The organism is Pseudomonas fluorescens, assembly GCF_041354075.1.
Classification (GTDB): Bacteria; Pseudomonadota; Gammaproteobacteria; order Pseudomonadales; family Pseudomonadaceae; genus Aquipseudomonas; species Aquipseudomonas fluorescens_CE.
Genome location: NZ_JARZGC010000029.1, coordinates 1 through 54628, shown reverse-complemented (window position 1 = coordinate 54628; position 54628 = coordinate 1). Strand labels below are relative to the sequence as shown.

General features: G+C 62.2%; 50 protein-coding genes. 23 read left to right on the top strand and 27 right to left on the bottom strand.

The window, feature by feature from the left end; translation table 11 throughout:
- Positions 1–83 precede the first annotated feature (83 nt).
- The 6 genes from xerD to ffh all read right to left on the bottom strand — a co-directional run bounded on the left by xerD (position 84) and on the right by ffh (position 4704).
- Positions 84–980, bottom strand: coding sequence for a site-specific tyrosine recombinase XerD (gene xerD / locus QIW53_RS25200; RefSeq protein ID WP_371052273.1), 897 nt, complete (start codon positions 978–980; stop codon positions 84–86).
- A gap of 99 nt (positions 981–1079) precedes the next feature.
- Positions 1080–1430, bottom strand: a complete 351-nt coding sequence (gene rplS / locus QIW53_RS25195; protein ID WP_054593850.1) for a 50S ribosomal protein L19 — start codon at positions 1428–1430, stop codon at positions 1080–1082.
- A 45-nt stretch (positions 1431–1475) separates the two neighbouring features.
- Positions 1476–2228, bottom strand: a complete 753-nt coding sequence (gene trmD, locus QIW53_RS25190) for a tRNA (guanosine(37)-N1)-methyltransferase TrmD (protein ID WP_371052272.1) — start codon at positions 2226–2228, stop codon at positions 1476–1478.
- 2 nt (positions 2229–2230) lie between these two features.
- A complete protein-coding gene (gene rimM / locus QIW53_RS25185) occupies positions 2231–2767 on the bottom strand; it encodes a ribosome maturation factor RimM (RefSeq protein WP_371052271.1) in 537 nt (178 codons plus the stop codon).
- Between the two features lie 5 nt (positions 2768–2772).
- Complete coding sequence (rpsP, locus tag QIW53_RS25180) at positions 2773–3024, bottom strand: 30S ribosomal protein S16 (protein ID WP_007944872.1); 252 nt, start codon at positions 3022–3024, stop codon at positions 2773–2775.
- Between the two features lie 297 nt (positions 3025–3321).
- A complete protein-coding gene (gene ffh, locus QIW53_RS25175) occupies positions 3322–4704 on the bottom strand; it encodes a signal recognition particle protein (RefSeq protein ID WP_371052270.1) in 1383 nt (460 codons plus the stop codon).
- 194 nt (positions 4705–4898) lie between these two features.
- Here ffh and QIW53_RS25170 point away from each other — a divergent pair, with 194 nt between their 5' ends.
- From QIW53_RS25170 to QIW53_RS25160, 3 genes are all read left to right on the top strand, one after another.
- Positions 4899–5711 carry a cytochrome C assembly family protein gene (locus tag QIW53_RS25170; RefSeq protein WP_371052269.1) on the top strand — a complete coding sequence of 271 codons (813 nt, stop codon included), beginning with the start codon at positions 4899–4901 and terminating at the stop codon, positions 5709–5711.
- 12 nt (positions 5712–5723) lie between these two features.
- Complete coding sequence (locus tag QIW53_RS25165; RefSeq protein ID WP_371052268.1) at positions 5724–6959, top strand: transporter associated domain-containing protein; 1236 nt, start codon at positions 5724–5726, stop codon at positions 6957–6959.
- A gap of 193 nt (positions 6960–7152) precedes the next feature.
- On the top strand, positions 7153–8469 hold the full coding sequence (locus tag QIW53_RS25160) for an MFS transporter (protein WP_371052267.1): 1317 nt from the start codon (positions 7153–7155) through the stop codon (positions 8467–8469).
- 123 nt (positions 8470–8592) lie between these two features.
- Here QIW53_RS25160 and purT read toward each other — a convergent pair whose 3' ends face one another.
- The 5 genes from purT to QIW53_RS25135 all read right to left on the bottom strand — a co-directional run bounded on the left by purT (position 8593) and on the right by QIW53_RS25135 (position 11915).
- Entirely contained in the window at positions 8593–9774 is a 1182-nt protein-coding gene (gene purT / locus QIW53_RS25155; RefSeq protein WP_371052266.1) for a formate-dependent phosphoribosylglycinamide formyltransferase, read from the bottom strand.
- 98 nt (positions 9775–9872) lie between these two features.
- Positions 9873–10340, bottom strand: a complete 468-nt coding sequence (locus tag QIW53_RS25150) for a preQ0 transporter (RefSeq protein ID WP_371052265.1) — start codon at positions 10338–10340, stop codon at positions 9873–9875.
- A gap of 172 nt (positions 10341–10512) precedes the next feature.
- Positions 10513–10728, bottom strand: coding sequence for a DUF1289 domain-containing protein (locus QIW53_RS25145; protein WP_371052264.1), 216 nt, complete (start codon positions 10726–10728; stop codon positions 10513–10515).
- The gene (locus tag QIW53_RS25140) at positions 10725–11249 is read right to left on the bottom strand and encodes a gamma carbonic anhydrase family protein (protein ID WP_371052263.1); all 525 of its coding nucleotides are present in this window, start codon (positions 11247–11249) and stop codon (positions 10725–10727) included. The genes QIW53_RS25145 and QIW53_RS25140 overlap by 4 nt, the downstream gene beginning before the upstream one ends.
- A gap of 66 nt (positions 11250–11315) precedes the next feature.
- Entirely contained in the window at positions 11316–11915 is a 600-nt protein-coding gene (locus QIW53_RS25135) for a CoA pyrophosphatase (RefSeq protein ID WP_371052262.1), read from the bottom strand.
- A gap of 158 nt (positions 11916–12073) precedes the next feature.
- On the opposite strand from QIW53_RS25135, the gene QIW53_RS25130 reads away from it, so the two are divergent.
- The 3 genes from QIW53_RS25130 (at position 12074) to QIW53_RS25120 (ending at position 18039) form a co-directional block, all read left to right on the top strand.
- Positions 12074–12625 carry an NUDIX hydrolase gene (locus QIW53_RS25130; RefSeq protein ID WP_371052260.1) on the top strand — a complete coding sequence of 184 codons (552 nt, stop codon included), beginning with the start codon at positions 12074–12076 and terminating at the stop codon, positions 12623–12625.
- A gap of 41 nt (positions 12626–12666) precedes the next feature.
- The gene (locus QIW53_RS25125) at positions 12667–13173 is read left to right on the top strand and encodes a L,D-transpeptidase family protein (RefSeq protein WP_371052259.1); all 507 of its coding nucleotides are present in this window, start codon (positions 12667–12669) and stop codon (positions 13171–13173) included.
- Positions 13174–13320: 147 nt separating this feature from the next.
- Positions 13321–18039, top strand: coding sequence for a hypothetical protein (locus QIW53_RS25120; RefSeq protein WP_371052257.1), 4719 nt, complete (start codon positions 13321–13323; stop codon positions 18037–18039).
- Between the two features lie 97 nt (positions 18040–18136).
- Here the strand turns inward: QIW53_RS25120 and QIW53_RS25115 are convergent, their stop codons facing one another.
- Together QIW53_RS25115 and purL are read right to left on the bottom strand one after the other, a co-directional pair.
- The gene (locus tag QIW53_RS25115) at positions 18137–18448 is read right to left on the bottom strand and encodes an NGG1p interacting factor NIF3 (protein ID WP_371052256.1); all 312 of its coding nucleotides are present in this window, start codon (positions 18446–18448) and stop codon (positions 18137–18139) included.
- Positions 18449–18452: 4 nt separating this feature from the next.
- On the bottom strand, positions 18453–22349 hold the full coding sequence (gene purL / locus QIW53_RS25110; RefSeq protein WP_371052255.1) for a phosphoribosylformylglycinamidine synthase: 3897 nt from the start codon (positions 22347–22349) through the stop codon (positions 18453–18455).
- Between the two features lie 274 nt (positions 22350–22623).
- On the opposite strand from purL, the gene mltF reads away from it, so the two are divergent.
- The gene (gene mltF, locus QIW53_RS25105) at positions 22624–24084 is read left to right on the top strand and encodes a membrane-bound lytic murein transglycosylase MltF (RefSeq protein WP_371052254.1); all 1461 of its coding nucleotides are present in this window, start codon (positions 22624–22626) and stop codon (positions 24082–24084) included.
- 127 nt (positions 24085–24211) lie between these two features.
- Here the strand turns inward: mltF and pdxJ are convergent, their stop codons facing one another.
- The 8 genes from pdxJ to lptF form a co-directional block, all read right to left on the bottom strand.
- A complete protein-coding gene (gene pdxJ / locus QIW53_RS25100) occupies positions 24212–24955 on the bottom strand; it encodes a pyridoxine 5'-phosphate synthase (RefSeq protein ID WP_371052253.1) in 744 nt (247 codons plus the stop codon).
- Between the two features lie 51 nt (positions 24956–25006).
- Positions 25007–25696 (bottom strand): DNA repair protein RecO, encoded by a 690-nt coding sequence (gene recO, locus QIW53_RS25095; RefSeq protein WP_371052252.1) that lies wholly within the window; start codon positions 25694–25696, stop codon positions 25007–25009.
- A 170-nt stretch (positions 25697–25866) separates the two neighbouring features.
- Complete coding sequence (gene era, locus QIW53_RS25090; protein WP_371052251.1) at positions 25867–26769, bottom strand: GTPase Era; 903 nt, start codon at positions 26767–26769, stop codon at positions 25867–25869.
- Positions 26762–27451: a ribonuclease III gene (rnc, locus tag QIW53_RS25085; protein ID WP_371052250.1), complete on the bottom strand. Its 690-nt coding sequence runs from the start codon at positions 27449–27451 to the stop codon at positions 26762–26764. The genes era and rnc overlap by 8 nt, the downstream gene beginning before the upstream one ends.
- A 184-nt stretch (positions 27452–27635) precedes the next feature.
- Complete coding sequence (lepB, locus tag QIW53_RS25080; protein WP_371052249.1) at positions 27636–28490, bottom strand: signal peptidase I; 855 nt, start codon at positions 28488–28490, stop codon at positions 27636–27638.
- Positions 28491–28495: 5 nt separating this feature from the next.
- Positions 28496–30295, bottom strand: a complete 1800-nt coding sequence (gene lepA / locus QIW53_RS25075; RefSeq protein ID WP_371052248.1) for a translation elongation factor 4 — start codon at positions 30293–30295, stop codon at positions 28496–28498.
- Positions 30296–30466: 171 nt separating this feature from the next.
- Positions 30467–31528 carry an LPS export ABC transporter permease LptG gene (gene lptG / locus QIW53_RS25070; protein ID WP_371052247.1) on the bottom strand — a complete coding sequence of 354 codons (1062 nt, stop codon included), beginning with the start codon at positions 31526–31528 and terminating at the stop codon, positions 30467–30469.
- A complete protein-coding gene (gene lptF, locus QIW53_RS25065) occupies positions 31521–32639 on the bottom strand; it encodes an LPS export ABC transporter permease LptF (RefSeq protein ID WP_371052246.1) in 1119 nt (372 codons plus the stop codon). Before lptF ends, lptG begins: the two co-directional genes overlap by 8 nt.
- Positions 32640–33010: 371 nt before the next feature.
- On the opposite strand from lptF, the gene QIW53_RS25060 reads away from it, so the two are divergent.
- The 5 genes from QIW53_RS25060 to rlmF all read left to right on the top strand — a co-directional run bounded on the left by QIW53_RS25060 (position 33011) and on the right by rlmF (position 39708).
- Positions 33011–34501, top strand: coding sequence for a leucyl aminopeptidase (locus QIW53_RS25060; protein ID WP_371052245.1), 1491 nt, complete (start codon positions 33011–33013; stop codon positions 34499–34501).
- 60 nt (positions 34502–34561) lie between these two features.
- Positions 34562–34990: a DNA polymerase III subunit chi gene (locus tag QIW53_RS25055; RefSeq protein ID WP_371052244.1), complete on the top strand. Its 429-nt coding sequence runs from the start codon at positions 34562–34564 to the stop codon at positions 34988–34990.
- 8 nt (positions 34991–34998) lie between these two features.
- On the top strand, positions 34999–35370 hold the full coding sequence (locus QIW53_RS25050) for a DNA polymerase III subunit chi (RefSeq protein WP_371052243.1): 372 nt from the start codon (positions 34999–35001) through the stop codon (positions 35368–35370).
- Positions 35371–35597: 227 nt separating this feature from the next.
- A complete protein-coding gene (locus QIW53_RS25045) occupies positions 35598–38444 on the top strand; it encodes a valine--tRNA ligase (protein WP_371052242.1) in 2847 nt (948 codons plus the stop codon).
- A gap of 241 nt (positions 38445–38685) precedes the next feature.
- The gene (gene rlmF, locus QIW53_RS25040; protein WP_371052241.1) at positions 38686–39708 is read left to right on the top strand and encodes a 23S rRNA (adenine(1618)-N(6))-methyltransferase RlmF; all 1023 of its coding nucleotides are present in this window, start codon (positions 38686–38688) and stop codon (positions 39706–39708) included.
- Between the two features lie 80 nt (positions 39709–39788).
- On the opposite strand, the gene QIW53_RS25035 is transcribed toward rlmF, so the two are convergent.
- Complete coding sequence (locus tag QIW53_RS25035; RefSeq protein WP_092393651.1) at positions 39789–40070, bottom strand: HU family DNA-binding protein; 282 nt, start codon at positions 40068–40070, stop codon at positions 39789–39791.
- Positions 40071–40464: 394 nt separating this feature from the next.
- Here QIW53_RS25035 and yejK point away from each other — a divergent pair, with 394 nt between their 5' ends.
- Together yejK and QIW53_RS25025 are read left to right on the top strand one after the other, a co-directional pair.
- Positions 40465–41469, top strand: coding sequence for a nucleoid-associated protein YejK (gene yejK / locus QIW53_RS25030; protein WP_371052239.1), 1005 nt, complete (start codon positions 40465–40467; stop codon positions 41467–41469).
- On the top strand, positions 41469–41819 hold the full coding sequence (locus QIW53_RS25025; protein WP_371052238.1) for a glutaredoxin family protein: 351 nt from the start codon (positions 41469–41471) through the stop codon (positions 41817–41819). The genes yejK and QIW53_RS25025 overlap by 1 nt, the downstream gene beginning before the upstream one ends.
- A gap of 131 nt (positions 41820–41950) precedes the next feature.
- Here the strand turns inward: QIW53_RS25025 and QIW53_RS25020 are convergent, their stop codons facing one another.
- The 5 genes from QIW53_RS25020 to QIW53_RS25000 form a co-directional block, all read right to left on the bottom strand.
- Positions 41951–42886 (bottom strand): glutathione S-transferase family protein, encoded by a 936-nt coding sequence (locus QIW53_RS25020; RefSeq protein ID WP_371052236.1) that lies wholly within the window; start codon positions 42884–42886, stop codon positions 41951–41953.
- A gap of 88 nt (positions 42887–42974) precedes the next feature.
- The gene (locus QIW53_RS25015) at positions 42975–43292 is read right to left on the bottom strand and encodes a GIY-YIG nuclease family protein (RefSeq protein ID WP_371052235.1); all 318 of its coding nucleotides are present in this window, start codon (positions 43290–43292) and stop codon (positions 42975–42977) included.
- Positions 43293–43331: 39 nt separating this feature from the next.
- Positions 43332–43802, bottom strand: a complete 471-nt coding sequence (locus tag QIW53_RS25010; protein WP_371052234.1) for a nuclear transport factor 2 family protein — start codon at positions 43800–43802, stop codon at positions 43332–43334.
- 129 nt (positions 43803–43931) lie between these two features.
- Positions 43932–44615 carry a DUF1120 domain-containing protein gene (locus QIW53_RS25005; RefSeq protein WP_371052232.1) on the bottom strand — a complete coding sequence of 228 codons (684 nt, stop codon included), beginning with the start codon at positions 44613–44615 and terminating at the stop codon, positions 43932–43934.
- 98 nt (positions 44616–44713) lie between these two features.
- Positions 44714–45346 (bottom strand): response regulator, encoded by a 633-nt coding sequence (locus tag QIW53_RS25000; RefSeq protein ID WP_371052231.1) that lies wholly within the window; start codon positions 45344–45346, stop codon positions 44714–44716.
- A 539-nt stretch (positions 45347–45885) separates the two neighbouring features.
- On the opposite strand from QIW53_RS25000, the gene QIW53_RS24995 reads away from it, so the two are divergent.
- The 9 genes from QIW53_RS24995 to QIW53_RS24955 all read left to right on the top strand — a co-directional run bounded on the left by QIW53_RS24995 (position 45886) and on the right by QIW53_RS24955 (position 54508).
- On the top strand, positions 45886–46506 hold the full coding sequence (locus QIW53_RS24995; RefSeq protein WP_371052230.1) for a DUF1120 domain-containing protein: 621 nt from the start codon (positions 45886–45888) through the stop codon (positions 46504–46506).
- A gap of 39 nt (positions 46507–46545) precedes the next feature.
- Entirely contained in the window at positions 46546–47166 is a 621-nt protein-coding gene (locus tag QIW53_RS24990; protein ID WP_371052229.1) for a DUF1120 domain-containing protein, read from the top strand.
- A gap of 78 nt (positions 47167–47244) precedes the next feature.
- Positions 47245–47874 carry a DUF1120 domain-containing protein gene (locus QIW53_RS24985; protein WP_192305184.1) on the top strand — a complete coding sequence of 210 codons (630 nt, stop codon included), beginning with the start codon at positions 47245–47247 and terminating at the stop codon, positions 47872–47874.
- A 38-nt stretch (positions 47875–47912) separates the two neighbouring features.
- Positions 47913–48623 (top strand): fimbria/pilus chaperone family protein, encoded by a 711-nt coding sequence (locus tag QIW53_RS24980; RefSeq protein ID WP_371052228.1) that lies wholly within the window; start codon positions 47913–47915, stop codon positions 48621–48623.
- A 127-nt stretch (positions 48624–48750) separates the two neighbouring features.
- Entirely contained in the window at positions 48751–51216 is a 2466-nt protein-coding gene (locus QIW53_RS24975; RefSeq protein WP_371052227.1) for a fimbria/pilus outer membrane usher protein, read from the top strand.
- Between the two features lie 11 nt (positions 51217–51227).
- Positions 51228–52361 (top strand): DUF1120 domain-containing protein, encoded by a 1134-nt coding sequence (locus QIW53_RS24970; RefSeq protein ID WP_371052226.1) that lies wholly within the window; start codon positions 51228–51230, stop codon positions 52359–52361.
- A gap of 82 nt (positions 52362–52443) precedes the next feature.
- Entirely contained in the window at positions 52444–53064 is a 621-nt protein-coding gene (locus QIW53_RS24965; RefSeq protein WP_371052225.1) for a DUF1120 domain-containing protein, read from the top strand.
- A 151-nt stretch (positions 53065–53215) separates the two neighbouring features.
- Entirely contained in the window at positions 53216–53836 is a 621-nt protein-coding gene (locus QIW53_RS24960) for a DUF1120 domain-containing protein (RefSeq protein ID WP_371052224.1), read from the top strand.
- Positions 53837–53887: 51 nt separating this feature from the next.
- A complete protein-coding gene (locus QIW53_RS24955) occupies positions 53888–54508 on the top strand; it encodes a DUF1120 domain-containing protein (RefSeq protein ID WP_192305172.1) in 621 nt (206 codons plus the stop codon).
- The last annotated feature ends 120 nt before the right edge of the window (positions 54509–54628 follow it).

Here is a 54628-nt window from a genome sequence, read left to right as displayed (position 1 = left end):
TTGGCTGGCGCGACTTCTATTTTATAGCCCCCCCCCACGCGCCGCCCCCCCCCCCCCCCCCCGCTCCCACTGGGGACCAGCGCTCACCCCCGCGGATGATGCCTGGCATGCAGGTCCTGCAACCGCGCGCGGGCGACATGGGTGTAGATCTGCGTGGTCGACAGGTCGCTGTGGCCGAGCAACATCTGCACCACCCGCAAGTCGGCACCGTGATTGAGCAAGTGGGTGGCGAAAGCATGACGCAGGGTGTGCGGTGACAGGGATTTGCCGATCCCGGCGACCTTGGCCTGATGCTTGATGCGGTGCCAGAAGGTCTGGCGGGTCATCTGCTCGCCGCGCAGGCTGGGAAACAACACGTCGCTGGGACGACCGCCCAGCAGTTCGCCACGGCCATCGCGCAGGTAGCGCTCGACCCAGACAATCGCCTCCTCGCCCATGGGCACCAGCCGCTCCTTGCTGCCCTTGCCCATCACCCGCAACACACCCTGGCGCAGGTTGACCTGCTCCAGCGTCAGGCTGATCAGCTCCGTCACCCGCAAACCGCAGGCGTAAAGCACTTCGAGCATGGCACGATCGCGCTGGCCGATGGCTTCGCTCAGGTCCGGCGCCTTCAACAGCGCTTCGACATCCGCTTCCGACAGGGACTTGGGCAACGGCCGGCCCAGTTGCGGCATGTCCACACGCAAGGTCGGATCGACAGCGATCAGCTTCTCCCGCAGCAGATAGCGATAAAAACCCCGCACACCCGAGAGAAAGCGCGCCGTGGAACGCGGCTTGTAGTTCTGCTCCAGGCGCCAGGCCAGGTGATCGAGGATCAACTCGCGACCGGCGTTGATCAGTTCCAGGTTTTTATCCTGCAACCAGCCGTTGAACAGCGCCAGGTCACTGCGATAGGCATCACGGGTATTGTCGGACAGACCTTTCTCCAGCCACAGCGCATCGAGAAACTGGTCTATCAGGGGATGATCAATGGCGGGCATAAAGGCTCAGGCAAAAACCGGCAATACGGTTCGGAACGATAAATCGCGGGCAACAAAAAAGCAGCCCGCAGGCTGCTTTTTTTGCATCGGAAGCTGGACTTAAACCAGTTTTTCCTTGATGCGAGCTGCTTTACCCGACAGGTCGCGCAGGTAGTACAGCTTGGCTTTACGTACGTCACCGCGACGCTTGACAGCCATGCTGTCGATTTGCGGGCTGTAGGTCTGGAAAGTACGCTCTACGCCAACACCGTTGGAGATTTTACGAACGGTGAATGCACTGTTGACGCCGCGGTTACGCTTGGCGATAACAACACCTTCGAACGCTTGCAGACGCGAACGGTCGCCTTCCTTCACTTTCACCTGAACGACAATGGTGTCGCCCGGGGCAAAGGTAGGGATTTCTTTGGTCATCTGCTCTGCTTCGAGTGCAAGGATGATTTTGTTAGTCATGCTGTGCTCCTAAGGTAAATCGTCGGATCTACCATCGATACGTTGTTAACTATCGTCCCGCTCGCGGATGTATTCCTCGAGCAGCTTCTTCTCTTCTCCAGAAAGCGAGCGGCTTTCCAGAAGATCGACGCGTCGTTCATAGGTCCGACCAAGGGACTGCTGTAAACGCCAACGCCGGATGTGCGCGTGATTGCCACTTAGCAACACGTCGGGAACACGCTGATCCGCATACACCTCAGGTCGGGTGTAGTGCGGGCAATCCAGCAGACCGTCCGTAAAGGAATCTTCCTCGGCGGAGTCCGCATGCCCTAAAGCTCCGGGCAGCAGTCGTGTAACCGCATCGATCAGGACCATCGCCGGCAGCTCGCCGCCAGACAGTACATAGTCGCCAATCGACCACTCTTCATCGACATGAGTCTCAATAAAACGCTCGTCAATGCCTTCATAGCGGCCGGCAATCAGGATCAATGCATCCAGATTCGCCAACTCGCGTACCGCCGACTGAGTCAGTTGACGGCCTTGGGGGGACAGGTAAATCACCTTCGCCGCCTCCCCGGCTGCTGCCTTGGCCTGAACCAGAGCATCTTCCAGGGGCTTGATCTTCATCACCATGCCCGGACCACCGCCAAATGGGCGATCATCCACCGTGTGATGTCGATCCGTCGTGTAGTCTCGCGGGTTCCAACAGGTCAGCTGCAACAGCCCCTGTTTCACCGCCCGACTGGTGATGCCGTACTCGCTGATGGCGGAGAACATCTCGGGGAACAGACTGATCACTTCTACGCGCAAGTTAGCCACGCTTAGAAGTCCGCGTCCCAATCCACCTTCATCTCGCCTGCGGCAAGGTCGACAGCCAACACGCATTGCTCGGTATAGGGCAACAGGCGTTCGCGATCATCCAGGCTGCCAGCGCAAGGCTTGACCACCATTACATCATTGGCGCCGGTTTCCAGAAGATGATCGATTTTCCCGAGCAATTGCCCGAGTTGATCAATGACCTTCAGACCTTCCAGCTGGTACCAGTAGTACTCGCCGTCGGTCAATTCAGGGAACAGGTTGCGCGGCACGCAGATCTCGTAACCGGCCAGAAGACGCGCTTCTTCACGATCATCAAGACCCTTGAGCTTTGCGACCAGGAACTTGTCGTTCCCACGTCCGCTGACCAGCTCGACCTGTTTCACACTGCCTTCGCGCTTGAGCGTCCAGGTTTTGTACTGCAACAGGTTTTCAGTTGGATCAGTAAAGGAATACACCTTCACTTCGCCGCGAACGCCATGAACCGAATAAATTTTGCCGATAACGATCAAATCATCAGCAACAGCTGGCGTCGCGTTCATATTGCTCAGGCCGCAGCCTTAGCAGCGTCCTTCAGCAACTGAGCAACACGCTCAGAAGGCTGTGCACCAACGCTCAGCCAGTAGGCTACGCGCTCTTGGTTCACGGACAGACGAACTTCCTGACCACGGGCAACAGGGTTGAAGAAGCCAACCTGTTCCTTGTGCGAACCGTCGCGCGGGTTGCGGCTGTCGGTTACGGTCAAGTGGTAAAACGGGCGCTTTTTGGAGCCGCCAAGGGCAAGACGGATTGTTAGCATGTGAACATCGTTCCTGTAGTCGGTGCTGCAAATCTAAAGGCACAGCGGGCATAGGTGCCCGAAAGGCCGCATATTCTAAGGAATATCCGGACTTTTGCAAATGACTTTTTCCGGCGGTCTATCGGCCGCCATCCAGATTTGCTATAGAGCCGTCGGTGACAACGGCCGGTCAGCTCCCGCCATATGCGGGTTTGCTGGAGATCCCGCTTCCCTGCGGGTCTGCGCCGGTACGACGACCGGTGCGCAATCCAGTGCCTTGTCACGCCAGAATCGAGCGATATTGGCGTGAAAGCGCACTTACATTCTTGGCATGCCACCACCGCCGCCGGGCAACATACCGCCCATGCCGCGCATCATTTTGGCCATGCCGCCTTTCGCGGAAAACTTTTTCATCATCTTCTGCATCTGCTTGTGCTGCTTGATCAAGCGACCGATGTCCTGCACCTGGGTGCCGGAACCCATGGCGATCCGGCGCTTGCGCGAACCGCTGATCAGCTCGGGATCGCGACGCTCGGCCGGGGTCATGGAATTGATGATGGCTTCCATCTGCTTGAACTGCTTCTCTGCCGCACCCTGGGCGTTGCCCATCTGCGCCAGGTTCACGCCGCCCATGTTCGGCAGCTTGTCCATGAGGCCGCCGAGGCCGCCCATGTTCTTCATCTGTTGCAACTGATCACGGAAGTCTTCGAGGTCGAAGCCCTTGCCCTTCTTCAGTTTCTTGGCCAGCTTGTCGGCCTTGTCCTTGTCGAGGGTCGCTTCCGCCTGCTCGATCAGACTGAGCACGTCGCCCATGCCGAGGATGCGCGAAGCGATACGCTCAGGGTGGAACGGCTCGAGCGCTTCGCTCTTCTCGCCCATACCGATGAACTTGATCGGCTTGCCGGTGATGGCACGGACCGACAGCGCGGCACCGCCACGGGCATCGCCGTCGACCTTGGTCAGGACCACACCGGTCAGCGGCAACGCATCGCCGAAGGCCTTGGCCGTATTGGCGGCGTCCTGACCGGTCATGGCGTCGACCACGAACAGGGTCTCGACCGGGTTGACCGCGGCGTGCAGCGCCTTGATCTCGCCCATCATCTCTTCGTCGACGTGCAGGCGACCGGCGGTATCGACGATGACCACGTCGATGAATTTCAGCCGTGCTTCCTTGATGGCCGCCTGGGCGATGTCCACCGGCTTCTGGCTCAGGTCGGACGGGAAGAACGTCACGCCGATGTCGTTGGCCAGAGTTTCCAGTTGCTTGATCGCCGCCGGACGGTACACGTCCGCCGACACGACCATCACCGACTTCTTCTTGCGTTCTTTAAGGAAGCGCGCAAGCTTGCCGGCCGTGGTGGTTTTACCAGCACCCTGCAAACCGGCCATCAGGACGATGGCGGGTGGAACGGCGCTCAGGTTCAAGTCTTCGTTGGCCGCGCCCATCAGGCTTTCGAGTTCGGCCTGGACGATCTTCACGAAGGCCTGGCCCGGCGTCAGGCTGCGCGACACTTCAGTGCCGACGGCGCGTTCCTTGACCGAGTTGACGAAATCCTTCACCACCGGCAAGGCGACGTCGGCTTCGAGCAGCGCCATGCGCACTTCGCGCAGGGTGTCTTTGATGTTGTCCTCGGTCAGCTTGGCCTTGCCGGTGACATGGCGCAGCGTCTGCGAGAGACGGTCGGTTAGGTTTTCAAACATTGCGCGATCCTTTCAGGCCCTGTGTGGACCGGGATAATGGCGGCCCAGAGCGGAAAAACAGGTGCTCGGCGAGCTGGCGGCGTGGGCAGGTCGCGGATTATAGCGAAGACTGCGTCTGGCGCACACCTCGCACTTTCGTGCCGTGGGGGTTCTATGCCAAACTCAGCGCCTTTCGGGCTTGCCTAACAGGATTTATGCTCCCCTTGTCACCCAGTTTGCTCACCACGCTCGCCGCCGCCTGCTTGTATGCCGCTGCGACCATTTATCAGGGCACTCGCCTGGCCTCCGGCGCCAAGGCGAACAAGCGCCTGCTGGTCACGCTCGGCGTACTGGCGGTCCTGGCGCACAGTGCCAGTCTGTTCACCCACCTGCTGACGCCGATCGGCCTGGGCCTGGACTTTTTCAGCGCCGCCAGCCTGATCGCTGCCGCCGTCATCGCCCTGACCCTGCTGGCCTGTTCGCGAATCCCCGTGGAGAACCTGCTGATCCTGCTGTTCCCGCTGGGCGCCGCGACCGTGCTGCTGGCCCAGTTCGCACCTGCCGGCACGGTGCAGATCATCGACGAAGAGCCGGGCATCCTCGCCCACATCCTGTTGTCGATCCTCGCCTACGGCATGTTCACCATCGCGGTGTTCCAGTCACTGTTGCTGCTGCTTCAGGACCATCAGCTCAAGCACAAGCACCCGTCCGGGCTGATCAAGAACTTCCCGCCGCTGCAAACCATGGAAAGCCTGCTGTTCGGCTTCCTCTGGGCCGGCTGGACGCTGTTGTCGCTGTCACTGATTTCCGGATGGCTGTTCGTCGACAACCTGTTCGCCCAGCACCTGGTGCACAAGACCCTGCTGGCGTGCCTGGCCTGGATCGTCTTCAGCGTGCTGCTGTGGGGCCGTAACCGCCTCGGCTGGCGCGGGCACAAGGCCATTCGCTGGACCCTGGCCGGCTTCTGCCTGCTGATGCTGGCGTATTTCGGCAGCAAACTGGTCCGCGAATACATCCTGCATATCTGACAGGCGGCATTAATGGACGACTTGCCCATAGGACCGATGCTCGCCGTGGTGGCCCTGCTGATTTTATGGTCGGGGCTGTTCACCGCCATCGAGGCCGCGCAACAGCATGTGCTGGCCCAGCGCACGGCCTCGCGCTCCGGCGACAAGCCGCTGGCGAAACTGAGTTTCCCGCTGTCCAGCCTGATCTTCTGCAATACCCTGTGCCGCGCACTGGTGGTGGTCATCAGCACCCTGCTGGCGATTTTCACCTGGACCGAGAACGGTCCGTGGGCCGCCTGCCTGGTGGCGGGGGCGTTGCTGCTGGTGTTCGCCGACTACCTGCCCCGCGCCCTCGCCGCCCGTTATCCGGATGCCGTGCTGTCCCTGGGCAATACCCTGCTCGGCGTGCCCCTGAAAATCATCTACCCCGCCGCCTGGCTGCTGGATGGCCTCAGCCAGTTGCTGACCCGACCCTTTGCCCGAAAGGTCCGGGTGGTGCAGCAGAGCGAGGACGAAACGCCGGCCGACCGCCACGATGACCCGCAAGGCCCGGTCTGCCGTCCACACCCGTTGCCGGGCATTCATGCGCTGGACAACATTACCGTCAATGACATCCTGGTGCCGCGCAGCGATGTCGACGGGATCAACCTGGACGACTCCATCGAAGAGATCGTCGAGCAATTGCGGGCCAACCGGCGCACACGCCTGCCGGTGTTTCACAGTGACATCAACCAGGTCGAGGCGGTGCTCAACACTCGCCAGATCCGCCACCTGCTGGCCGAGGGCAACCTGACCCGCGAAGCCCTGCTGGCCGCCAGCTACGACCCGTATTTCGTCCCGGAGAGCACGCCACTGCAGTTGCAATTGCTGAACTTCCACAAGCAGCAACGGCGCCTGGGCATGGTGGTCGACGAGTACGGCGAGGTGCTCGGCATCGTCACCCTGGAAGACATCCTCGAGGAAATCGTCGGCGAATTCGAAAGCCAGCACAGCCTGCACAACCCGCACATCCATCCACAGGCCGACGGACGCCTGGTGATCGATGGCGCGGCGACCCTGCGCGAGCTGAACAAGAGCCTCGGCTGGCACCTGCCCAGCGACGGCCCGAAAACCCTCAACGGGCTGGTGACCGAGGCGCTGGAGACGATTCCGGACAGCCCGGTGTGCCTGAAGATCGGGCGTTACCGGCTGGAGATCCTGGAAACCGAAGACAATCGCGTGACCCGCGTGCTGATCTGGCTCACCAGCTCGGTTCCCGTCACCCAATAACCCTCGCCGACCCAGCCCCGGCGCGCAGCGGTTGGCCCTTGTTCAATCGTTAGCCACCTTCCTATAATCGCAACACGCTTACCCAAGCCCCGCCCCACCCGTGCTACCCGCACTGCGCTGCAAACCCACATCCCTGGGTGTTCGAACATAATAATTCGCTCCACTGGAGCACAAGACTGTCAGGGACAACCGCATGACAACCAGCACGACTTACAGCGAAACCACGCCTGAACAACCGACGAACTCTGCCACCCGGGTGGCGACCGCGAGTTTCATCGGCACTGCCATCGAGTTCTACGACTTTTATGTGTACGCCACCGCAGCAGCGCTGGTGATCGGCCCGGTGTTCTTCCCGCAGACTTCCGGCACCGCGCAGATGCTCTCGGCGTTTCTGACCTTCGGCATCGCGTTTCTGGCACGGCCTCTCGGCTCAGCGCTGTTCGGCCACTTCGGTGACCGCATCGGGCGCAAATCGACACTGGTCGCTTCATTGCTGCTGATGGGCATCTGTACCACCTTGATCGGCGTACTGCCCGGTTACGACAGCATTGGCGCCTGGGCACCGATTCTGCTCTGCGTATTGCGCTTCGGTCAGGGCCTGGGATTGGGCGGCGAATGGGGCGGTGCGGCGCTGCTGGCAACGGAAAATGCGCCCAAGGGCAAACGCGCCTGGTTCGGCATGTTTCCCCAGCTTGGGCCTTCGATTGGTTTTCTCGCTGCCAACGGTCTGTTTCTCTGTCTGGCCATGGGCCTGGATGACGAGCAATTCCGTTCCTGGGGCTGGCGGATTCCCTTCCTGCTCAGCGCCGCGCTGGTGATGGTCGGCCTGTACGTGCGGCTGAAACTGCATGAGACCCCGGTGTTCGCCAACGCCATGGCGCGCCAGGAACGGGTGAAGCTGCCGCTGGTCGAGCTGTTCAGCCAATACTGGGCGCCGGTGTTGCTGGGGGCCGGATCGATGGTGGTGTGCTACGCGCTGTTCTATATCTCGACCGTGTTTTCACTGAGCTATGGCGTGTCGACGCTGGGTTACACCCGCGAAACCTTCCTCGGCCTGCTGTGCTTCGCCGTGCTGTTCATGGCCGCCGCCACCCCGCTGTCGGCCTGGGCCAGCGACCGTTATGGGCGCAAACCGATCCTGGTCATCGGTGGCGTGCTGGCAGTTCTGTCCGGATTCCTGATGGAGCCGCTGCTGACCCAGGGTTCGACCTGGGGCGTGGCGCTGTTCCTGTGCATCGAACTGTTTCTGATGGGCGTGACCTTCGCGCCGATGGGCGCCCTGCTGCCGGAGCTGTTTCCGACACACGTGCGGTACACCGGTGCATCGGCGGCCTACAACCTGGGCGGCATTGTCGGCGCCTCGGCGGCACCGTTCTTCGCGCAGAAGCTGGTAGCGATGGGCGGGCTGAGTTATGTCGGTGGGTACGTGTCGGGAGCGGCGGTGCTGAGCCTGATCGCCGTGCTGTGCCTGAAGGAGACGCGCAATAACGATCTGAATCGGGTGGTTTGAAGACCCAACCCCCTGTAGGAGCGACCATGCTCGCGATGGACCTGAGGGCGCCGCTGGGTATCAGGCACCCCGCGTCATCGTTGACGTCCATCGCGAGCATGCTCGCTCCTACAGGTACAGCGGTTATAGCTCGACTTTGACCGCCTGCGCCGCACGGGTCGCCTTGGCCCGGGCCGCTTCGATCGACTCGTCCCGCGCCAGGGCCACGCCCATGCGGCGCTGGCCGTTCACTTCAGGCTTGCCGAACAGGCGCAGTGCGGTGTCCGGTTCGCTCAAGGCGGCGCCCAGGTTGGCGAACGCGGTCTGGGTCGACTGGCCTTCCACCAGGATCACCGCCGAAGCCGATGGCCCGAACTGACGGATCAACGGAATCGGCAGGCCGAGAATGGCGCGCGCGTGCAGGGCGAACTGCGACAGGTCCTGGGAAATCAGGGTCACCAGACCCGTGTCATGCGGGCGCGGCGAGACTTCGCTGAACCACACCTGATCGCCCTTGATGAACAACTCGACACCAAACATCCCGCGACCGCCCAGTGCTTCGGTAACCGCTTTGGCAACGCGCTCGGATTCGGCCAGGGCCATCGGGCTCATGGCCTGTGGCTGCCAGGACTCCTGGTAGTCGCCTTTTTCCTGGCGGTGACCCACCGGCGCGCAGAACGTGGTGCCACCGACATGGCGCACGGTCAGCAAGGTGATTTCGTAATCGAAATCGATGAAGCCTTCGATGATGACCCGGCCCTTGCCGGCACGACCGCCTTCCTGGGCGTAATCCCACGCGGCTTTCACGTCATCGGCGCTGCGCAGCAGGCTCTGGCCTTTGCCCGAGGAGCTCATGACCGGCTTGACCACACACGGGAAACCCAGGTCCTCGACGGCTTTGCTGTAGTCCTCGAAGGTGTCGGCGAAGTGGTACGGCGAAGTCGGCAGGTCCAGCTCTTCGGCGGCCAGGCGACGGATGCCTTCACGGTTCATGGTCAGTTGCGCGGCACGCGCGGTCGGCACCACGGTGAAACCTTCGGCTTCCAGTTCGACCAGGGTCGCGGTGGCGATGGCTTCGATTTCCGGCACGATGAAGTGCGGCTTCTCGGCCTCGATCACGGCACGCAGGGCGGCGCCGTCGAGCATGTTGATCACGTGGCTGCGATGGGCAACCTGCATGGCCGGTGCGTTGGCGTAACGATCCACGGCAATCACTTCAACGCCCAGGCGCTGCAGCTCGATCACCACTTCCTTGCCCAACTCACCACAGCCACACATCAATACGCGGGTCGCGGTTGGCGACAATGGAGTTCCGATACGGGTCATCTCAGGTCCTCAAAGGAGCGGATCAGCGAGAAAGGCGCCCCGGCGCGCTTCTCACGGGAAGAAAGCGCGGCATTTTACATGAACCTGAGCGTTTGGCTTCAGCTGGCGACGGTCTGTTTGCGCATGCGCCAGGCCATGATCAGCCAGACCGCCGTCACCCCGGCGAACTTCGACCCCATGGCCGTGAGGATAACGGCCGGGGTGAACGCATCGATCATGCCGAAGAAGATGAAGGTATCGAGTGGAATGCTCAGCGCCGAACTTATCCACAGGCGGTCGTGCAGCGGACGCCGGGTAAGGGTGAACACCAGCCAGTCGATGCACTCCGAGACGGCGAAGGCGGTGGCGCTGGCCAGGGCGATGGAGGGGTCGGAGGTGACGTACGACAGCACCAGCGCCACCAGCATGGCCACGATGGCACCATGACCGAAACGGATCTGCACCATGTCCCGCAACACGAACACCAGGCCGCCCCAGGCCGACCAGATAACGTCCAGGTGGGGCGCGGTGGAAAAGGCGTAGTTGATCAGCACGACGCTGCTGATGTAGGCGATGAGGAAAAGCATGTTAGGCGGGGTATCACCTGAAGAGCGGGTGTGCAGGTTACTTCACCGAAGGTCTCAGGCCAATATCAGCAGTGGTTGTACTGGCCTCTTCGCGAGCAAGCCCGCTCCCACAGGGGTCTGCTGCGAACACAGTCCTCTCTGTGGGAGCGGGCTTGCTCGCGAAGGCGACCTGTCAGGCGCCGGAATTCCCAGGGATCATCCACAGCAGCCCGCTGGACTTGGCCCGTTCATGGCACAGGCCGAGCACCTTGCGCCTTTGGTCGTTGTCCATCCGGCTCCAGCCGGTGATTTCCTGCACGGTGCGCTGGCAGCCGGTGCAGATGTCATCGTCGTCCAGCGCACAGATGTTCACGCAGGGCGAGCGGACCGGCCGTTCGGGAGTGGTCATTGTTCCTGCTCGACCAGGTCGCGGGCATAACGCTGGGAGTTATGCACATAGTGAGCGGCGCTGGCCTCGAGCATTTTCTTCTGCGCTTCGGTCAACTCGCGCACCACCTTGCCCGGCGAGCCCATGACCAGCGAACCGTCCGGAATTTCCTTGCCTTCGCCAATCAGCGAGTTGGCGCCGATGATGCAGTGCTTGCCAATCTTCGCGCCGTTGAGAATCACCGCATTGATGCCGATCAGGCTGTAATCGCCCACCGTGCAACCGTGGAGCATGGCGTTGTGGCCGATGGTGACGCCGGTGCCGAGGGTCAGCGGGTAGCCCATGTCGGTGTGCATCACGGTGCCGTCCTGGACGTTGCTGTTCTTGCCGATCAGGATCAGTTCGTTGTCGCCACGCAGCACGGCGTTGAACCAGACGTTGGCCCCCTCCTCCAGCTTGACCTTGCCGACCAGCACGGCATTGGGTGCGACCCAGCTTTGCGGATGGGTTTCGACGCGGGCGTCGCCCAGGCGATATTTCATGGTGATGTCCTCGGGGCTCAGGCAGGCCCGCTTGCAAAAGCACGGTTCGGGGGCCAGTCGATGGCTTCAGGTATTGATGAAACTCTTGGGCGGTTGATGCAGGCTGATGCGGGCGTCATACAGCAGGTTGATCAGCTCGACGATCATGATCGCCGTCAGCCCCCAGATCTTGTATTCGCCGTAACGATAACTGGGCACGTACCAACTGCGACCCTGATAATCGATGCGATGGGTATGCTCGCGGGGATCTTCGCGGAAAAACTCCAGAGGCACACTGAACACCGCAGCGATCTCGGCATCGTTGGCCTGGTACTCGACGAAATCCGGAATCACCCCCACATAGGGCGTGACCTTGATGCCGTGCAGGGAGATCAGCGGGCTCAACGGGCCAATCACCTCGACCAGCCCCGGTGGCAAGCCGATTTCCTCCTCGGCTTCGCGCAGGGCAGTGAAAATCAGGTCCGGGTCTTCGGGGTCGCGCCGCCCGCCGGGAAAGGCCACTTCGCCACCATGGGTCGAGAGCCCGCTGGCACGCAGGGTCAGAACCAGTTCCGGTTCGTCGCTGCGGGTGATGGGCACCAGAACCGCGGCCTCAGGGAAACGCTTGTCGGTCTCCAGTGTGCGGGGAATATGGTTGCTTACTCGATGCAGTAGCTCGTCCAGCATGAGTCTTCTCGATCTGTTCTCTACCGCGCATCATGCACCAATCGCACCGACCGCCCAACCCCCGAACCGCCGCGTGTCGCTAAACGACAACTTGCCGACAGGCACCGCCGCACGCCAAGATGCACGCAAAGATCGACGCGGCACCCAGGAACCCGAGCATGAAATTTTGCAGCCACTGCGGCCAGCCCGTGACCCAGCGCATTCCCGAAGGCGATTCGCGCCTGCGCTTCGTGTGCGACAGCTGTCAGACGATTCACTACCAGAACCCCAATATCGTCGCCGGCACCGTGCCGACCTGGGGCTCGAAAGTGTTATTGTGCCGACGCGCCATCGAGCCACGCCTGGGCTACTGGACCCTGCCCGCCGGTTTCATGGAAAACGGAGAGACCATCGAGCAGGCGGCCATTCGCGAAACGGCCGAAGAAGCCTGCGCGCGAGTGCGCAACCTGAGCATCTACACCTTGATCGATGTGCCGCACATCAGCCAGGTGCACGTGTTCTTCCGGGCCGAACTGGCGGACCTGGATTTTTCCGCCGGCCCCGAGAGCCTGGAAGTGGCGCTGTTCGAGGAAGCCGAGATCCCGTGGTCGGAGCTGGCGTTCCGCACGGTGGGACGGACCCTGGAATGCTTCTTCGCCGACCGGCGGACCGAGGTCTACCCGGTGCGGTCGGAGTCGATCCCGCCGCTGGTTCAACCGGCCATCACCTGAAAACATCACACTGTCTGCGTCACTTCTGGGGAATTGTTTCAATGCGCTGGTTGCTTGCCCTGTTCTGCCTGTCGTTCGTTGCAATGTCCCAGGCTTCGGCCGTGGGCACCTATGACGGCAAAGTCATCGAGAAAGTGCTGGTTCTCAAATCCGCCCATCAATTGCAGTTGATCAACGACGGCAAGCCGCTCAAGACCTATCGCATCTCGCTGGGCAAGGGCGCAAAAAAAGGCCCGAAACTGATAGAAGGCGACAAACGCACGCCGGAAGGTTTCTATTGGCTGGACTGGCGCAAGACCAGCGAAAAATTCAACCTGTCGATGCACATCTCCTACCCGAACATCACTGACTCGGCCCGCGCCCGGCGTGAAGGCGTCGATCCCGGAGGGATGATCATGCTCCACGGTACGCCGGACTCCGAAGAGAACCCGGAAGCCCTGTTCCATACCCTGGACTGGACCGACGGCTGCATCGCTCTGCGCAACGTCGACATGCGCGAAGTGTGGAGCCTGGTGCCGGACGGCACGATGATCGAAATCCGCCCGTAACGCCCCTCCTTCAAGGCTTCCCACCGACCGGCCGGAAGCCTGGGACACCGCTGGATACACTCGCGACAACTATGTACCGCTGATCGTCAGCGCCGTCTGTACACACTCATTCGATAACTATCCCGATTCTTCAAAAGGATTTTGATCATGAATGACGTGTCTGCTCATGACGGCCGCGCCGCTTCACCGCCGCAAAAAACCAGGCTGCCGACACTGAGCCCCGGGTTCCTGACCGAAGAGGACGCCGCACGCTGGGTGCAGAGCCGTATTCCGGCCAACTCCGAGCGCGAGCATGGCAGTGTCATCCTCAAGCGCGCCGGCCATTTCCTGGCCACCGAGCCGGTGCCCGGCGAAGTGAACCGCTTTGACCTGCGCACCCTTCTTGAGGTGGATGCCCAGGGCAACTACCTCCATCCGTCGGGTTACACCTGTGTCGCCAATGTCCATTCCCATCCGCCCGCCCACGACAAGGTCCGCGAAGCCAACCCGGGACAGGATGAACTGACCCTGCGGCTGTTCCTCGGGTTCTTCTCCGACATCGATTTCGTCGCTGACGTGTCGGAGCGGACCTTCTTCAGCAGCGCCTATCTCTGCGGCCCCGACGGTTCTCTGCTGAAATATTCACCCAGCGGTTCCAGGGAAGAATTCAGCTACTACCTCTGGCTCAAGGCCGGTGCGCCCCGGGATAACCCTATAGGCGTCTACGGAGTGGCCAATGTCATCCGCAAAATCGCCGCGCTGGGTGAGTTGGCGGTGATCGTGTCGAACAAGGACTGGGGTGAATCCGTCGGCAAGGTGCCGACGGACTGGAAACCCGGCCGGGCTTTCTCAAAGGGCGTGATCAGTCAAATGCCAGCGCTGACGCGCATTTGCATCAGCGCCGAGCATGCGGTGCTGGCGGCCTTGAAAGCCAGGGATGCGCATGCCTGGGGGCTGGTGCTCAGGGACCCGTCAGCCCAGGCGTACGTCGCAACACAGGCGCGACTCCCCGGACGCGCGGCCTGGACGCCGGCAGCGTTTTTCCCCGCCGGCGATGACGGCCAATTGAAGCTGCCGGCCGGTTATCGCCTGGAAGGCTTCTACTATGCGTCCCGGCCCGACCCGGCGTTGTATCCCCCTCGTCAACCCTGGCTCTACGAAAACTTCTTCGCGCCACAGGACATGGCCCTGGCCATCGCCTGCCACCGGGAGAAACGGCGCGACGCCGACAGCCCATTGTCGCTGTACATGCAGGCCGGAGATGCCTCGCTGTTGAAATACAGCTTCAGTGGCTCGGCCCTCGAATCGGCACTCAGCTCGACAGCCGCCGACGGCGCCATCAGCGACGGTGGCCGGCACGCACGGATGCGCGCCGGGGCGCTGACGCCCGCCGAGTTCGTCAGCGAAGTGGCACAGGCCGGGCGACTGGAGGTGGTGCGAACCAGCGCATTGTGGGCCCGACCGGGACGGCTGGATCGCGACTGGCAATCCTTCGCCGGTTTTTCCTGGCCGATACTGAGCCCGGTGTTTCTGGCCGCCGACGACGCCGCCCGTTACCTGCATCGTCAGATCGGCCACCGTCGGGATCGTCAGTTTGCCGGCTACATCTTTCAACGCAGCGACCAGCGCTTCGTCGCGACGCTGGCGCTGGAAGGCGGCATCGAAGCCCTCGCCACCGGCCAGCTCTACCCCCGCGACAATGCGGGCCGGTCGGTATTTCCCGACAACCTGACGCTGCACAGCCGTTACGTGTCGCACCCCACGCTGTCAGTGCTCGACCCGGAGAAGGTGCACAGGCTGAAATGGACCCGGCAGGAGGCCGCCTTGAGCCTGCAAATGTTCAGCGTCGAAGAGATGCGCCAAGTGCTGCTGGACGGGCTGCCGCTGTACCTCTCCGGCTCCGCCCGTACCCTGTTGCGCTTCGAGCCTTTCGAAACCGCTTCCACCCGAGCGTTTGAAAAGCGGGTGGGCACCCATAAGCATCCCGGACCGCTGACGGTGGAGCTGGAAACCGGCCTGACCCTGCCCCATGCGTTCATCAAGGAACAGGCCGCTGCCGGGCGCCTGACCGTGGTGCTGAACAGCGACTTGTGGGGCCCTCGTGGACCCGTGACGTCCGATTGGTCACCCGCCTACTCGCCGTGGAAGTGGAAGCGTCCCGAACAGGTCGCCTTTGGCGCGGTGTTCTCCACTGCCGATGAGGCCGCCACCGACCAGCACGACCGCGATGAGCGCCTGCACGAGCAGGAAAAAGCCTGGTTCGGTTTTATCCTCAAGCACAAGGACCGGGAAGAGTATGTCGCCAGCGAATTGATACCGATTGGCGAGGCCAGGAACGACGTGTTCCAGCCGCAAAGCCTGTTCGGTGTGACCAAGACCCCGCCGTGGTACAGCTTCCCGGAGGGCTTCGTGCGCCATGCCTTCTTCTACTCGCGTCAGCGCCTCAAGCACTCGCTGGAGCAACCGGCCTCCTGGCTGTCGCAACACTTCATCCTGCCCGACGATCTCTATCCAGCGGTCTACTACTCACGGCGTCGACAGGCCTCCGAGTCCGCCGACCCCATCGCGTTGTACATGTCGACCCAGGATGGCGCCCTGTTGAAATTCGACAATCGCCAGGGCAACCAACTGTTCGACAACGATGCGCCGGGCCTGGGGCTGGATGATTTCAAGAGCCTGCTGACCAGCGGAAAAATGCAGCCTGACGCTTTTGTCCGCACCGTCACCCAGCAAGGCGGGCTGCACGTGATGCGCACCAGCCTGTGCTGGGACAGGCCCGGGCCGGTCGATCCGCACTGGCGCCCGTTCAGCAACCTGCAGCGCCGCTGGCTCAGCCCCGCCTTCAAGAACATGGATGACGCGGCGGTCTACGCCCGCTCCCGACTCCCCGACGAGGCCGGCAAGATCTTTGGCGGCCTGCTGCTGATCCGCCCGGACGGGCTCTACCTGAGCACCGATCCGGTCGAAGTGGCCAGCGAGGACTTCGACATCGGTGCCATTAACCCCGCACAGAGCGTGCTGCAGGGGTTGTTTCCCGACGGATGCAAAGTGGCGGGCCGCTACCGCTCGCGGGTGGCGCGCGAGCCGTCTATGGTGCTGTCGCACCTGCAGAAGCAGACCTGGCTGAACCTGCCGTCGGTCAACACCCTGTTCACGGCCTTCAACCGCAAGAGAATTCCGGCACCCCAGGCCGATCCACTGCTCGAGGAATACCTGTTCGGTCCGCAAAACGCGATCATCCGCTACCGCAGCGGCCGATTGAGCGACCTGCAGGCGCAATTGAAGCGCGTGGTGCAAAGCGTCTCGGGCGATGCCTCAAAACTGGATGGCAACGCCGTCAGGCAACTGCTGTACAGCGGCGCGCTCAAGCCCGGCGACTGGTGCGATTGCCTGGCCGGCACCGGGGATCTGTACGTGGTGAGCGGCAGCCGCTTCTGGGGCCAGCGGCGCAAGGTGACCGAGTGGCAGCCCTACCCCGCTGTCCCCACGCAACCCGCCAAAGCCCGCGTCGCCCCCCTGTGCAGTCCGCTGTTCATTCAGGAGAACGACGCCGCGCGCCACGTTCACGAAGCGGCGGGCGAGCGAGCTTCCGCGACCTTCGGGGTGATGCTCTGGGGCGCCCGGGACGGTTTGTATTACGCCAGTCTGCCGCTGGAGATGGATTTTTCAGCGCTCGCCACCGACCGTGTTCTTGTGCAAGGTGCACCCCCTGCCCAGTATGCCGTGCACGCGCTGTATGCCTGCGCCCGCCGCTCGCCCGCTGGAGAACAGACGCCTGAGTGCCGGCAGTTCCTGTTCTCGCCACTGGATGTTCACCACCTGTGTTCGGCGGCCTACACGCCGCAGGGCTACCGGTTGATCTACCTGTCCTGCGCCGATGGCGCGCTGCTGCGATTCGCCATGAGCAGCTTTGAACCCGGCGAATTTCACGATGCCAGGGGCCAATCGGACCTGCGGCCCAACCTGTTCGCCTCCAAAGCCCAGGCGATGCAGGACGAGGAAGACCTTTCGCGAGACACCGTCAACCTGCCGGACTACATCCGGCGCATGGCCCGTGCCGGCGAACTCCACGTCATCGTCACCAGCGCGTATTGGTCGCGGCATGGCCGGGTTGACGAAAACTGGCAGCCACGCATGGCTGACGTGCTGATTCAGGAACGCTGGAGGGCCGATCCAAAGCCACCGCTGGGGCCGGTCTTCGATCACTGCGACGATGCGGCCCGCCATATCCAGCAACGTGCGGGCAGCGGTTATGCCCATGATATCGATCAGGGGTTCGACAGCGCGATCCTCGCCCGCCCGGCCTCACCCGCCGGGATTGCCAGGCGCTTCGTTCCCCTCGACCCCCTGAGCAGCAGCGCCAGCGCAGAGCATTCGGTCAATCGAATCTTCCGCCCAAGGCATGATCCTTCCAGGACGCTGGTCGATCGCTACCCCACCTATCCCCAGGGATACGAGCCGGTGGCCTCGCATCAGTTGCATCTGTCCGGCAACACCACGCACGCGCCGGACAGCGAACAGGTCTACGCCAACTTCGCCTCCCCGCTCATGGTGCGCGAACGGACCCATGACCTGAAAAACCAGGGTTTCGATATCCGCCACTATTACTACTCAAGCCCTCACGACGTACTGATCAGGTACAGCCCGCAATACACAGGCGCCGAAAGGGACCTGCTGTCCACCACGCCGGTGGTGTTCGAAGGGGGCCGATGGGTGACGCGACTGACGCCTGAGGCGTTCATCTCGAAGCTGGTCGAACTGGGGGATTTTCGGGTGCTGATCGCCGGACATTACTGGCGCCAGGTCGGGCCCATGGGCAAACAGTGGAAGCAGCAGCGTCAGCAGACACCCCGCCCAGGCATCGTGCACACCCGCGACGAACTCTGACGTCAGCGCTGAACGGCCATGGCCTGGCTGATCGAGAGGCGTAAAAAAACCCGCTGGCCCTGATGGCCCAGCGGGTTTTCATGACAAGCAGGCAGGATCAGAAATCCTCCAGCCGCCACACTTCATAAGCCGGTGTCTCGTAGGGGTGGCTGAGCTTCAGCGCGGCAACCGCCGCCACAATCAACTCATCCGCCACCGCCAGCTCAACCTTCCATTCATCCAGCACTTCAACCTGACCCAGTTGCCCGATGGTCGGCTGGCTGCCGTCCAGCGCGCGGAACTGGCCCTGGCCCAGCACTTGCCAGGCGCAGAGGTCGTAGTCGCCGATGCGCCCGCCGCCGGCGTCGAAGACGGCGGTTTTCACCGTCTCGACGTGGCTGTCGGGCACAAAGAAGGCGAGCTTGTACACCGCCTCAGTTCACCCAGACGCGCGCGTTACGGAACATGCGCATCCACGGTGCATCTTCGTTCCAGTCGTCCGAACGCCAGGAGTTCTGCACCGTACGGAACACACGCTCCGGGTGCGGCATCATGATCGTGACGCGACCGTCGCGACTGGTCAGGCCGGTGATCCCGCGCGGCGAGCCGTTCGGGTTGGCCGGGTAGGTCTCGGTGACCTTGCCGTGGTTGTCGACGAAACGCAGCGCCACGCAACCGGACAGGTCGGCTTCCAGCAGTGCCTCCTCGCTTTCGAACTCGGCATGGCCTTCACCGTGGGCGATGGCGATCGGCATGCGCGAACCGGCCATGCCTTGCAGGAAGATCGAGTTCGACTCCTGAACCTGAACCATTGCCACGCGGGCTTCGAACTGCTCGGAACGGTTACGCACGAAGTGCGGCCAGAACTCGCTGCCCGGGATCAGTTCGTGCAGGTTGGACATCATCTGGCAACCGTTGCACACGCCGAGGGTAAAGCTGTCGTTACGCTCGAAGAAACCCTGGAACGCATCGCGGGCGCGGCTGTTGAACAGCGCGGACTTGGCCCAGCCTTCACCGGCACCCAGCACGTCGCCGTAGGAGAAACCACCGCACGCCACCAGGCCCTTGAACTCGTTCAGGTCGACACGGCCGGCGAGGATATCGCTCATGTGCACGTCGATCGCGTTGAAACCGGCGCGGTCGAACGCGGCCGCCATCTCCACCTGACCGTTGACGCCCTGCTCACGCAGCACGGCAACCTGTGGGCGCACGCCTTTCTTGATGTAAGGCGCGGCGACGTCCTGGTTCACGTCGTAGCTGAGCTTGAAGTTCAGGCCCGGATTGTCTTCTTCCAGCAGGACATCGAACTCCTGATCGGCGCAGTCGGCGTTGTCGCGCAGGCGCTGGATCTGGAAGCTGGTCTCGGCCCACTGGCGTTGCAGCAGACGACGCTGGCCTTCGAACACGGTTTCACCGTTGAAGGTGATGTTGATCTGGCCGTTGTTGATCGGCTGGCCGATCACCGACACGCAATCGTCCAGGCCGGCGGCGCTGAACTGGGCGAGGATGTCCGGTGTGGCGTCCTGGCGAACCTGGATCACCGCACCCAGCTCTTCGTTGAACAGGATTGCGGCGATGTCGGCAGCGCTGTCCGCCAGGCTGTCGAGGTTGAGGTTCAGGCCGCAGTGACCGGCGAAGGCCATTTCCACGACGCTGGTCAGCAGGCCGCCGTCGGAGCGGTCGTGGTAGGCCAGCAGGTGACCGTCGGCGTTGAGGCCCTGGATCACCGCGAAGAAGGCTTTCAGGTCCTCAGCGTCATCGACGTCCGGTGCCTGCTTGCCGAGCTTGCCGTGAACCTGGGCGAGGATCGAGGCGCCCATGCGGTTCTGGCCACGGCCAAGGTCGACCAGGATCAGGTCGGTGGTGCCCTTGTCCATGCGCAGTTGCGGGGTCAGGGTCTGGCGAATGTCGGCCACTGGCGCGAAACCGGTGACGATCAGGGACATCGGCGAGGTGACGGTCTTGTCTTCACCCTTGTCGTTCCAGCGGGTGGCCATTGACATCGAGTCCTTGCCGACCGGAATGGTGATGCCCAGCTCCGGGCACAGCTCCATGCCCACGGCCTTGACGGTGTCGTACAGACGCGCGTCTTCGCCCGGGTGGCCGGCAGCGGACATCCAGTTCGCCGACAGCTTGATGTCGGAGAGCTTGTTGATGCGCGAAGCGGCAATGTTGGTCAGGGTTTCGCCGATGGCCATGCGGCCCGACGCCGGCGCGTCCAGCAGTGCCAGCGGAGTACGCTCGCCCATCGCCATGGCTTCACCGGTGTAGACGTCGAAGCTGGTGGCGGTGACGGCCACGTCGGCTACGGGCACCTGCCACGGACCGACCATCTGGTCACGAGCCACGAGGCCGGTGATGGTGCGGTCGCCGATGGTGATCAGGAAGCTCTTGCTGGCCACGGCCGGGTGGTGCAGGACGCGCTCGATGCTCTCGGCAATGTCCAGGGTCGACGGGTCGAAGTCATCACCCAGTTCGGCTTCGCGCACCACCGAACGGTGCATGCGCGGGGCCTTGCCCAGCAGCACTTCCAGCGGCATGTCCACCGGGTTGTTGCCAAAATGGCTATCCGTGACGGTCAGTTGCGGCTCGGCGGTCGCTTCGCCGACCACGGCGAACGGGCAACGCTCGCGTTCGCAGATCGCCTGGAAGCGCTCGAAGTCCGCCGGGCCGACCGCCAGGACGTAACGCTCCTGGGATTCGTTGCTCCAGATTTCGTGCGGGGCCATGCCCGGCTCGTCGTTTGGAATGTTGCGCAGTTCGAAACGGCCACCGCGGTCGCCGTCGTTGACCAGTTCCGGGAAGGCGTTGGACAGGCCGCCCGCGCCCACGTCATGGATGAAGCTGATCGGGTTCTGGTCACCCAGTTGCCAGCAACGGTCGATGACTTCCTGGCAGCGACGCTCCATTTCCGGGTTTTCGCGCTGTACCGAAGCGAAATCCAGGTCCGCCGAGCTGGTGCCGGTGGCCATGGAGGAAGCGGCACCGCCGCCCAGGCCGATCAGCATGGCCGGGCCACCGAGCACGATCAGCTTGGAGCCGACGACGATTTCGCCTTTCTGGACGTGTTCTTCACGGATGTTGCCCATGCCACCGGCCAGCATGATCGGCTTGTGGTAACCGCGCACTTCGTCGCCGTGGGGGGTGCTGATCGACTGCTCGAAGGTACGGAAGTAGCCGGTCAGGGCCGGACGCCCGAATTCGTTGTTGAACGCCGCGCCGCCCAGCGGGCCTTCGATCATGATGTCCAGCGCGGTGACGATGCGCTCGGGCTTGCCATACGGCACTTCCCACGGCTGTTCGAAGCCAGGGATCTGCAGGTTGGAGACGGTGAAACCGGTCAGGCCGGCCTTTGGCTTGGCACCACGACCGGTTGCGCCTTCGTCGCGGATCTCGCCACCGGAACCGGTGGAAGCACCCGGGAACGGGGCAATCGCGGTCGGGTGGTTGTGGGTCTCGACCTTCATCAGGATGTGCACCGGCTCCTGCACCGCACCGTACTGGCGGGTCTCAGGGTCCGGGAAGAAACGGCCCGCCACGTTGCCGACGATCACCGAAGCGTTGTCCTTGTAAGCGGACAGCACGCCTTCGCTGTGCATCTGGTAGGTGTTCTTGATCATGCCGAACAGGCTTTTTTCCTGGCTCTGACCGTCGATGTCCCAACTGGCGTTGAAGATCTTGTGGCGGCAGTGCTCGGAGTTCGCCTGGGCGAACATCATCAGTTCGATGTCGTGCGGGTTGCGCTTCAAGCCGACGAAGGCGTTGACCAGGTAGTCGATCTCGTCTTCGGCCAAGGCCAGGCCCAGCTCGACGTTGGCTGTCTCCAGCGCGGCGCGACCGCCACCCAGCACGTCGATCGCGGTCAGCGGCTTGGGTTCGGCGTGGCTGAACAGGCCGGCGGCCTGCTCCAGGTCGCCGAGGACGATCTGGGTCATGCGGTCGTGCAGCACGTCGGCGATCAGTTGCGCCTCAGCGTCGCTGAACTGGCCGGCGACGTAGAACGCAATGCCACGCTCCAGGCGCTGGATCTTGCTCAGGCCACAGTTGCGGGCGATATCGCTGGCTTTGCTGGACCACGGCGAGATGGTGCCGAAACGCGGCAATACCAGGAACAGCCGACCGCTCGGCTCCTGTACCGGAACGCTTGGGCCGTACTTCAGAAGGCGCGCGAGCACCTGCTGTTCGTCGCCGGTCAGGACGCCGGTAACTTCGGCGAAGTGAGCGAATTCAGCGTACAGGCCACTGACAGCCGGAACCTTCTGGCTCAGTTGCTCAAGGAGTTTGCTGTGGCGAAAGGCAGAAAGGGCAGGAGCGCCGCGCAGGATCAACATCTTCGGGACAGCCTCGGGAAGGGGTGTGCTTTGAGGCCGTGCATTCTAGCCTAAACCGCCCGCGACATCACCCGAAACGGTACACACGGTCGTCCCGGGACGCCGAGCCGTTTTTTTGCGCCGCAAACAGCGCTGCGCCCCGGGTTATTTTTACTGTCACAAATTGCCGTCAGGGCCCATTCCTGCGGGCTCCAGAGGGGTTTCCCCCGCTCTAGCAGACACGGCCCTCGCTGTCGATATATGGCGCTCGTGGTCCTTTGCGTATACTGCGCAGATGTTTTCCCCAACGGCTTTGCGTCCGCGATACGCCAAATGGCTGATCGCAACCGGACTCTTCCTGGTGCTCAGTGGCTGTGTTGATAAACCCAACACGCTCGAGCGCGTAAAGGAGGACGGCGTGCTGCGGGTGGTCACCCGAAACAGCCCCGCCACCTACTTTCAGGATCGCAACGGTGAAACCGGCTTCGAATACGAGCTGGTGAAGCGCTTCGCCGACGATCTGGGGGTCGAGCTGAAGATCGAAACCGCCGACAACCTCGACGACCTGTTCGACCAGGTGGGCAAGCCCAATGGTCCGGTGATCGCCGCCGCCGGCCTGGTCAGCAGCGAACAACGCAGGAAACAGGTGCGTTTTTCCCACTCCTACCTCGAAGTCACCCCGCAGGTCATCTACCGCAACGGCCAGTCGCGGCCGACCGATGCCAAGGATCTGGTCGGCAAGAAGATCATGGTGCTCAAGGGCAGCACCCACGCCGGACAACTGGCGGAACTGAAGCAGAAATTTCCCGGCATCGAATACGAAGAGTCCGACGCGGTGGAAGTCGTCGACCTGCTGCGCATGGTCGATGAAGGCCAGATCGACCTGACGCTGGTCGACTCCAACGAAGTGGCGATGAACCAGGTCTATTTCACCAATATCCGGGTCGCCTTCGACCTGGGTGACGCCAGCGACCAGAGCTGGGCGGTGGCGGCCGGCGAAGACAACAGCCTGCTCAACGAGATCAACGCCTACCTCGACAAGGTCAAGAAAAACGGCACCCTGCAACGGCTCAAGGACCGTTACTACGGGCATGTCGACGTACTCGGCTACATGGGCGCGACCACCTTTGCCCAGCACTTGCAGCAACGATTGCCCAAGTACGAGCAACATTTCAAGAATTACGCGAAAAAGGAAAAGGTCGACTGGCGCCTGCTGGCGGCCATCGGTTACCAGGAATCGCTGTGGCAACCGACCGTCACCTCGAAGACCGGCGTGCGTGGCCTGATGATGCTGACCCAGAACACCGCGCAGGCCATGGGTGTGTCCAATCGACTGGACCCCAAGCAGAGCATCATGGGCGGCGCCAAGTACCTGGCCTACATGAAGGATCAACTGGACGAATCGATCCAGGAACCGGATCGCACCTGGTTTGCCCTGGCGGCCTACAACGTCGGCAGCGGTCACCTGGATGACGCGCGCAAGCTGGCGGCCAAGGAAGGGCTGAACCCGGACAAGTGGCTGGACGTGAAGAAGATCCTGCCGCGCCTGTCGCAGAAGCAGTGGTACAGCAAGACCCGCTACGGCTATGCCCGGGGCGGCGAACCGGTGCACTTCGTGGCGAACATCCGCCGCTACTACGACATCCTGACCTGGGTCACGCAGCCGCAGCTTGAAGGCAATCAGGTCGCCGAGGGCAACCTGCACGTCCCGGCCATCGACAAGAGCAAGCCGGCGCAGGAAACACCGCCGCTTTAAAAGACACCATCACATCAAGTGTGGGAGCGGGCTTGCTCGCGAATGCGTCGTGTCAGTCGACATCACAGTTGACCGACATGACGCTTTCGCGAGCAAGCCCGCTCCCACATGGGTTTTGCATCAGCCCTCAGGCTTTGGCAGCCGCCAGGATCAACGCTTTCATCTCGGAAACCGCCGACTTGAAGCCAACGAACAACGCGTGCGCCACCAGTGCGTGTCCGATGTTCAGTTCATTGATGCCCTTGATCGCCGCCACCGCTTCCACGTTGTGGTAATGCAAACCGTGGCCGGCATTGACGATCAGGCCCTGAGCCAGGCCAAACGCCACGCCGTCGGCGACGCGCTTGAGTTCTTCAGCCACGTCGGTCGGCGTTTCGGCATCGGCATAACGCCCGGTGTGCAGTTCGATGGCCGGTGCACCGACACGGCGCGAGGCCTCGATCTGCCGTTCATCGGCATCGATGAACAGCGACACTTCGGCGCCAAGCTTCGACAGGCGCTGCACCGCCGCCTTGATCCGCGCCTCCTGCCCGGCCACGTCCAGGCCGCCTTCGGTGGTCAACTCCTGACGGGTTTCCGGCACCAGGCAGATGTGCGCCGGGCGAATGCGCTCGGCGAACGCCATCATTTCTTCAGTGACGCCCATTTCGAAGTTCATGCGGGTCTGCAGCACGTCCTTGAGCAACAGGACGTCGCGCTCCTGGATGTGCCGACGGTCTTCGCGCAGGTGCACGGTGATGCCGTCAGCGCCCGCCTCTTCCGCGTCCAGCGCCGCCTTGACCGGGTCCGGGTAGCGAGCGCCTCGGGCCTGACGCAGGGTGGCAACGTGGTCGATGTTCACGCCAAGGAGAATGCGGGTGCTGGTGGTCACGGAAATGCTCCAGAAGAAGAGAAAGTTCGGCGCACAGCATACACCGGGATTTTACGGCTTTCGAAACAACTCTCGGGACACCAGGGGCCGACCGCCCAGGTGAACCGCCAGCGCCTGGCGCATCAGGCGCTTGGCGGCGGACAACGCGCCAGGGGCCGACCAGTCGGCCTCGGCCATGGCCAGCAGTTCGGTGCCGTTGAACAGGCCGGGTTGCAGCAGGTAGACCCGCTCCAGCCCCGCGTCCACTTGCAGGCGGTAGAGGCCGTCCGGGGCGATGGGCTGGTCGTGGATGTCGGTGCCCAAGGCAAAGCCATACCCCAGGTCGTCGAGCAGGCGCCACTCGAACGAGCGCAACAACGGCTCCAGCGCACGCCCCTCGGCCAGGGCCAGGAGGGTCGCGGCGTAGTGATCGAACAGGCCAGGATGAGGATCTTCGGCGGGCAACAGGCGAATCAGCAGTTCGTTGAGATAGAGGCCGCTGAACAGCGACTCGCCGTTGAGCCAGGTGGACAACCCGGCACTTTCCATGCGCCCGACATTCTTCAGCTCACCGCGCCCGCGAAACTCGACTTCCAGCGGCACGAACGGCCGCGCCAGCGTCCCGGCCTTGCCCCGCGCACTGCGCAACACCGCCCGCAGCCGCCCTTGCGGCGTGAGGAAGTCCACCAGCGCACTGCTTTCGCGGTAGGCGCGGGAGTGGAGGACGTAGGCGGGTTGGCCGAGGGGCGGGGTTGGGGACATGGGTATTTCGTTTCTCAATGAACGAACACAAATTGACTGATAACCCATAACCATTGTGGGAGCGGGCTTGCTCGCGAAAGCGGTGGTTCAGTCAACACATGTGTTGAATGTCAGTCCGCCTTCGCGAGCAAGCCCGCTCCCACATTGGATCGGTGTGCTGCCCCGGGCTCTTACAAGTCGCCGTAACCCAGCGAACGCAGCGCGCGTTCGTCGTCGGACCAGCCGCCCTTGACCTTGACCCAGAGGTTGAGCATGACCTTGGAGTCGAACAGCAGCTCCATGTCCTTGCGCGCCTCGGTGCCGATGCGCTTGATGCGCTCGCCCTTGTCGCCAATGATGATTTTCTTCTGGCCGTCACGTTCGACGAGGATCAACGCATGGATGTGCAGGGTTTTCCCCTGCTGCTTGAACTCTTCGATTTCCACGGTGATCTGGTACGGCAGCTCGGCACCCATCTGGCGCATGATCTTTTCACGCACCAGTTCGGCGGCGAGGAAACGGCTGCTGCGGTCGGTAATCTGGTCTTCCGGGAAGAAGTGATCGTTTTCCGGCAACTGCTCGGCAATCACCCGCTCCAGCGCCTCGAGGTTGTGCCCGTGCTGCGCCGAAATCGGGATGATCTGCGCGTTCGGCAGTTGCTCCTGCAACCAGGACAGGTGCGGCATCAGCTCGGCCTTGTCCTCGATGCGGTCGGTCTTGTTCAGCGCCACGATCAGCGGGCCGGTCACGTACTGGACGCGTTCGAGGACCATCTGGTCTTCTTCGGTCCACTTGGTGCGATCGACCACGAAGATCACCACGTCGACGTCTTTCAACGCCGCCGAAGCGGTCTTGTTCATGTAGCGGTTCAGGGCCTTCTCGCCGCCCTTGTGCATGCCCGGGGTGTCAACGTAGATCGCCTGCACGTCGCCCTCGGTCTTGATGCCCAGCATGTTGTGGCGCGTGGTCTGCGGCTTGCGCGAGGTAATCGCGAGCTTCTGGCCGAGGATGTGGTTCAGCAGCGTGGACTTGCCCACGTTGGGACGGCCGACGATGGCAACATAGCCACAGCGAGTTGCGATTGGATCAGTCATTGCCATTCTCCACACCCAGGGCAATCAGTGCTGCGGCGGCCGCTACCTGTTCGGCAATACGACGGCTCACACCCTGACCCCGGCTTTTCTCATTCAGTAAGGTGACTTCGCATTCGACGAAGAACGTTCGGCAATGCGGTTCGCCCTGGATATCCACCACTTCGTAGCGCGGCAGTTCGCAACTGCGCGATTGCAGGAATTCCTGCAGACGGGTCTTGGGGTCCTTGTTGGTATCGACCAGCGTAAGGCCTTCGAACTCCCCGGCCAGCCAGGCCAGCACGCGCTCGCGTGCGACGTCGATGCCGGCATCCAGGTAGATCGCCCCGATCAGAGCTTCCAGGGCATCGGCCAGGATCGACTCGCGACGGAATCCGCCGCTTTTCAGCTCGCCGGACCCCAGGCGCAGGTAGTCGCCCAGATCGAAACCACGGGCCAGAACGGCCAGGGTCTCACCCTTGACCAGGCGTGCGCGCAATCGCGACAACTGGCCTTCGCGGGCCAGCGGAAAGCGATCGAACAGGGCCTCGCCGGCCACGAAGTTGAGGATGGCATCACCGAGGAATTCCAGGCGTTCGTTGTTGCGCCCGGCGAAACTGCGGTGAGTCAGGGCCAGGACCATCAGTTCCTGATCCTTGAAGGTGTAGCCGAGCTGACGCTCTAGACGGCTTAAGGAGGCGCTCACGGTTTACCCACGCTGAGTTCGTGGCTGGATTCCAGCGCCATCACCAGGGTGCGGCGCAGGCTTGGGACAATTAAAGCTGTGTTCAAAAATGACGTCCTGAATATCATGGTGTTCATGCATTGAGCGCCGTTTGTGGCGACTCCAGAAATGCATTCGGCGCTGTGTCGAACAGCGCCGTGTGTGTTTACTTGATCAGCCCGACCCGCGAGAAGTTCGGCAGGTGACTGAGTTTGGGCTCCGGCCAGCTCATCCAGACGGCGAAGGCCTTGCCGACGATATTCTTGTCGGGAACCATGCCCAGCAGGTCCTTGGGAATGCTCGGATCATCCCAGTAACGGCTGTCGTTGGAGTTGTCGCGGTTGTCGCCCATCATGAAATAGTGCCCGGCAGGCACGGTCCAGGTATGGTCGGGTGCAGCACGATAACGGCTCATTTCCTTGCGGATCAGGTGCTCGGCAAAACCGAGTTTTTCCTTGTAGAGCTCGGCGCTGCCCAGGGTGCCTGGCTCGGTGCCGACCAGCTGTTCGGCAATCGACTCGCCATTGACGAACAGGCGCTTGTCAGCGGTGTAACGCACCTGGTCACCCGGCAGGCCGACCACACGCTTGATGTAGTTGACGTTCGGATCGCTTGGGTAGCGGAACACCATGACATCGCCGCGCTGCGGATCACCCACTTCGATGACCTTCTTGTCGATGACCGGCAGGCGGATCCCGTAGGAGAACTTGTTCACCAGGATGAAGTCGCCCACGTCCAGGGTCGGTTTCATCGAGCCCGACGGGATCTGGAACGGCTCCACCAGGAACGAACGCAGAACCAGCACGATGAACAGCACCGGGAAGAACGACTTGCCGTACTCGACCAGCAACGGCTCCTTGTTCAGTTTTTCCAGCACCACCCCGTCAGGCTGGCTGACGCTGCCCTGATAGGAGGCGATGGCGGCACGCCGGCGCGGCGCCAGTATAACCAGATCGAGCAACGCCAGGAGGCCGCAGACGAACACGGCGATGACCAGCAACAGCGGGAAATTTAGAGACATAGGACCTAACTATCCAACCTGAGCACGGCGAGGAAGGCTTCTTGTGGGATTTCCACGTTACCGACCTGTTTCATGCGTTTCTTACCGGCCTTTTGCTTTTCCAGCAGTTTCTTCTTACGGCTGACGTCACCACCGTAGCATTTGGCCAATACGTTCTTTCTGAGTGCCTTGACGGTTGTCCGCGCCACGATCTGACCACCAATGGCAGCCTGGATCGCCACGTCGAACATCTGCCGCGGAATCAGCTCTTTCATCTTCTCGGTCAACTGGCGACCTTTGTAGTGCGAGTTGTCACGGTGCACGATCAGCGCCAGGGCGTCGACTCGGTCACCGTTGATCAGCACATCCAGTTTCACCAGATTAGCCGACTGATAACGATCGAAATGGTAATCCAGCGAAGCATAGCCGCGACTGGTGGATTTGAGGCGATCGAAGAAGTCCAGAACCACTTCGTTCATCGGCAGATCGTAGGTCACCTGGACCTGGTTGCCGAGGAACAGCATGTCGACCTGCACACCGCGTTTCTCGATGCACAGGGTGATGACGTTGCCCAGATGTTCCTGTGGCACCAGGATGTTGGCGCGCACGATCGGCTCGCGCATGTCTTCGATCGACGAGACATCCGGCAGCTTGGACGGGTTGTCGACGTAAATCGTTTCACCGGTCTTGAGCACCAGCTCGAAGATTACCGTCGGCGCCGTGGTGATCAGGTCCAGGTCGTACTCGCGCTCCAGGCGCTCCTGGATGATTTCCATGTGCAGCATGCCCAGGAATCCGCAACGGAAGCCGAAGCCCAGGGCATCGGAGCTTTCCGGGGTGTACTGCAGCGACGAGTCGTTGAGGGTGAGCTTCTGCAACGCTTCGCGGAAATCCTCGAAGTCGTCGGAGCTGACCGGGAACAGGCCGGCATACACCTGCGGCTGAATGCGCTTGAAGCCCGGCAGGACTTCCACGTCAGGCGTGGAGGACAGGGTCAGGGTGTCACCGACCGGAGCACCGTGGATGTCCTTGATGCTGGCGATGATGAAACCGACCTCGCCCGCCTTCAGGTCGGCGGTGGCGGTGTGTTTCGGGTTGAATACACCGACGCTGTCCACCAGGTGGACCTTGCCGGTGGACTTGACCAGGATCTTGTCGCCTTTCTTCACGCGGCCATGACGGACACGGACCAGGGACACGACGCCCAGGTAGTTGTCGAACCAGGAGTCGATGATCAACGCCTGCAGCGGATCTTCAATGTTGCCGGTCGGCGCCGGAATGGTGGTGACCAGGCGCTCCAGCACTTCATCGACGCCCAGACCGGTCTTGGCACTGCAGGTGACCGCGTCGGTGGCGTCGATGCCGATGATTTTCTCGATTTCGTCCTTGACGCGCTCGGGCTCGGCCTGTGGCAGGTCGATCTTGTTCAGCACCGGCATCACTTCCAGGCCCTGCTCGATCGCCGTGTAGCAGTTGGCAACCGACTGCGCTTCCACGCCCTGACCGGCATCGACCACCAGCAGCGCGCCTTCACAGGCCGCCAGCGAGCGACTGACTTCATAGGTGAAGTCAACGTGGCCGGGGGTGTCAATGAAGTTCAGCTGGTAGGTCACACCGTCCTTGGCTTTGTAGTACAAGGTGACGCTGTGCGCCTTGATGGTGATTCCGCGCTCACGCTCAAGGTCCATGGAATCCAGGACCTGGGCTTCCATTTCACGCTCGGCCAGGCCGCCGCACATCTGGATGAAGCGATCGGCCAGCGTCGACTTGCCATGGTCAATGTGGGCGATGATGGAGAAATTGCGGATATGACTCAAATCACTCACGGATCAACACTCAAAAAGGCTGCAGGCATAGCCCGCCGAAAAATAGCCGGGAATTGTACCTGATCCACGGCGCAAGCGTCACGTTCGCAGGTCAGACGGCACCTGTAAAAAAACGCCCCGGTCTGGCGACAGGGGCGTTTTTACAAGCAGCCAAGGCTCAAACCGCCGCAATCAACCGGCGCGGCGCAGCAACCAGAACCCGGCCAGGGCACAGACACCCGCCGGCACCAGCACCGCAAACAGCGGCGAAAAGCCGAAAACCAGGCTCGAAGGCCCAAGTAAATCCTGGACGATACGGAAGGTGAACCCCACCAGCACGCCGGTGAACACCCGCTGACCGAGGGTTACCGAGCGCAGCGGACCGAAAATGAAGGAAATCGCCATCAGCACCAGCGCGGCGGTGACCAACGGCTGCAACACCTTGACCCAAAATGCCAGCCAGTACCGGCCGTTGTTCAAGCCCTGGTCCGCGAGGTAGTGGATGTACCCCCACAGGCCGGTGATCGACAGCGATTCGGGCGCCATCACCACCGTGCTCAACAGTTGCGGGCTCAGGGTCACGTTCCAGCGCTCGACGGGCGAATTCACCACCTCGGTGTTGCGCTCGTGAAACAGCGTGGTGGTGACGTCACTGAGCTGCCAGTGATCCTTGTCGAACTCGGCACGCTTGGCGAAGCTGGCCGACAGCATGTGCCGCTCCTTGTCGAAGTGATAACGGGTCACTCCGTACAGGATGCCGTTGGGCTGCACCGAGTTGACGTGAATGAACTCGTCACCCTGACGGTGCCACATGCCGTGCTTGGCGCTCTGCGCGTCGCCACTGCCCTGGGCCAGCGAACGATTGGCCTGGGCGGTGCTTTCGGTCGCCGGCGCCACGTATTCACCAATCAGCACGCCGACCAGCATCAGCACCAGCATCGGCTTCATCACCGCCCAGACGATCCGGCCGATCGACACGCCAGCGGCGCGCATGATGGTCAGTTCGCTGTTGCTGGCCAGGCTGCCGAGGCCGATCAGGCATCCGATCAACGCGGCCATTGGCAGCATGTCGTACAAACGACGCGGAGCAGTCAGCAGGACGTAGCTGAGGATATCGAGGAGCGTGTAGGTCTCGCTGGCATCGCCCATCTCGTCGATGAACGCGAACAGCGTCGCCAGGCCGAGAATGATCCCCAGTACCGCGAGGATCGCCATGAACACGCTGCTGCCGATGTAGCGGTCGAGTTTAACCACGGGCCACCTCCAGCGCGCTGCGACGGCTTGCCATCTTCAAGCGCAGGGGTTCCCAGTACAGCAGAGCCAGGCCGATGACCAGGAATATCCCGTGCACCCACCACAACCCCAGTGCGGGCGGGATCTTGCCCTTTTCCAGAGCGCCGCGCGCGGCAATCAGGATGGTCAGGTAAGCCATATAAAGAAGAATCGCCGGCAGCAGCTTGAGGAAGCGACCCTGGCGCGGATTCACCCGCGACAGCGGCACCGCCATCAAGGTCACGATGAACACCAGCAACGGCAGGGACAAGCGCCATTGCAGCTCGGTGCGCGAACGGATGTCATCGCTGCCGAGCAGGGACGCAGTGGTCATGGCGTCGCGGTCGGTGACTTCATCGCTGACATCCGGCTTGGGCAGCAGGACGCCATATTCGTCGTACTTGATCGCCCGGTAGTCGGCCTGCCCCGGGTTACCGTCGTAACGGTAGCCATTGTCGAGAATCAGGTAGCGATTGCCGTCGGGGCGGACTTCCTGGCGGCCCTTCTCGGCCACCAGCACGGAAATCCCCCGGTCCTTGTTGTCCGAACCCAGGTTTTTCTGGGAAATGAACACCCCGCCCAGGTTGACCCGGTCATCGGACAGCTGCTCGGTGTAGGTCACCCGGGTGCCGTCGCGCAACGCCTGGAAACGGCCGGGTTCCAGGGTATCGAATTCGGTCAGGGCATCCTGCTTGTTCAGCAGCAACTGGAATTGATTGGCCCCCTGAGGCGCCAGGCTCAGGCTCAACCAGGCCACCACCAGCGCCACGATCGCGGCCGGGAACAGGGTCATGCGCAGCAGGCGCTGCTGGCTCATGCCGGTGGCCGAGAGCACGGTCATTTCACTTTCGAGGTAGAGGCGACCGTAGGACAGCAGGATGCCAAGAAACAGCCCCAGCGGCAGGATCAGTTGCAGGAAGCCCGGCAGACGAAAGCCCATGATCAGGAACAACGAGCCTGGATCAAGCTGGCCGGAGGCCGCCTGCGCGAGGTATTTGATGAAGCGTCCGCTCATGATGATGACCAGCAGCACCGCACTGACGGCGCTCAAGGTCAACAGGACTTCGCGGGATAAATAACGGAAGACGATCAAACCAGACACTCCAGGGTTGTCAGGCGAAGGCGGCCAAACAAGCGAATGTATCAGGCAGCCCGCAAGACAGAGCCGCCGAAAAAATTTGGCGCATTATCCTGTGATTGAGTGCGCCTGTCACTGCGCAATGCTCGGAATGGACTGTAGGAGCGAGCTTGCTCGCGATGGTCGTCAACGATGACGCGGGTCACCTGACACCCAGCGGTGTCTGATCCTCCTTCGCGAGCAAGCTCGCTCCTACAGGGAAAGATCTCCGCGCGAGGGTTGTCACAGCCCGGCAGCGAGGTTCAAACTGCGCGTCTTTCCTTATTAGCAGGCTGGCTCGTACCTCGCAGCCCTTGCCTACCCACCCATCACTCAGGGAACCGGACATGGAACTGGTTGTAAAAAGCGTCAACCCCGAAACGTTGAAAACCGCCACCCTGGTGGTCGCCGTCGGCGAAGGCCGCAAACTCGGCGCTGCCGCCTCCCAGATCGACGCCCTGAGCGGCGGCGCCATCAGCGCCGTGCTCAAGCGCGGCGACCTGGCGGGCAAGGTTGGCCAGAGCCTGTTGCTGCACAGCCTGCCGAACCTGAAAGCCGAGCGCGTGCTGCTCGTGGGCGTGGGTAAGGACGAGGAACTGGGCGATCGCCCGTTCCGCAAGATCGTCGCCGGTATCCTCAACACCCTCAAGGGCCTGGGCGGCAGCGACGCAGCGCTGGCCCTGGACGAAGTCGTGGTCAAGGGCCGTGACAGCTACGGCAAGACCCGACTGCTGGCTGAAACCCTGGTCGATGGCGAATACAGCTTCGATCAGTTCAAGAGCCAGAAAGCCGAACCTCGCGCCCTGAAAAAAATCACCCTGGTGACCATCAAGGCCGCCCAGGCCGAAGTCGAGCGCGCCGTGGCCCACGCCACCGCCATCGCCAACGGCATGGCGTTCACCCGCAACCTGGGCAACCTGCCGCCGAACGTCTGCCACCCGACCTTCCTCGGCGAACAGGCGAAGAATCTCGGCAAGGAATTCAAGAGCCTGAAGGTCGAGGTCCTCGACGAGAAAAAGATCAAGGACCTGGGCATGGGTTCGTTCTATGCCGTTGGCCAGGGCAGCGCCCAGCCTCCGCGCCTGATCGTCATGCAATACAACGGCGGCAAGAAATCCGAGAAGCCGTACGCACTGGTCGGCAAGGGGATCACCTTCGACACCGGCGGCATCAGCCTCAAGCCGGGCCTGGGCATGGATGAAATGAAGTACGACATGGGCGGTGCCGCCAGCGTCTTCGGCACCCTGCGCGCCGTGCTTGAGCTGAAGCTGCCGATCAACCTGGTGTGCATCCTGGCCTGCGCCGAGAACATGCCAAGCGGCAACGCTTCGCGTCCGGGCGACATCGTCACCACCATGAGCGGCCAGACCGTGGAAATCCTCAACACCGACGCCGAAGGCCGTCTGGTACTGTGCGACGCGCTGACCTACTCCGAGCGTTTCAAACCCCAGGCCGTGATCGACATCGCCACCCTGACCGGCGCTTGCGTGGTTGCACTGGGTGCCCACACGTCCGGCCTGCTGGGCAACAACGACGAACTGATCGGCCAACTGCTGAGCGCCGGCAAGGCAGCCGATGACCGCGCCTGGCAACTGCCGCTGTTCGACGAGTACCAGGAACAGCTCGACAGCCCGTTCGCCGACATCGCCAACATCGGTGGCCCGAAAGCCGGCACCATCACCGCCGCCTGCTTCCTGTCGCGCTTCACCAAGAACCTCAACTGGGCACACCTGGACATCGCCGGCACCGCCTGGACCAGCGGCGGCAAGGACAAGGGCGCCACTGGCCGTCCGGTGCCCTTGCTGACCCAATACCTGCTGGACCGCGCCAGGGCCTGACACCGATGACCCGGCGCGGCGCCGTCCCCGGACAGCGTCGCGCCCGGCTCAGGAACCGCAATGACCAAAGTCGACTTTTACATCCTGCCCAGCGCCGATCCTTCGGCGCGGCTGGATTTCGCCTGCAAGCTCACCGAGAAAGCCTGGCGCATGGGTCACCGCATCTACCTGCATTGCAGCGATGCCGCCCAGCGCGACGATCTCGATGCGCGCCTGTGGAGTTTCAAGGGCGAAAGCTTCGTGCCCCACGGCCCGGCGGACAGTGAGCCCGAGGGTTCGATCGTGCTGGGTCTTGGCGACGACTGCGGCCAGCACCAGGATCTGCTGGTCAACCTGGACCTGAAAGTCCCGGCCTTCGCCCGCCAATTCGCCCGCGTGGCGGAGGTGGTGGTGGAAGATCCGACGATTCGTGCCGCAGCGCGGGAGAGTTTCCGTTTCTACCGCGAACAGGGCTATCCTCTGCAAGATCACCGTTTACAGCGACTCTGAGCACGCCGATGGACACTCCAAAACCGCTGCAAAAACCCGCGCACCTGCTGGAGGATCTCGAATCGATCCGCCAGTTGCTCGGTGATGACAACCTGCAACCGCCGCTGCTGACCGACACGGTCGAGGCCGGTGAACAGGAACAGATTCCCATGCTGTTCGACACGGTCAGCGCCAGCCAGCCGACGGTCGAACCCACCCCTGCGGCCACTGGTACCAGCGCGGGCCCTGACGCCCTGCTGCACCTGGACAGCGAACTGCGCGCCGCCGCGCAATTGATCATGCAGGACGTGATCGATGACTTCGCCCCGCACATCGAGACCGAAATCAAACGCCGCCTGAGTGCGCGGATGGAGCGGTTGCTCAGCCAGTACAATGATTGACCTCCTGTAGGAGCGAGCATGCTCCGGGCGGCGCTCCGACGATGGAGGCCCAGGCACCGCGGGCATTCAGACAGCCAGCGTTATCGTTGACCACCATCGCGAGCATGCTCGCTCCTACAGGGGAGCGGTTTTCAGCACGCCCCGTCCGCCCCCGCTCGCCCTGCGCCCCGTGCCCCGCTATACTCGTCGGCTTTTCCTGAATTGATGCCAATAGGGTCCCGCCGCGCATGGATAAGACCTACCAGCCGCACGCCATTGAAACTTCCTGGTACAACACCTGGGAGTCCGAGAATTACTTCGCCCCGCAAGGCGCGGGCGAGTCCTACACCATCATGATCCCGCCGCCGAACGTCACCGGCAGCCTGCACATGGGGCATGGCTTCAACAACGCGATCATGGACGCCCTGATCCGTTTCCGCCGCATGCAGGGCCGCAACACCCTGTGGCAGCCGGGCACCGACCACGCCGGTATCGCCACGCAAATGCTGGTGGAGCGCCAACTCGAAGCCCAGGGCCAGAACCGCCACGATCTGGGCCGCGAAAAATTCCTCGAGAAGGTCTGGGAATGGAAGGATCAGTCCGGTGGCAACATCAGCCGCCAGATCCGCCGCCTCGGCTCGTCCGTGGACTGGAGCCGCGAGCGCTTCACCATGGATGACGGCCTGTCCGAAGCGGTCAAGGAAGCTTTCGTGCGCCTGCACGAAGACGGCCTGATCTATCGCGGCAAGCGCCTGGTCAACTGGGACACCAAGCTGCACACGGCGATCTCCGACCTAGAAGTGGAAAACCACGACGAGAAAGGTTTCCTGTGGAACCTCAAGTACCCGCTGGCTGATGGCGCGAAAACCGCTGAAGGCAACGCTTACCTGGTCGTCGCGACCACTCGCCCGGAAACCATGCTCGGCGACTCCGCCGTCGCGGTGAACCCGAACGATGAACGCTACAAAGCCCTGATCGGCAAATTCGTCGAGCTGCCGCTGGTGGGTCGCCGCATTCCGATCATCGCCGACGATTACTGCGACCCTGAATTCGGCACCGGCTGCGTGAAAATCACCCCGGCCCACGATTTCAACGACTACGAAGTCGGCAAGCGCCACAGCTTGCCGCTGCTGAACATCTTCGACAAGAACGCCAACGTTCTGCCCGCCGTACAGGCGTTCAACCTCGACGGCACGCTGAACGAAAGCATCGACGGCAAGATCCCGGCCGAATTTGCCGGTCTCGACCGTTTCGAGGCACGCAAGCAGATCGTTGCCGCCTTCGACGCCGCCGGCCTGCTGGTCAGTGTCAACGATCACGCCCTGAAAGTACCGAAGGGCGACCGCTCCGGGACCATCATCGAGCCGTGGCTGACCGACCAGTGGTACGTGTCGACCAAACCGCTGGCCGAGCCGGCGATTGCCGCCGTGGAAGACGGCCGCATTCAGTTCGTGCCCAAGCAGTACGAAAACATGTACTTCTCGTGGATGCGCGACATCCAGGACTGGTGCATCAGCCGTCAGCTGTGGTGGGGCCACCGCATTCCGGCCTGGTACGACGAGTCGGGCAAGGTCTATGTCGGCCGCGACGAAGCCGAGGTGCGCGCCAAGCACAACATCGGCGCCGACGTCACGCTGCAACAGGACAACGACGTGCTCGACACCTGGTTCAGTTCGGGCCTGTGGACGTTCTCCACCCTGGGCTGGCCGGAAAAAACCGAATTCCTGAAGAAATTCCACTCCACCGACGTGCTGGTGACGGGCTTCGACATCATTTTCTTCTGGGTTGCCCGGATGATCATGCTGACCATGCACCTGATCAAGAACGAGGACGGCACCCCGCAGGTTCCGTTCAAGACCGTTTACGTGCACGGTCTGGTGCGTGATGGCCAGGGCCAGAAGATGTCCAAGTCCAAGGGCAACGTCCTGGACCCGCTGGACATCATCGACGGCATCGAGCTCGAAGCCCTGGTGCAGAAACGCACCTCCGGCATGATGCAACCGAAACTGGCGAAGAAGATCGAGAAGCAGACCCGCGACGAGTTCGCCGAGGGCATCGCCAGCTATGGCACCGACGCCCTGCGCTTCACCTTCTGCTCGCTGGCGTCCACCGGTCGCGACATCAAGTTCGACATGGGCCGCGTCGAAGGCTATCGCAACTTCTGCAACAAGATCTGGAACGCGGCGCGCTACGTGCTGGACAAGGGCGAAGACTGCGGCCAGAACGGCGAAGCCTACGAGCTGTCGCTGGCCGACCGCTGGATCATTTCGCAGTTGCAACGCACCGAAGCCGAAGTGACCCGTCAGCTTGACCAGTTCCGTTTCGACCTGGCGGCACAAGCCCTGTACGAGTTCATCTGGAACCAGTATTGCGACTGGTACCTGGAACTGTCCAAGCCGGTGCTGTGGGACGAAAACGCGCCGGTCGAACGCCAGCGCGGCACCCGTCGCACGCTGGTTCGCGTACTGGAAGTGGCCCTGCGTCTGGCGCACCCGTTCATGCCGTTCATCACCGAGGAAATCTGGCAGCGCATCGCGCCGCTGGCCGGTATCGAAGGCAAGACGATCATGCTGCAAGCCTGGCCGGTGGCCAACGAGGAGCGCATCGATCCGGCTGCCGAAGACGACATCGAGTGGCTCAAGGGCCTGATGCTCGGCACGCGTAACATCCGTGGCGAAATGAACATCGGCCCGGGCAAACCGCTGCCGTTGTTCCTGAAGAACGTCAGCGCCGAAGATCAGCGTCGCCTCACCGAGAACGAGGCGCTGCTGAAGAAACTGGCGCGCCTGGAATCGATCACCGTGCTCGCCGCTGGCGAAGAAGCACCGCTGTCCGCCACCGCGCTGGTGGGTGAGATGGAAGTGCTGGTGCCGATGGCCGGGCTGATCGACAAGGGCGCCGAACTGGCCCGTCTGGACAAGGAAATCCAGCGTCTGCAAGGTGAAGTCCAGCGGGTCGGCGGCAAGCTGTCCAACGCCGGTTTCGTCGACAAGGCCCCGGCCGAAGTCATCGAGAAGGAACGCGCCAAACTGGCCGAAGCCGAACAGGCTCTGGGCAAGCTGGCCGAGCAGCACGCGCGGATTGCCAGCCTGTAACGGCCAATCGCAACGAAAAAGGGAGGCCCGCAACGGCCTCCCTTTTTTGTGCCTGCCCGCTCGCGCCCCCTGTAGGAGCGAGCATGCTCGCGATGGTGGTTAACGATAACGATGGTTGCCTGAATGCCCGCGGTGTCTGGACTTCCATCGCGAGCATGCTCGCTCCTACAGGGATCTGTGCATCAGCCATCAATGTGGGACAATGCCCGCCACTTTCAGCCATACCCGAATCGACCCGCCCATGACCGCCCCCCGTACACCCAAGCCTGCGCGCAAAAAGCCTGACAGCAAAACCCCGGCCAGCACGACCGCGCCGAAGGAAAAGGCCAGCCTGCATCCGCGCAACCGTCATCAGGGCCGTTACGACTTTCCCGCGCTGATCAAGAGCACGCCGGAACTGGCGAAGTTCGTGATCATCAATCCGTACGGCAAGGAAAGCATCGACTTCGCCAGCCCGGAAGCGGTGCGGGTGTTCAATCGGGCGCTGCTCAAGGCGTTCTACGGCATTACCCATTGGGACATCCCCGCCGACTACCTGTGCCCGCCAGTACCAGGGCGGGCCGATTACGTGCACTTTCTCGCCGACCTGCTGGCCGAGGGCAATGACGGTGTGATTCCCCGAGGCGCCGCAGTGAAGGTGCTGGACGTGGGCACGGGCGCCAACTGCGTGTATCCGCTGATCGGCCACAGCGACTACCGCTGGCAGTTCCTCGGCTCGGACATCGATGCCATCGCCCTCGCCTCGGCCCGCACCATAGTCGCGGCCAATGGTTTGAACAAGGCCATCCAGGTTCGCCAGCAGACCGAGCGCAAGCACATCCTCCTGGGCTTGCTCGAAAGCACCGAACAATTCGACCTGACGATGTGCAACCCGCCGTTCCACGCCTCCCTTGAGGAAGCCACACGCGGCAGCAGCCGCAAATGGCGGGCGCTGGGCAAGGCCGACCCGAAACGCAAGCTGCCGGTGCTCAACTTCGGCGGCCAGGCCGCGGAGCTGTGGTGCGAGGGCGGCGAGGCCCGCTTCGTCACGCAACTGATCAGCGAGAGCGCACAACTGGGTCAGCAGGTGCTGTGGTTCAGCACCCTGGTGTCGAAAGCCTCGAACCTGCCGGCGATTCAGGCCGCGCTGAAAAAGGCCGGCGCCTTGGCAAGCCAGGTGGTGGAAATGGGCCAGGGGCAGAAGCAGAGCCGTTTTGTTGCCTGGACTTTCCAGACGCCAGAGCAGCAGCAGGCGTGGCGCCAGCGCTGGGTGCGCAAAGACTGACTGAGCCGCCGCTCCCACAGAATCCCAGGCACAAAAAAGCCGTGCCCGGATCGCTCCGGAGCACGGCTTTTCACTGCATCTTACTTGTTGATGCCGTCGTTCAGCGCTTTGGCCGGGACGAACTTCACAACTTTCTTGGCAGCGATTTCGATGGCAGCGCCAGTCGATGGGTTACGGCCAGTACGGGCAGGACGCTCGGTCACTTTCAGTTTGCCGATACCTGGCAAAGTGATTTCGCCGCCGTTTTCCAGCTGATCAGCAACGATCTGACCCAGTTGGTCCAGAGCGTTACGCGCGGTGGTTTTTGGCGCGTCGATGGCTTCAGCGATGTCGGCGATCAGTTGGTCTTTAGTAAGAGCCATGTAGTGTTCCTTCCCTATCAAATTCATATGGATTGCAGAGTGCAGTGTCAGCCATCGAGCCCGATCTTCTGGATCTGGCACCCTCGGCCAATAACCACGGGATCGGGGTTATAGATACCGAAATCAGGGTTTGGTTCGACCTGACATTTGCTGACTGCAGGCTTAACGCAGTGACTTCGCGCAAGACCGGGCAAAACTAGCACAGCGACAAGGAAATATCCGCCTCTCCCTACCCATTTGGTCAGCTTTATTGCTCTAAATCGGGAAAAAAACGCATAAGGGCCGCCGAAGGCCGTCGAATTGCCCTTCGCACCGCGCCAAAACCAGTGGTTGCGGTACACTGGGCGCTTTTTCGGGGAGCACGCCCTCCCCACTTCAATCATCCGAGAAGCCCATGCCGATCCGTCATTGCATCGTCCACCTGATCGATAAAAAACCCGACGGTACGCCCGCAGTTCTCCACGCTCGCGACTCCGAACTGGCAGAGTCCGCCGCCATCGAGAACATGCTTGCCGACCTCAACGAGAGCTACAACGCCAAACAAGGCAAGGCCTGGGGTTTCTTCCACGCCGAGTCGGGGGCGCACCCGTTCAGCGGCTGGCTGAAGGAATACCTCGACGGCGGCAAGGATTTCACCGCGTTCAGCCGGGTGGCGGTGGAGCACCTGCAAAAACTGATGGAAGAGTCGAACCTCTCCGTGGGCGGCCACGTTCTGTTTGCGCACTACCAGCAAGGCATGACCGATTACCTGGCCATCGCCCTTCTGCACCACAGTGAAGGCGTGGCGGTGACCGATCAACTGGACGTGACGCCCTCCCGTCACCTTGACCTGGGCCAGTTGCACCTGGCCGCGCGGATCAACGTGTCCGAGTGGCAGAACAACAAACAGTCCAGGCAGTACATTTCCTTCATCAAGGGCAAGAACGGCAAAAAGGTCTCGGAGTATTTCCGCGACTTCATCGGCTGCCAGGAAGGCGTCGACGGCCCCGGCGAAACCCGCACGCTGCTCAAGGCCTTCAGCGACTTCGTCGAGAGCGAAGACCTGCCGGAAGACTCCGCCCGGGAAAAAACCAAGACCCTGGTGGAATACGCCAGTAGCCAGGCAAAAATGGGCGAGCCCATGGGCCTGGAAGAGCTTTCCGAGCTGATCGACGAAGAGCGCCCGAAAGCCTTCTACGACCACATTCGCAACAAGGACTACGGCCTGTCGCCGGAGATCCCGGCGGACAAACGCACCCTGAACCAGTTCCGCCGCTTCACCGGCCGCGCCGAGGGTCTGTCGATCAGCTTCGAAGCGCACCTGCTGGGCTCGAAGATCGAGTACGACGAAGAAGCCGGCACGCTGATCATCAAGGGCCTGCCGACCTCCCTCACCGACCAGCTCAAGCGCCGTAACTGATGCTGCGCAACGTGCTGAAGAAAGTCCTGCTGATCCTGCTGGTGGTCGTGGTCTACCAGAACTGGGGCAAGATCGAGCGAGTGTTCAACCCTTCCCAAGTGGTCCCGGAGCAGGTCCGGGCCAACGCCAAGGTCGTGCTCTACAGCACCGAATGGTGCGGCTACTGCAAACAGAGCCGACGCTTTCTCGACCAGAAGGGCATTCCCTACCGGGAATTCGATATCGAGAAGGATGCCCAGGCGCGCAAGGCCTATGAGGCCCTGGGCGGGGGCGGCATTCCGTTCATCGATGTGAACGGCACGCTGATTCGCGGGTATGACCCGGATGCAATCATGGCGGCGTTGAAGTAACCCTGTTGGATGCTGGCTAGTACCTGTGGGAGCGGGCTTGCTCGCGAAGGCGGTGTGTCAGGCAATATCAGTGTCGCCTGACACACCACCTTCGCGAGCAAGCCCGCTCCCACAGGAGATATTTGCCGCTGTCAGCGCTTTTCGATCCGGAACCCAAAGCGCGGAAAGTGCACGTGCACCACACCCGCACGCTCGTCCTCGCGGCGCAGGATCAATTCCTCGCGCCCGGCAAACAGCAGCTCCCCGGCCACCGGATCGACGCCGTAGTCCGTGGCGGCGATGATCACCGGCTGGCCCGCCTCGAAACCATTCGGCTCCTCGAACTGTTCGTCCGGCAGGGCGGCCGGTGCCGTGGTGCGTGCCACGTCCAGTGCCTGTTCGGTCGTCATCTCGCTGGACGCGCCGTGACCGAACCCCATGACCCGCGCATGCCACGCGGCCACCGCCGGATACGCATCGACCAAGGGTGCGGTCACCGGCGTCGCCTTGAGAAACCACAGGCAATGGGCCAGGGCGAAGTCGGCAATGGAGGGTACGCCGAACAGGAAATCACCCTGTTCGCGCTGAAGTTGTTGCTCCAGGCGCGCCATGATCGTCGGCCATTGATGCCGTGCCAGTTCCGCAGGCAACTTGCTGGCGCTGCCACCACTGAACAGCCCGGCGCGGTCGGCGAGAAACGCCTTGATCGCTTCCGGCGGCAAGTGGCCGAAACGCACGGCCACCGAGGCCGGCTGGAACACCAGGCTCACCGCGTGCTGGAACACCACCGAGTCGGCCCACGCGGCGAAGGTTGCGGCGACCATTTCCTGACCTTCGGGGAAAAACGCCGGCAAGGCTTTTTCCTGTTCCAGTCGGCGGGCAATCAAGGCCGTATCGCAATAGATGTCCGCGCCGACCTGCAACACCGGGGTCTTGCGGTAGCCACCGGTCAACGCCGTCAACTCTGGTTTGGGCATCACCGGCGAGATCTTCACCGAACGCCAGGACAAACCCTTGAAGCCCAGCAACAGGCGGGCCTTTTCGGCGAAAGGGGACGTCGGGTAATGATGGAGTATCAACTCGGACATGCTCGGCTCCGCCGCACAGAAAGTGAGCCAGCAGCTTAGCGCGCAATCGGCGGGCGGCCTACCGATGTGCCTGATGGGAACCTATCAGTCAGATTGATAAGCCGGCGGCAAAGGTCGCCACCAGGCATTCCTTGGCGCTTTTTCGAAGTTTCTTGATCAGCCGTTCCTGGCGCAACGCTTCGCGCTTGTCGCGACAGGCTTCGGTGTAGACCAGCGCCATGGCCGGGCTGGACAGGAAGAAACGCGCGCCCTTGCCACTCTGGTGCTTGGCGAAACGGCGCACGGGGTCGTCGCTGATGCCGCAGTACAGCGAACCATTGGCCGCCCGCACCAGATAGACAAACCAGGGTTTGCTGGCGGGCACCGGCTCGGTGGCAACGATGGTGGATTCGCTGGGAGGGTTCACGTGACGATCGAGGCTTGAAGGAAACAAACCGCGATCTTATCAGCGACCGGCCTGAAATGCCTTCAGCCCCTTCAACGCCTGGGCACGCACGGCGTTGCGCACCAACGGAGTCCAGCCCAGCAACAGGCCCTTGAACCCCAGGGCCTGGCGCGACCAGGCCCACAGGTCGAAGTGGTCGTGATGTTCGCAGATCTTGCCATCGCGAAAGACGAAGCGTGCCTGAATGTCGTTGACCACGGTGTTGCCGGTCTGGCTGAACAGGTACGTCGCCACCCAATGCGCACCGCCGCTGCGTTCATCGCTGCGCACGCTGTCGAAGGTCAGGGAAAAGTCCTTGGCCCGGCTGGTGAGCATGCGCCACATGTCGCCGGCATCACGCCCGCGCAGTTCGCCAAACGCCGGATCGCTGAACACCACATCATCGGTGTAACAGGCGCTCATCGCTTCGGCATCCAGTCGCTGGAAAGCCTGGTAGAACCGGGTAATCAAGGCGTCGTGGGCATCTTTCATGGACGGGCTCCGCAAATATCATCATTTGGCCAGCACGATAGTCCGCCAGTGCGCGAATGACCATGGCCATTCACCCTAAAAATACCGGCACTGACGACGATGGCCGCCAGTCAATGCCCACCCGGCGAATTACAGGTAGAAGACGACCAGTGTCGCGCTGCCATCCAAGCGCATTTCGGAGGTAATGACGTCCGGCTTCCTGACCTTGGTCGCCACGACGACATCCGCCGTGAACGTCTGCATGGCAATGGGCGCGTAGTCCGGGCCGGGCGCGTTGGCGGTCCGCATCCAGTCAGGCTGCCAGATCTGGCTGGCAGACACCGGGAACCAGGTGCTGCCATCGACTGATTCCACCATTTGAGCCGCCGCCCCGTCGGCCAGGGCATTCTCCATCGTCAAGTTGTAAAGCCCGAGCTTCTGATTGTTTTCCCCCAGGCCCAGACCAAACGAGGAATGACTGTTATCCGCCGACGTATCCTTTCGGTTGTCGGTACTCTTAACCGCAAAAAAAGTAGCGGCATCGCAGGCAACGGTCAGTTGAATGGCAACAACCGGCATCGGGTTGAGGCCATTGACAAGGTCCTTGACCGAGATTTTTCCGTAGTCGACTACTCCACCGTTGGACAACTGCGGCGTACAGGCCGCTGGGGTAATTTTGCCGATGACGCTCAAGTCCACGCTCGATGCAGCATTTGCATGGGTCGCAAAGACGAAAAACACGGCCGCAACGACCCCACTGACATTCCTGTTCATTGTTCCTGATCCCATCCAGTGTTTCATTTTATTGGCAGGTAAAGCAGGCAACTCACCCATTGCCGCCACTCCCCGAGTGTGTAACGGGAAGCAACTTTAATGCGGCTCACTACATTCAGAAATACAACTAATACGAAAGCGCAGAGCCTTTAAACAACTCAATGCACCATCCCGCTGTCACGGGCATACGCAAACAAGTCCACATCGGTGGAAATACCCAGCCGCTGCATGGCCATGCTTTTCTGTTTACTGATGGTCGACACGCTGCGTTTAAAGTAATCGGCGATTTCGCTGACGGTCATGCCACTGGCGAGCATCCTGACCACCTCGTGTTCCTTGGCCGACAGCGCGGGAGGGCCTGCCTCGACGTCGGCCTCGGCCTGCAGCAGCGCCGCGCGCAATGACTGGCTGATGAACCGCCGCCCTTCCCGCACGGACTTGATCGCCAGGGGCAGCTCCTTGGCGGAGGCATCCTTGGCGATGATCGCCATCACGCCCTGGGCGAATGCAGCCCTCAGGGTGGTGACGTTGGCGAACATGGTGACCAGGATAATCGCGGTGTGCGGATGATGGCGTCGCACCATGCTGAGCATTTTCAGACCGTCGGCCTGAACGTTGCCCGGCATGCTGAAATCGGTGACCAGCAGCTCGCAGGGGGTATCGGAAAGCAGGTTCAGCAGACTGTCGGGGCCATCGGCCTCGCCCACGACGACACAGGGTCGGCTCAAGTCGATGAGCATTCGCAAGCCGATACGAACTACCGGATGATCGTCAGCAATAATGACTCGCATTGTAGGATTAATCCTGTTCAGTGGCTGGAATGGGGAAAAAAATAGCGCTGACCTGTTCCCATCACAACGACCAATCTGCAGTCCAAAATTACGTAACCCAATGTCTACGGGGAACAGCACTTTCTCCTATAAAACAAAAAGACTCTTCCTACATGTAGACAGGTGAAATACCACATACAAAACCTACGGACATCCCTGAAAAAAAATACGAAATGTAAGTAGCAATCCTACTTCCTACATACACCAGAAGACTTTTCTTACACCTCGCCACAACACTGACTTTGCACACACCCCTGCCCCAGCGTTTTCGTATTAGTTGCATTCCACCCTGCAACTTCCGTCGATAGATTGCGCCTGTCCGCAACAGGGCACCCCCAACGATTCTTCTGGAAGGAAACGCCGAGCGATGAAAACACGTTTAACCCCGCTAACCGGAACCTGCACTCCATGCGCGGCTTGTCAGCGACCTGCAACCCTGGACTTCAACCGGTAACGCCCGTCACCCGGCGCGCGCCCAATCACTCAAAGGACGACCCATCATGGAAAGATGCGCACTCGCTCTATCAATCGCCCTGTTGCTGACCAACGCCCCCGCAGCACTGGCCGCCAGCAGTACCGATCTGAGCGTCATCGGGGCCATTACGCCCAGTTCCTGCACCCCTTCGCTGTCGGACGGCGGCATCGTCGATCACGGCAAGTTGACCTCGAAGGACCTCGACCAGACGTTGCCGACCCGGTTGCCGGTGGGCGAAATGTTGCTTCAGGTCGATTGCGAAGGCCCGACAAGCTACACCCTGACCACCATCGACAACCGGGCCGGCACCTCGGTGATCAACCCCAATTACCACGGGCTGGGTACGGTCAACGATGACCAGAACCTGGGCAGCGTGGGCTTCGGGATATTCGAGGCGCAAGCCGATGGCAACAGCGTGGTCACGATCATGTCCCGCGACAACGGCGCCAGTTGGGGAGCATCCAGTTATCTGGGTCATGCCGGCTGGACGGCGTTTGCCGCGCCGGGCGACCCGCGTACGCCCATCGCCGTACAGCACCTCAGTGCCCGCCTGCGCGCCTTCACCATCATTGCGCCGGCCAGTGACCTGACCTTGCTCGACGAGCTGCCCATCGACGGGCACGCCACCGTGCAGATCACCTACTGATCAACCCCTTTTTTTCGAATCATATCCAGGAGTTTCACCATGAACACGACCTTCAACACCCTCCTCGCCGCGCTGTTGCTGGCAGGCAGCGCCAACGCTTTCGCCGCCTCCAGCGTCGACCTGACCGTTAAAGGATCGATTACCCCGAGTGCTTGCACACCAACCCTGTCCCAAGGCGGGCTGGTGGATTACGGGAAGATTTCGGCGAAGGATTTGAATGCTGACAGAGTCACATACCTGCCAACTCAAACGGTGCAACTGTCGTTGACTTGCGATGCACCAACCTCCGTAGCGCTGGAAGCCAAGGACAACCGCGCCGGTTCATCCTGGAACAGCCTAGAAACTTATGGCCTCGGGATGATAAACACCACCGAAAAGCTTGGTGCCTTGGAGTTGAAACTGAGTTCCGCAACAGCCGACGGGGTGGTAGTCAGCACGATCGGCTCGGTGGACCAAGGCAACACTTGGGTCACAGAGACAGGCTTTTTTACCGACAACATCCTGGCGGTAGCCGTCCCCGGCACTCTGACCCCAATCATGGTCCAGCAGCTTAATGCCGACCTGAAAATCTATCCGGAAATCGCCCCTAGCAACCAACTCACCCTGACCAACGAAGTAGCCATCGACGGTTCCGTCACCCTGTCCGTCGTCTATTTCTAATTCGCCAATAGATCGAAGAGCGGCAGGCCTTCCTGACCGCTCTCACCTGCACCGTGCTGACAAGGATTTCAGACCGTTATGAAACTTGCGACTTCACACCTGCTGGCGATGCTTGGTCTGCTGAGCGTCGGGCCAATGGCGATGGCCGCCTCCGAGGTCGAGCTGAACGTGGTGGGCCAGATCACCCCGAACGCCTGCGACGTATTGCTCTCGGACGACGGCATTGTCGACCACGGCAAGGTGCCCGCCCGCACCCTCAATCAATACGAGCTGAGCCCGCTGCCAGGGCGGCAACTGGAGCTGCACGTGAGTTGCAACGAACCCTTGCTGTTCGTGCTCGTGGGTATGGATAACCGGGCCGACTCGTCACTGGGGCCCGGGTTCTACTACGGTCTGGGATGGAACGTCCACGCCCCGGAGGAACGCCTGGGCGCGGTGAGCCTGGCTTACCGCAATGCAATGGCCGATGGCGAACCCGCGCTGGTGCTGGCGTCGAGCAACCAGGGCCTGACCTGGTTTCCGGAAACCAATGCCTACCCGAACAACTACATGGGTTTCGCCCGGCCCGGCACGCTGGTGCCCGAGCCTCATCGCCTGGTGACCGCGACCCTGCACATCAACACCTCGATCAACGCCGCGAGTTTCCTGACCCTGAACCAGGAAGTGCCGCTGGACGGCGCCATCGTGCTCGACCTGAGATACCTCTAGCCATGCTGACCTTTCCTTCTTCCCTAAAGGCATTAACCATGAACCTTTTCCACAGCGCGCGGCGCTCGAGTTTCTGCGTGGGCATCCTGGCCTTCGCCCTCAGCGGCCAGGTGCTGGCCGACGGCATGGTGCCCGACACCTCGGTGGTGATCGTCAACGAGGCCGACGGCGAGGCCTCGGTGTCGGTGACCAACACCGATACGACCCTGGCCCTGCTGCACGTTACCCTCGAAGACATTCCCGAGGACAAGGACCCGCTGGTGTTTGTCACGCCGCCGCTGGCACGGGTCGAGCCAGCCAAGAGCCAACTGGTGCGGTTCATTCTGCAGACGTCCGAGCCGTTGAAGACCCAGCGTCTGAAACGGGTGATCTTCGAAGGGATGCCGCAGGACCGTCCGCCGGCAGAAGCCGGGCATGCGCGGGTCGGTGTAACGGTGCGCCAGAACCTGCCGGTGATCCTGCATCCCAAAGGCCTGGCGCCCAACCGCACGCCGTGGACCGGGCTGACCTGGCGCCTGAAAGACAACCAACTGAGCGTGCACAACCCTTCACCCTACGTGGTGCGCCTGGCCCAGGAACTGACGCTGCTGCCCGGTAACGGTTCTGCCTTGCTGCCGCGCACCTATGTGCTGCCGGGCGAAACCCTGAGCGTGAGCGCCAATGGCGCGACCGGCACCGCCGTGCGATTACAGCCGGCCACGGTGTACGGCTTTGCCGTGCCGCATTTCGAGGCCCCGATCGAATCCTGATACCACCACGACTGCGCGACGAAGGAACGCCAAGCGCCGAAGTTTCCGGGTGACGGTTTCAAGCCGTTACAACTCGCGTGCCTGACCCCCTCAGATCGGTCAGGCCGGCACAACCCAAGTGAACCCCATGAACACAGTATCTTCTTACCGTGATGGCGAAGCCGTGCCCGTTGTTCGCTCCATACCCTATCGCCGCGCAGGCCGTCGGGCCCTTGCAGCCTTGCTCCTGGTCAACGCACTGACGGTGCTCGACGCCCACGGTGATCCGTTGTTGCTGGCACAGTTCGACACCAGCACGCTGCGCCAGCGCGGTATCGATCCGGCACTGGCAAGCTTGCTGATGCAGGCGCCACGCTTTGCCGCCGGGCGGCATTCGGTGACGCTGAGCGTCAATGGCCAGCGTCAGGGCCGCGTCGACATCGCCTTCGATCGCCAGGGCGCGCTGTGCTTCGACCGCACCCTGCTCGACAAGGCCAACCTCACGGTGCCCGAGCACACCCTCGACGATGGCCGTTGTCATGATTTCCAGGGAGCCTGGCCGCAAACAGCCATCGAGCAGGACCCGGCCAACCTGGCCCTGGCGCTGATCGTTCCCACCGACGCCATTCGCCCGGCCGTGAGAGATGTGTCCGGCTATCAGACCGGTGGCTTCGCAGCGCTGATCAACTACGACGTGACGGGCCAGAACAGTCGCTTCGGCGATGATTCGAGTCGCTACGCATCGGCCAACACCGAGTTGGGTTTCAATGCCGGCGACTGGATCGTACGCAGCCGTCAGGTGCAGACCTGGCAGGACGATGTGTCCCGGACCACGCATATCGCGGCCTACGCGCAACGCACCTTCGCCGAACATGAAGCGGTGTTGCAGGCGGGTCAGATCAACCTCTACAACCCGGTGCTGGCCGGTGCGCAGATCACCGGCGTGCAGGTGCTCAACGAGCAGGCCCTGCAAGCCGAAGGGCAAAGTGCGGTCATCGAAGGCATCGCCAACAGCCAGGCTCAGGTCGAGGTGCGGCAGAACGGTTCGCTGATCTATTCCACCGTGGTGCCCGCCGGGCCGTTTGCCCTGAATAACGTTCGCCGCCTCAATAGCCGCTCGGACGTGGAAGTCACCGTCAAGGAAGAAGACGGCAGCGAACGCAGCTTCACCATCCCGGCCGCCCTGCTCGGCATCGGCCTGCCCGCACCGGGCTACTCGCTGGCGGCCGGCCATGTGCGGCGGGTGGGCGATGAACAGGGCGATGAACCCTGGGTGATCAGCGCTGGCTGGAGTGGCGCGTTGAATCCGCAGGTGCTGATCAGCGGCGGCATCACCGGAGCCGCCGACTATCGCGCGGCCGGAGCCAGCCTGGGCTTGCTGCCCACGCCCGATACGCAGCTCCAGGCAACGCTGACCGGGGCGCAGGCCACCGGCAACGAATCCGGCAAGGGGCTGCAGGCCGACCTGACCGCATCGCACCGGTTAAGCGATCAATGGGCACTCAATGCCGGCGGTTCCTACCGCACCCTGGGTTACCGCGAACTGGAAGACGCGGTGTTCGACAACACCAGCGACGACCGCAAATCCCGTTACCGCGACCAGCAAAGCCTGTCTCTGTCGTGGTCCCATCCGTGGCTGGGTGCCTTCAGCGGCGGCTTCAGCCAATCGAACTCATTCGATGGCCGGAACAGCAGCCGTGCCCTCGCGTCCTGGGGCACCAACATCGGCGCCGTGTCGGTATCGGCGACCGCGGAATGGCAACTCAGCGGGTCGAACCGCACCGGCGACAGCGTCTACGTGAACCTGAGCATTCCCCTGGGCGAAAACCGCCGGGCGCGCACCTGGGTGCGCAACACCGGTGGCGAGTACCGCAGTGGTGTGGGCGTGAGTGAGCAGATCAACGATCAACTGGCCTACCGGGTGGGTGTCGAGCACGACACCCGTGACAAGGAGGTGCAGTCCACGGCCGGCGTTTCGCTGCTGCCGCGCTACACCCAGCTGGACCTGAACTACACCCGCGCCGACGCCGAGCGTTCCAGCTACCAGGCCAGCGCCCGAGGCGGTGCGGTACTGCATGGCGGCGGTCTGACGCTGTCGCCCTACCCGATCAGCGACACCTTCGGCCTGCTCTCGGTGGGCGACATGGGCGCGATCAAGGTCTCGACCCCGAGCGGTCCGGTGTGGACCGACTGGCAAGGCCAGGCGGTGATCCCGCAGCTGTCGGCCTACGGCAAAAGTCCGGTGGAAGTCGATACCCGCACCCTGCCGCGCAATGCCGACATCAGCAACGGCCTGGCGGTGCTGTCCGCCGGACGCGGCGCGGTCGACAAGGTCGAGTTCGGCGTCACCCTGACCCGTCGCGCCCTGCTCAAGGTCACCACCGACAACGGCGCGGCGCTGCCCCGGGGCGCTTCGGTGAAAACCCGTGACGGTGAGTTCGTGACCCTGGTGCAGGAAGGCGGCCTGGTGTTCCTGCCCAACGCGCTCGACACCCGTGCGCTGTTGATCAATGCACCGGGGCTGGCGCCTTGCGAACTGCTTTTCGAGCTGCCGGCGGACGCCGACACCCATGCCTATTACGAAACCGCTCCCGCCAGATGCCGGGCGCTTTGAGGATGACGCCCATGAACCTGTTCCGCTGCTTGATGGCCAGCCTGGTCGCTTTGGTACTCACGCCACAGGCCTTGGCTTCGACCGACGACTGCCAGCTCAACCTGAGCCAGCCGGTGCTCGACTACGGCTTGATGAACCGGGCGATCCGCCCTGATTCGGCCCCCGAACGAAACCTCGGCGAGCGGCGTTTGAGCCTGAGCCTGAGTTGTCCAACCGCCACCGACCTGAGCCTGTTTTACCGGGCCATGGCCGCGACCGCCGAGCGCTTCCATTTTGCCGAGCGCGGCAGTTACCAGTTGCGCGTTCGTGATGCGGTGCTGGATGGTCGGTCGGTGGAACTCGGATTGATCGCCGGTGCCGGCCAGCCGCCCTCGGAAATCGCGTCGAGCCTGATCTGGCGGCCCGAACATGGCATTGCCCCGGTGCAGGCAGGCACGTCGTTGCAGGGTCGCACGCTCTCGGCCCAGGTCGAGGTGACGGCGTGGGTCCAGGAACAAGGGATGCACGTACGCGACGCAGTGACCTGGGAGACTTTCGGGGTGTTCGACGCCATCGCCACCGGACGCAGCCGCGAGGCGACCCTGCGCGCGCGTTTCGCGCCGGCGGCTTGCGAGCCGGGACTGTCCAACGGTGGCGTGGTGGATTTCGGCAACCTGACGATCAACGACCTCAGCGCCGACAAGCCCACACGCCTGCCACCGCGCTCATTGAACCTGCGTGTCGGCTGCGATGCCCCGACCGCATTCGCCTTGATCATGCATGACAACCGCGCCGGTTCGGCGACCATCGACAGCGACTTCCAGTACGGCCTCGGCACGGACGGTCGCCAGAACAAAATCGGCTTTTTCTCGCTGAACATCGACCCGGCCAACGCCAGCGCCGACAGCGTCGCCCGCCTCTATCGAACCGAGTCAACTGGCGGCGGTGCGGCGTGGAGCAGCGCGGGCGCCAACCCGATCGCCCTCGCCAAGACCCGTTACCTGAGTTTCACCGACCGTGCCGGCAGCCACGCGGGCCCGGCCATGATCCAGAACTTCAACGCCAGCGTGACCGTCGACGCCGTCGTTGCCCCCCTCAACAGCCTGGACATGAGCAACGCCATCGACCTCGATGGCGCGGGGACGATCGAGATTATTTACCTGTAACACGCCAGCCGCGCCGCGCTTACCCGCAAAACCGGCTCGCTGGCAACGGCCTTTTTATCAACCCTGGAAATGAGTAAGACAAATGAAAAAGTACCTCGCAACACTGTCGGCCACGGCCCTGATCGGCATGGCGCCGCATGTGCTGGCAGCTTCGAGCACCGACCTGAGCGTGACCGGCAAAATCACGCCAAATGCTTGCACGTTGAGCTTGTCCGGGGGCGGTGTGATCGATATTGGCAAATTCTCGGCGGCGGATCTTGCCCTCCACGTGAATACGGAAATAAGCAGAGACCCCCTGCAATTGACCATGGCGTGTGATGGCTCTACGCCCTTTGCCCTGAGATCAATCGATAACAAACACGGTACGGAATCAACCAGCGGCTGGTTTGGCCTGGGATTGAGCAACGCGGGAGAAAAACTCGGTTTTGTCTATGTCGGGATCAAACAGACCTCGGCAGATGGACAGGCGGCTCAGGCTATCAAGTCTGAGGATGAAGGCGTGTCCTGGACGAAGGGCACCAGCCTGAACAAAACAGTGCTCGTATCGGCTGGCACTGCCGCAGACCAGCAAACCCCAATCATGGTGAAAGACCTCACCATGGATCTGGAAGTCAGTACGTTCATCGCGCCTTCCAAAACCCTGACATTGACCGACGAAACCATCCTTGATGCTTCCGCGACAATCGAAGTCGTGTACCGCTAAAGCCATGACCCACGCTTTTGTAGGAGCGAGCTCGCTCGCGAAAAATGCATGGCCGCCGCGTCGAACCAGACAGCGCGCGTCATCGTTGACGCCCATCGCGAGCAAGCTCGCGCCTACAGAGGCAAAATTTCAAATCGATGAGAATCTGGAAATGAAAAAGTACTTCGCAGCACTGACCGCCACCGCATTAATCGGCATGGCGCCACATACACTGGCAGCTTCGAGCACGGATCTGAGCGTCACCGGCTCGATCATCCCGAGCGCCTGCCTGCCAACCCTGTCCGAAGGGGGTGTCGTCGAATACGGCAATATTTCGTCGAAGGATCTGAATCAAACCACCGGCACCTACCTCGAAAAGCGCACCGTGATCCTGAGCGTCAAATGCGACGCACCCCAGCGCTTTGCGCTCAAGGGCGTCGATAACCGCATCGGTTCGAGCAACCTGGCGTCAGCCTTCGGCCTCGGCAAAATCAACGGCAGTCAGAATCTGGGGCACTTCATGATGTACATGATGGGCGCGGTGGCCGATGGCGTGTCGGTCCTGCCGATCAAATCCAAGGACGGCCAAACCGGCTGGGAGGGCCATGTGTTCTGGATGCCGGGGGATTACGCCTCGGTGGCCGACAGGAGCGATACCAGCCAGCCGATCCTCGTTCAGGACGTTGCCATGGAACTGGACATCGCCCCGTTCGTCCTGCGCGCCGACGGCCTGGACCTGACCAATGAAGTCCAGATCGACGGTTCGGCCACGCTGGAAATGAATTACCTCTGAGCCGGACTCGCTCCCTCGGGGGCGCTTTTCAACGACATAAGGATGTGAAAAATGAAGCACTGTTTAGCAGCACTGACCGCCACCGCCCTGATCGGCCTCGCGCCTTCTGCGCTGGCGGCGTCGAGCACTGACCTGAGCGTCACCGGTGCCATCACCCCGGCGGCCTGTACCCCGAGCCTGTCGGATGGCGGGGTGATCGATCACGGAAAAATCTCGAAGAAAGACCTGAACGCGGCCACCTACACCAACATCGGCGTCCACACGATTCGCCTTTCCGTCAGCTGTGAAGCACCGGGTACTTTTGCCCTGCGCTCGATCGACAACAGGGCCGGGACCCCGTCGAACCGGGACTGGTATGGCCTGGGCAACACCCCGGCCAACGAAAAAATCGGCTTTGTCATTCCGATGATGAAAGGCGTCGTGGCGGACGGGCAGCCGGCCCGGACCATCATTTCCTGGGACAACGGGGCCAGTTGGGGCGCTCATCACCACCTGCGTCCGAACATTCTCATCGCCGCCGGCTCACCCAGCGACACCACCACGCCGATGATCGCGCAAGACGTCGCTTTCGAGATCGACGTCTCTACCCATATCGCCGCCACCGACGGCCTCACGCTGAACGACGAAGTCAGCTTCGACGGTTCGGTGACTTTCGACATGACCTACTTCTGACGCCGTCGCGGCGCGCCCCCCCAAACGGGGGGGGGGGGGAGGGGGCGGGCGGGCGGGGTGGGGCGCGGGGGGGGGGGGGGGGGGGGGGGGGGGGGGGGGGGGGGGGGGGGGGGGGGGGGG

Coding starts and splice junctions, on each gene's coding strand:
- recO (WP_371052252.1), bottom strand. CDS start 25,696: ATGTCCCCAACCCCGCCCCTCGGCCAACCCGCCTACGTCCTCCACTCC.
- era (WP_371052251.1), bottom strand. CDS start 26,769: ATGACTGATCCAATCGCAACTCGCTGTGGCTATGTTGCCATCGTCGGC.
- QIW53_RS25055 (WP_371052244.1), top strand. CDS start 34,562: ATGACCAAAGTCGACTTTTACATCCTGCCCAGCGCCGATCCTTCGGCG.
- QIW53_RS25150 (WP_371052265.1), bottom strand. CDS start 10,340: ATGCTTTTCCTCATCGCCTACATCAGCAGCGTCGTGCTGATCAACTAC.
- purT (WP_371052266.1), bottom strand. CDS start 9,774: ATGACCCGTATCGGAACTCCATTGTCGCCAACCGCGACCCGCGTATTG.
- QIW53_RS24985 (WP_192305184.1), top strand. CDS start 47,245: ATGAAACTTGCGACTTCACACCTGCTGGCGATGCTTGGTCTGCTGAGC.
- QIW53_RS25060 (WP_371052245.1), top strand. CDS start 33,011: ATGGAACTGGTTGTAAAAAGCGTCAACCCCGAAACGTTGAAAACCGCC.
- QIW53_RS25010 (WP_371052234.1), bottom strand. CDS start 43,802: ATGAAAGATGCCCACGACGCCTTGATTACCCGGTTCTACCAGGCTTTC.
- lepB (WP_371052249.1), bottom strand. CDS start 28,490: ATGTCTCTAAATTTCCCGCTGTTGCTGGTCATCGCCGTGTTCGTCTGC.
- QIW53_RS25035 (WP_092393651.1), bottom strand. CDS start 40,070: ATGGCTCTTACTAAAGACCAACTGATCGCCGACATCGCTGAAGCCATC.
- QIW53_RS25165 (WP_371052268.1), top strand. CDS start 5,724: ATGGACGACTTGCCCATAGGACCGATGCTCGCCGTGGTGGCCCTGCTG.
- QIW53_RS25170 (WP_371052269.1), top strand. CDS start 4,899: ATGCTCCCCTTGTCACCCAGTTTGCTCACCACGCTCGCCGCCGCCTGC.
- QIW53_RS24965 (WP_371052225.1), top strand. CDS start 52,444: ATGAAAAAGTACCTCGCAACACTGTCGGCCACGGCCCTGATCGGCATG.
- QIW53_RS24970 (WP_371052226.1), top strand. CDS start 51,228: ATGAACCTGTTCCGCTGCTTGATGGCCAGCCTGGTCGCTTTGGTACTC.
- QIW53_RS25120 (WP_371052257.1), top strand. CDS start 13,321: ATGAATGACGTGTCTGCTCATGACGGCCGCGCCGCTTCACCGCCGCAA.
- QIW53_RS24990 (WP_371052229.1), top strand. CDS start 46,546: ATGAACACGACCTTCAACACCCTCCTCGCCGCGCTGTTGCTGGCAGGC.
- QIW53_RS25005 (WP_371052232.1), bottom strand. CDS start 44,615: ATGGGTGAGTTGCCTGCTTTACCTGCCAATAAAATGAAACACTGGATG.
- QIW53_RS24955 (WP_192305172.1), top strand. CDS start 53,888: ATGAAGCACTGTTTAGCAGCACTGACCGCCACCGCCCTGATCGGCCTC.
- rlmF (WP_371052241.1), top strand. CDS start 38,686: ATGACCGCCCCCCGTACACCCAAGCCTGCGCGCAAAAAGCCTGACAGC.
- QIW53_RS25145 (WP_371052264.1), bottom strand. CDS start 10,728: ATGACCACTCCCGAACGGCCGGTCCGCTCGCCCTGCGTGAACATCTGT.
- QIW53_RS24995 (WP_371052230.1), top strand. CDS start 45,886: ATGGAAAGATGCGCACTCGCTCTATCAATCGCCCTGTTGCTGACCAAC.
- purL (WP_371052255.1), bottom strand. CDS start 22,349: ATGTTGATCCTGCGCGGCGCTCCTGCCCTTTCTGCCTTTCGCCACAGC.
- QIW53_RS25050 (WP_371052243.1), top strand. CDS start 34,999: ATGGACACTCCAAAACCGCTGCAAAAACCCGCGCACCTGCTGGAGGAT.
- QIW53_RS25160 (WP_371052267.1), top strand. CDS start 7,153: ATGACAACCAGCACGACTTACAGCGAAACCACGCCTGAACAACCGACG.
- mltF (WP_371052254.1), top strand. CDS start 22,624: ATGTTTTCCCCAACGGCTTTGCGTCCGCGATACGCCAAATGGCTGATC.
- QIW53_RS25025 (WP_371052238.1), top strand. CDS start 41,469: ATGCTGCGCAACGTGCTGAAGAAAGTCCTGCTGATCCTGCTGGTGGTC.
- QIW53_RS25130 (WP_371052260.1), top strand. CDS start 12,074: ATGAAATTTTGCAGCCACTGCGGCCAGCCCGTGACCCAGCGCATTCCC.
- QIW53_RS25045 (WP_371052242.1), top strand. CDS start 35,598: ATGGATAAGACCTACCAGCCGCACGCCATTGAAACTTCCTGGTACAAC.
- rplS (WP_054593850.1), bottom strand. CDS start 1,430: ATGACTAACAAAATCATCCTTGCACTCGAAGCAGAGCAGATGACCAAA.
- QIW53_RS25140 (WP_371052263.1), bottom strand. CDS start 11,249: ATGAAATATCGCCTGGGCGACGCCCGCGTCGAAACCCATCCGCAAAGC.
- QIW53_RS24960 (WP_371052224.1), top strand. CDS start 53,216: ATGAAAAAGTACTTCGCAGCACTGACCGCCACCGCATTAATCGGCATG.
- QIW53_RS25125 (WP_371052259.1), top strand. CDS start 12,667: ATGCGCTGGTTGCTTGCCCTGTTCTGCCTGTCGTTCGTTGCAATGTCC.
- QIW53_RS25135 (WP_371052262.1), bottom strand. CDS start 11,915: ATGCTGGACGAGCTACTGCATCGAGTAAGCAACCATATTCCCCGCACA.
- rimM (WP_371052271.1), bottom strand. CDS start 2,767: ATGAACGCGACGCCAGCTGTTGCTGATGATTTGATCGTTATCGGCAAA.
- QIW53_RS24975 (WP_371052227.1), top strand. CDS start 48,751: ATGAACACAGTATCTTCTTACCGTGATGGCGAAGCCGTGCCCGTTGTT.
- ffh (WP_371052270.1), bottom strand. CDS start 4,704: ATGTTTGAAAACCTAACCGACCGTCTCTCGCAGACGCTGCGCCATGTC.
- QIW53_RS25020 (WP_371052236.1), bottom strand. CDS start 42,886: ATGTCCGAGTTGATACTCCATCATTACCCGACGTCCCCTTTCGCCGAA.
- xerD (WP_371052273.1), bottom strand. CDS start 980: ATGCCCGCCATTGATCATCCCCTGATAGACCAGTTTCTCGATGCGCTG.
- QIW53_RS24980 (WP_371052228.1), top strand. CDS start 47,913: ATGAACCTTTTCCACAGCGCGCGGCGCTCGAGTTTCTGCGTGGGCATC.
- yejK (WP_371052239.1), top strand. CDS start 40,465: ATGCCGATCCGTCATTGCATCGTCCACCTGATCGATAAAAAACCCGAC.
- QIW53_RS25000 (WP_371052231.1), bottom strand. CDS start 45,346: ATGCGAGTCATTATTGCTGACGATCATCCGGTAGTTCGTATCGGCTTG.
- rpsP (WP_007944872.1), bottom strand. CDS start 3,024: ATGCTAACAATCCGTCTTGCCCTTGGCGGCTCCAAAAAGCGCCCGTTT.